The organism is Dehalobacter sp. TeCB1 (assembly GCF_001707455.1).
GTDB classification, from domain to species: domain Bacteria; phylum Bacillota; class Desulfitobacteriia; order Desulfitobacteriales; family Syntrophobotulaceae; genus Dehalobacter; species Dehalobacter restrictus.
Genome location: NZ_MCHF01000008.1, coordinates 1 through 57,671, shown reverse-complemented (window position 1 = coordinate 57,671; position 57,671 = coordinate 1). Strand labels below are relative to the sequence as shown.

The following is a 57,671-nucleotide window of genomic DNA, read 5'->3' as shown; positions in this document are numbered from 1 at the left end:
GCGGCGGATACAATCGGAACTGGTACTTCAAGCCAGTATGCTGCCTGTACACCGGTAAACTGGAGCAGCGCACAGCCGGGAGATTTGGCGTTCTATCCTGACTTAAGCCATGTGGGCATAGTTGTAGGCAAGCAAAACGGAGATCTGTTGATTGCCAATTGCAATGCCGGAGGGAACAATGTAGAGGTAACAAGTGTTTCCGGCGCAAGTTCATCAGGCTTCTATATGATTGGCAGACCTTAGTTTTTGAATAGTTGAAATAGCTTTTCAGCCAATTTGGGATTTGCAAAAAATGGAGGTATTCGGTTTTGCTCTATCCCCGTTCAGATCCTGTACAAAGAAAAACTATATTTCCTGGTTTCTAAAATAATAAATTGAGGAGTGGTTTTTTTGAGAAAAGTATTTTTCATTTTAGGTTTAGTTATCGCTTTAGGAAGCGGCTTAGGCCTTTATATTTATATGGATTATGTAAAAGGTTTAGTTCCTGTGGTTTATGCCGTTACAAATATTCCTGAAGATACCGTTATAAGTGCAGAGCAATTGAAAGTTAGAAGTGTTCCAAGGGAGAGTGTGCCTTCAGGAGTTGCGGCAAGTATCAACCAGGTAGCAAACAAGTCTCTGAATTGGCCTTTAAAAGAAGGCGATCCGGTACGGTTGGATAAAATAGAACAAAACACAAAGACAGGGGTTGAAAACTCGAGATTAATTGCCTTCAAAACAGATTACAACGGATCCATTGCCGGCCTTGCTAAATACGGACAAACCGTTGACCTTGTTTTAACCCTTGATCCGAAACAATCGGGCAGTTTATCACTTGCAGGATATATTATTACTGATTTATTTATTGAAGCGACTGCTGATTCATCGGGGAAGATATTGTCTTCCGCAGATATCCCGCATTTAAATAGAACAGCATCTGTTGTGAGTTTATCAGGCAGTGAGCAAACAACCGGTATCCCGACAGAAATAATAGCAAAGGTTACTCCTAAACAGTTTTTAGTAATAAAACAGGCTGAAATAATGGGAACTATTTCGTTGGGGCAGCGCGATAAGAATGCCAAGGATCTATACAACATAAACAATGTTATCGAAAATTCACAGATGAATATTGGCAAAGATTTTATTGTTTCATTGCTTCAGCTACAAAAGTAATTGTTATCGGAGGAAATGTGATGGATGACAAAAATAAAACGGTTAATGAGCAGGCGAAGAAAATAATCGCGTTGTGGAGTGTGTGCAGTGTTGGAAAGTCGACACTTGCTTGCAATTTTGCCCGGAAACTGGCAAAGGAAACAAACTTAAAAATAGGGTTGTTAGATTTTTCGTTAATAACGCCTTGTCTCCACTTATTTTTAGAACTGGAGGGTAAAGAAAGTTCGATTGAATATATCCTTAAGTCTTGGCAGGATAATTATTCTTATCACGATTTACTTAAGGAAAACGCCCACATAAATAAGAACCATCCAAATTTATTATGCTGGACGGGATTAACGAAGGAACCGGAATTAATTGATAAACTGGGAGATATTCAAGCCGGTACAATCATCTCAGAGTTGTCCGATCTTGTAGATATTCTCTTTATTGACGTGCAAAGCGATACGCTGATTATTCCTACCGACGTAGCGCTTAAAGCAGCAACAGATGTTTTGGTTGTTGTTGACCAAAACAGAAACACGATTGAGAACACCGCTAAATGGCTTAACAATTTGCATGCCCGAAATATGGAAATTAGTAAATTCAAACTGATCATAAATCAATATTCAAATAAGGCACTGTACACGAACAATAAAATTGAGAGCAATCTCGCGCTGCCCTTGCTTGGGACAATACCGTGTGTTTCCAAGGTAAATTATGATAACTCTACTGTTTCGCTGATTCCATTATTAAAATACGGTAAATTTGATAAATCAATTGAAAATATTCTGTTGCAGCTTCATTTATATAAAGCCGTCAGAAAACGCCGTAGATTGTTTTGATGCGGAATTGGGATTGGAGGATTTTTAAATGAGAATCAGTTCAGCGAAAGCTGTAGAACAAAAAGCATATGACACAGACAGCAGAAATTATCTGGATAAAACAACAAGTATAATCCAGTCAATATTGACTGAAAATCACCAAAAATTGCTTAACTATGCTATTTATGGGGTAGGTGAGGGTCAAAAACAAATTCTCAATGTTATAAAAGATATCATTCGTCATGAGAAGCTCGATGTACCCGATATGAGTATCGATGAAATTGCCTGGGAGGTATACAAATACATTATTGGGTATGATGTTATCCATGACCTTCTTCTTGATGCGGAGATAACAGAAATATGCGTAAATGGCCCGTATCAAATCAATTATAAAAAGAATGGAGTCAGGTATTTAGCCAAGGATATTAAGTTTACCGATCTGGCCCATCTTGAAAAAATAACAGAACGTATCTTGCTCACCTGCCACTCAGAAGCTAACGAGGGCAGTCCTATGGTGGACAATGCGTGGCTTCCGGATCGAAGCAGGGTTGTAATCAATAAAAGCGCAATCGTACCCAGTCACGGAATTACATTAAATATCCGGAGATTTAGGGATAAAAACTTTTCCCTGGAAGAACTTGAAAAGATCGGGTCGTTAAAAACAGCTGAGAGAAGCAACTCCCGTACCTCTCTTAATAAGGAGTATGAAGAGATCAAAGGTATTCCAAGCGAAGAACATTCTTATCGACAGCTTGATTTTATTCGGGATGTGGTAAGAGCGGGCGCTACTATCATAGTCAGCGGCGGGACTCACACCGGAAAAACAACGTTGATTCGTACCTTGGCCTCAATTTTTCAAGATCTTATTCCGGATGAAAACGGTCCCGGCGATCCTGAAAGCGGCTTGCGGATAATCACTATCGAAAACGGGCCGGAGCTGCAGCTGGCTAAATACTACCCTGGCCTTGAGGTTGTTGAAATGCTGGAACGCGACACAAAATACAATCCTATAGGGGTAGAGGAAATATACCCGCAGGTTATGAGAATGGACCCGGATGTGATTTTGGTTGGTGAAATTCGTTTCCCGGTGGAGGCAATGTATACGTTGCGGGCCATGCGCTCCGGCCATGCAAATACAATGGCTTCAATTCATACCTATGACGCTGAAGCATGCTGTCAGGAATTAAGAACCAAGGTTCAAGCTATCTCCAATGTCAGTGATAAGGTAATTAACACTGAAATCGTCACGGCAGTGGATATTATTATCCAGTTAGGGATAGTGGATAGAAAGATTGAAATCACCCAAGTAGCTGAATTAGATCTAGATCCGGAGTGCAATATTGTTATTAAAAATATTTTTAAAAGAGATAGCGACGGGAAAATGATCTTTAACCCCATAAGTAAAAAACTTGCTTATCGTCTTATGGCCAAGGGCAGAAAAAATGCCGATGATGTTAAGAGGTGGTTGGTATGACGCTTGTTCTTTGTTATGGAATAAGCATCGGGCTTCTATTGTCTGTAATTGCATGGTTTCTTGGAAAAAGTGAAAAGATGCAAATATCCGTTTTCTTTAATAAAGGGATTAAACATTTGCAAGACAAAGTGAAAAATAACAACAGGATAAGTAATTTTGCAAGATATTACAATCAAAGAATCTATATTACAAATTTGAAGTTGAGCTTGAAAGCTCTTCTTTTTATTAGTATAGGGTTTTGTTTCATTGCTTTTTTAGTGTCATTAGTAATCCTTTCGGAAAAAATGCCGAATCCCAACTACCAGAATCCGGCTGCTGTAATCGTAAACCATAATGTTTTCGGCATTATTATTTTTATGGTTATCGGCTTACTAATCCCTTGGGTATCTTTAAATTTAATCTATCACAGTACGCGAAGAAGGCTGAATAAACAGGCCTTGAACACTTTCAGTCTTATCTTAAACAATTATATTGTCCGTAATAATCTTGAAGCCGCAACCTGGGATTCAATCGCTGCCATGCCGTCTCGAATGCGCTCTTTATTTAGCCGAATTCAGTCCAGGGTTAATAATGGGGAAGAATTCGACACGGTTGTATATAAAATATCGATACTTCTAAAACTGCAATCTTTTCGGGACTTTTACAACGTAATCGTTTCTTCGAGGCTGGCCGGGGGCAACACGGAAGAGCTTTTATACAGGCTTACGGACAAAATCAGATCAAGAAAAAACAGGGTGCAATCAATTAAAGAAGATCTTAATCCGCTAATCTCGAAAGCTGTGGCTTTTACGCTGGTAATGATTCTTACGTATTTCGGCGTAAGTATTGTTTGGCCGGATTCAATAGCCCTGGTAAAACAATCCTCAATAGGACACCTTTATATCAATGCCATAATAATTTCCATTTTAATTGAGGCTGCTCTGTTACTGAAATTCTTATCAATGGAGGATTAAGTAAGTATGAATATACTATTGATTTGTTCTATAGGAATTTCACTGGGTTTAATACTGTTTTTTGCGGCGTTTTTTATTAGGACAAACCGCAAGGAGTCCAAGAGAATAAATTCTCTTCAAACTACTGAGCTTTCTTATAAACAAGCCCAGGATACTGCTTTAGAAAAACTTCGCAAAAAGACGGCAAATTATATCACTAAATTATTAAGCAAAAAGCCGAGGAATAATCATTCGGAGAACATACTGGAAATACTCAAACAGCCCGAAAAACCAATGCCGATAGGATATGCGGAATATAAGACTTTCAAAAATTTATCTCCTTTCATATTTGCGGTCTTATTCGGCTTTGCAGGCCTTTCCACAAAAGACTTGCTGATGGCAATAGGGTTGATTTGTTCAGGCTTTTTTGTGGGGATAATAGCGCCCACGGCTATTCTTTCCTATTTTTACAACCAGTACAAAAATGATCTCATTAATGAGTTGTCGGAAATCATGACCTATATTGTTGATTTAAGAAAAGCGGGGCAAACCATAGCTGATTCTGTTCGTGGAGCTTTATTCGCAACAAATAAATTACGGCCTCACTTGGAAAAACTCCTGCAGGATATGTCTTTAACAGGGTCCAAACAGGCACTTGCCAAATTGAGTAAAGAGACTGATATCGATGAATTGAAAAACTTAGCGGATGTTTTAATGCAATCTATCACCATTGATAGTTCTAATATGGTTGCCTATATGGCAAGCCGGTCACGGGACATTGAATATATTGAGGGATTAAAAGAAGTAAGGCGATATAAAAACAAAAAAATGCTTGTTGAAGCATTAACCGCAATTCCTTTTATTATGATCCCTGTAATAATTCTTGTCCCGTTACTATACCAGGCTAACCAAAGCCTTGGCCAAATAATGTAGGGAGGTAGCAATATGTGAAAAAAATTGTCTGCTATCTGGCAACTGTGCTGCATGATGAAAGGGGGGATCTTGTTCAAAATATAGTCTTGCTGTTTGGCGGTATTCTGGCAACGATAGGCATTGCAGTTATTCTTTATAATACAATAACAGCCAAAATAGCAAATGACTCGGCCGGAATGAGCAAACTTAATTAAGAAAGGGGGTTATTTTTTTTATGGGAGAAATTCTAAAAAACCTTTACAAAGATGAAGGCGGAGATCTTGTTCAAAATATTATTTGGATCTTCGGCGGTGTTCTGGCTACGGTGGCAGCCGTATCGGTGCTGTTTGTTACAATCCGGGGCAAACTGACGGATATGAATACCAGTATAACAAATATCACGACTCCTTAATAAAAAATTCCTCACTGTGAGGAGGAAGGGAGAGGGCGGATAGTATATGTTCAGACGTATGCTATCCGCTTACAATTATGCTTAAATTACGAAAAAAGCCAATGAGAAACCCTGATAATGAACGGGGATCTACCTTGATTGAATTCTTAATTGTCTTTGCCTTATGGATGGCGTTATTTTTCACATTCATATCCATGTTTTTCCTTAATAACCTACAGGGCTCAATGGTTAATGCCGTGAATCTCGGGTTGGAAAGGGCTGCTATTGTTGGAGGAACTACGACAGAGGTCCGAAATCTAATTAAAGATCAGCTTAAACACACCGGCGTCGATACCGGTTTATTTGCGATTACCGGATCAGGCAGCGATGCAAGCCGCGTTGCTTACGGACAATATATAACAATTTCCATAACCGGCCCCCGGAAATTTACCGATTGGTCAAGCGGGCATCCGGTTTCTAAATCGGAGACGGTTACGGTAACCAAAACGATAATGAGTCAATATTTGCCTTAAATGAGGTGTTTATGAAGAAGCCATTTAAAATAATAAAAGACGACCGGGGTTCGTCATTAATTGAACTGCTGATTTTTTTAGGTATTTCTCTTGCCCTTATTGGCTGGGCGACGGATTACTACCACTCCATCAACATCAAACGGGGAATAACAGACAGTATAAAATTTGCCGCTTTAGCGGCCAGCCAGCAAACCGACCAGGCCAAACTAAATCAAGGTATTTTAGCTATAGACTCAACGCAAGCGGATGTTGTTTTTTTAGAGATGTTAAAGAAAAATTTATCTTTAGATAATAACCTGAATCCACTTCCTGGATCACCGGTTATCTATTTAAATAAAGCAACGATTTATTATAAAACCTATAATTCTGATGTTTTGCCAGCGGTAAGCCCGATAGACGGCCACGCTATCACTGAGCCGTCTTATGTAGTTTACATCGAAGTTAGAGTAAGGAGAGGTTTAACGCAAATCGTAAATTCAACCCCCTATTGGACTATCAAGGTAGCCAAAGACGCTGCTTTAAAAATCTCACCATAATTTGAAATGTAAGGAATGATGCAATAGATGGTCAATGATTTAGCATTGCTGATACCTTTAATGATGCTGTCAATTTGTATTGTAACGGATTGGTGGAAGCGGAAAATATATAATTGGGTGACAATACCCGGGTTTATTCTCGGGATAATTTATGTCATATACACCAAAACATATTCCGTAAGTTATGGCGTTTCTTTCTTTTTCCTTTTCTTAATTGTCTTATTCGTCTATTCCCACGGGGCGATGAGGGGAGGTGATGTTAAATTGTTATTGGCTCTGAGCCTGTTTTTAACACCCGGAGCCTTCTTCTTTAATTCAGCTCTCTTCATGTTTTCAGCTTTCTTTTATTTCTTTTTTCAAACTGTACGGGTTAAAGGCTTATCCCAAACTATTAATGATATAAAAATAGATTCACTTGTTTTGATCGCTATCGGAGAAAATAATAATTCCTTTGCCAATGGCGTCAAAAGTAGACTCTTTCCCGGTGGAGGAGCCGCGTTAATCTCTTTATGCTATACAGTTACTTCATTCTTGTTTTCGTATTAAAATTATTTCTAAGGGGATATGGATATGGTGAAATGGGAATTGGATGTTTCGGATAACTTAAATCAAAGAACGGAAGGATTCAGTACTTCGATTGGGATGAGTAAAGAAAGATTTATCAAGCTTGCCGTATTGTCTCAGCTGGAAGAAATGGAGATAAATATGGACGAACGGCGCAGAAACGCAGACCAGTGGGAGAAAAAAACACTTTCCCAAACCTATATCAAAATAGGTGATGAGGATGTTCCGGTAGGCCCGAAAGGAGGATACGACCATGCTAAAGTTAAGAGTTAAAACATTTTCAATTCTGCTCCTTGTTTTGTCCTTGATTCTTTTTGGATGCAGTTCAAAAAAGGCTGAGCAGGTCCAGGATGTTCCGGTCCAGCAGGATACCCAGACTCAAAAAGACGATCAAAGCCCGGAAAAAGAGCTTGAGCCGATTAAAGAGGTTAAGCCTGAGCAAGCTCCGCAGCCGGAAGTCAAAACCGAAACAAAAGCTGAGCCCAGTGCTGAGCCCAAAGTCCAGCCAAAGCCTGAGCCGGATCAGCCAAGCAAGGCGGAGTCGGAGCAGAAACCTCCCGCCAACTCCGGGTTATCTTTGTATAGCTTGGGGCATCAGGTTGATGTCCAAAACAATGTTACCAAAACAGACAAAGAGAAAGCCGCTTATGAAGCGGCCGCCAGGTGGCTGGTAGAGTTCAAATCTACCGATTATAAAAAGCTTGAAGCAATGTCGCAAATGCCGGGAAGCAGTTGCACGACGGCGAATTTCCAAAATTCGTTGGACAACTTTTTTCCGAATTTCAAATCGGAAAGCATCAAAAACAAGGATACCAGACAAGTGAAGTCTTTAAGCCTTGACGATATAAGTTTTAATCAAATCCCCCAATTAAATAATCAGGAAGGGGCTTTTCTGAAGTTGACCATCGTCATCAATGCAGCAAAGAATGGCGGCAACTATTGGGTAAGCAAATATGAGGAAAGAATTATTTTGCTGCAGATAAACGGGGTTTGGAAGGTCGATTCTGAAGAAAACACCCAGATTAAGGTGTAGGGGGTATACTTATGAAAATAATATCCAAAGATGAATTGTATCAGTTCCGTAAATTCAACAACAAATACGAAAGGGAACTGCGCAGCTCAGTTTACCAGGAAATTATGCCCGGCATGGGTTCCGGGGAGATTCTCGACGTTATTGCCGGCAATAAAAGCTTGATGTTCTCCATGTCTCTCAAGCAAATAAAAAGGCATAACGATTACTTTGAGGGGGATATTGACTACAAAAAGATGGCTGCGGCAGAAAATATTACTTACCCCGATAAAACAACTTTGATCGTAAAAACTACACATGCTTGCAACTTGCATTGCCCGTATTGCTACGACGTGATGTTTCGCAAGGATCTTGACGCGGAAGGGAACAAAATCACCTTGGAAGTCGTCAGGCAGATTTTAAAAGTGTTCAAAGACGTGAATGTCGGCACCTGGATATGGCACGGCGGGGAGCCTTTGCTGATCGGGAAAGAATTCTATGAAGAAGCAAACGCCCTGATCAAGGAGCAATTCAAGAAAGTCAATATTTGTATGCAATCCAATTTGACGCTTATTGACGATGAGAACGCCGCTGTGTTAAGGAAGTGGAACATCCGGCCGGGATTTAGTTTTGATGGCTTAACAAACCATTTGACCCGGAAAAATACCGACAGATTGATGAGGTCGATTGCCACTGCAGATAAAAACGAGGTCTTGGGCGGCGCCATCATGATCATTATGAAAGATAATATCCACCAAATGATTGACGATTACGAATACTTTAAACGCTTAGGCCTGGGCTGCAAGATGAACCTCATCTTTGCGGCCCATAAAAATATGAATTCCTATACCCTGGACGGGAAAATGGTTGCGGAGGAAATCTGCAAATTCTTTGACTATTGGACCTTAGATACTTATAGGCCGGCTGATTCGGATCTGTGCGAGAGATATCTCATGGCCGCATTGGATGCTGGCGGTTCCTGCGCTTTTACGGATTGCGCCGGAAAGGATTATTGGTTTTCGACCCAGCCCGACGGCACGATTTATCATTGCGGCCGGGACTGGCCGGAGAGCGCCTCCGTGTCTTTCGGAAATATTTTTGATATGGAATCGGTTGAGGATATCTTAAATCATCCCAACCATAAAAAGTGGCGCGAGGGAACCCGGCGGATGCTGCGGCATTGCGGCGACTGTGATTATTTCTACAGTTGCCATAGCGGCTGCTACAATGACAACATTCAATATGATTTGTCCATGAATAAGCCGGAGCCTGAAAATTGCTACACGCACCGGCACGTGATCAGCCATATCATAAGCGTTATTAATGAAATTGATTATGACGATATGCCGAAATACAACCCCAGATTCTTGAACTTTTTATTCAGGCATCAATTCAGAAGCGCCAAGATGATGAAAAATATTTTAGAAGAATCTATTAAACGGATCGAAACTCCTGTTCATGCGGAAAACAAGCTGAAGGAGTTTCTCGTTATTTAAGTGAGGTTGATATTTATGATCAATATCTTTAAGAAAAAACAAAAATTTTCCCCAAAAAACCAGCCGCAGGAACTGTATTACTCAGTTCCTTTATTGTATGACTATGGGTATATTCAGGAATTGACAAGGCTTAACAGCCAGGATAAGGCGAAGTATAAGATTCGCTCCGTGTATAACAGTCTGCCTGTTACATCCTATGCAAAGTCAGGGCATGAACATGGACGGTCGGTTAATTTGCAGGAAGACAGCGGCAAAATCCGGACACTGGAAGATTTAAGGCCCTATATCAAAGAGCTTTCAGATAACGGGCTGGCGTTCATTTATCTGATGAATAATATCTCAACCATTTCCCTGTATGACTTTGAATCAAATATTCCCCAACTGAAGCAGTTTATCGAGCATCTGGCGGATATTGGGGTGAGAAGTATTACTGTTGGGAGCCAGCTTCTTGCAGACTTCTTGAAAGAGGAATTCAGCGGCTTGGCAGTGAACGCTTCAACAATGATGGATATCCGGTCAATCAACCAAGCGCAGTATGCCAGCGAAAGTCTAGGGCTCTCCAATATCATTCCTGCTTCCGATCTCAATAAAAATTTTACTTTTATCGAATCGTTTAAAAAACTGCTGCCTGATGTTGGTTTGGAATTGATGGCCGATGAGGGCTGCATATTTTGTTGTCCGACCAAGAATATTCACTATGCCTTGTTTGGCAAGCAGGAAAACATCCACAAATGCAGCCCTTTATTCCGGGAATTCCCTAAATTCATCTGCGATCAGATTACCTTTAAAAGTCCGGCAACTCAAATGGTGCTGAACCGGATTATTTACCCTTGGGAAATCCCCTGTTATGAGAAAATAGGGGTTAACAGCATCAAGCTGGTTGGCAGGGATCACCCCAAGCCGGATTTGGTCAATAAAATAAAGGCCTATATGCTTGGCGTTACCGATCCGGAATATGCGCTGAATGAATTCTATAATACTTACAATTCACGTTTTATGAACAAAGTTTTCCATCCGTACGGGACGCTGAAGATGAAGGAAATATTTGAGTTTTTGCCAAAGCTTGATTATTTCATGGAAAAAAAACCGCAATGCGCCGTCCAGTGCGGAGCTATATGCAAGTATTGTTTTAATAAAGCGGAACAGCTTGAGAATTATGTTGCGGGGAAGGGACAGGCCGATCCATTATCCTGTGCAGTAGGTGAATGATATGGCAAGAACGTTTTCCAGATTAAAAAAGCTACTGTTTGCCTTTGTTTCATTAAGCATTCTGCATGCTTCAATAACCCAAGACCTGGTTCTTGACAACAATCATCCGGATCGGCCCAAAGCCAAGGAGGGCAAATACTCCAAGGCTTTGGGCCTTAAATTTTCCTTGCAGCCCGAAAAAGCCTTCGCTTGGGTGGAATGGTCCTGGCCAAACTCCGGATGGACCAATTATGGAAATTATGGCGCTTATACCGATGTCTACAACAATACTTACGGCAATTACGTAAATTGGAACGCCAATTACAATAATGCCGGTGTTTGGGAAAACCACACGCAATGGGAGAACCATTCCGAAACATGGAGCCAATATTCAAATTGGACTGCTTATTCCAATTACAGCAACTACAGCAACTATGGCGATTGGGGCGCTTATAGCAATTATTCCAACTATAGTAATTGGAATAATTGGACACCGCCCCCCTCGGTTATGGCAAGCGTACAGGCCGTCGCCTTTCCTAACACCACAATCCAGATTACAGCAACAACAACAGGGAGCACCACTTCCGTCACTGCGACAAACACATTAAATGCAGCAGTAATAGCCTTTGCGAATACCGGGGGAAATACGTGGGTGGGATCTTTTACTATCCCTGCCGGGACAACTGTTCAGCCAATAACTTTTTATGTTACTGCCAGCAATAGTTCAGGATCGAGCAATGCTGTTGCAATTACAAACGTGAAACACTTTCAAAATGTAATTACCCGGTAAATGAAAGCTTGATTCATTTCTTTTCTTTTTGCATCCCGAAATGTTTTAAAGATATCTCTTTTTACGAGGAGTGATCCTATGAATATTATGTTAAATAATTACTGCAACTTAAAATGTTCGTATTGCTTTGCAAACTGTGATCCGAAGAACAAGGTCGATATTTCCGATGATAATTATGGATATATCATTATTTTTTTTAAGAAATCAGCCCATGTTGATTTAAGATTACTCGGGGGGGAGCCGACACTGCATCCGAACTTCGAAAAGTGGGTGAATCAAGGAATAGATGATCCATTCTTCCAGAGAATCCAGATTTTCACCAATGCTATTGCTTTAGATCATACCTTGAGCCGATCCATTGTGGATAATAAGCTTTCATTCTTGATTAATTTGAATGGGCCGGATGTAATCGGTGAGCATCTATATAATAAGACGATAGACAATGTAGAAAACCTGGTATTTGAATATCGGAGAAGAAATATCGAACCTCAAGTTACGCTTGGCATTAATATCTTTGAGCCAAATTTTAAATATAAATATATTATTGAGCAAAGCAAAAGACTAAAACTAAAGACCATCCGATATAGTATCACGGTGCCCTCGGATAATAATCAGAAGGGCAGTCTCGAACATTATGAAAGTTTTGTTCCCGGATTAGTTGACTTTTTAGATGACTGCCATAGAAACAGGATTTCTCCTCATATTGATTGCAATAATCCGCCCAAGTGTATTTTTTCCAATGAGCAGCTTGTGAATTTCATTTACTCAGGTTTTGATCTGATTCACAAGGGAAGATGTTCGCCGGTTATGGATATAAGGCCTGACTTGAGTGTCGCCCGATGTTTCGTTTTTGAAGATTATCTAAGGGTTAATATAAAAGACTTTAATACCGTTCAAGATGTCAATGATTATTTTCTGCGTGAGATTGACAGTAAAAGATATAGTAGTCCTCCGTTTAAGCAATGCTCCGGATGCAGGTTCTGGGACGAAAAGAAATGTATTGGCGGTTGTCTAGGGTATAGTATCAGGGGAAGATCATCTGCTTGCTATACAAGATAGTTTTCTCGCGGTAATAGTATAGTAAATTCAGTGAGACGAAAGAACCGGTTATGTGTACTAAGCACATATCCGGTTCTTGTTAAGCCGTACTAATTTTGAAGGCTCCCAATGCTTCATTTTGATTGCGGCACGGAAAGGGGTTAAGTCACCTTATATAATTACTACATAAATTTACAAAATTGTCTTCCATATTTGACTAATATATAGTAATATACTATATATGCCAAAATAATACATAAATGTATATTATTACAAATATTTAAAATTAGGAAAGTAATTCATTCCGGAACTGGAAGTTGTAATAGAAAAGCTGATTCAGATTTTTGCTGATTTCAAAGGGACAGAATTTTTATAAGATTCAAGGCTAAAATCTCAATAAGCTTATAAAAACGCAATTGGAAGATTATATTATGACAAAGCAAAAAAGGCGTCAATTATTCTCTAAGCTTTCAGAAGAGAAAAGATAATGCGGATGGTCTAAGTAAAACTAGGCCATCTCTTTTTTTATTGTCGACAGAATACTTTTAAATATGACAGAAAGTTATAAAGACTGAAAAATATTAAAACGGTGGTAGCAAGTGTCGTCAAAAATAAATGAGACAAAAGCCTGGTGCTATTTTGTGAAAATAAACACAGAAAAACATTTCAAAGCCTGTAGATTGTTTGTAATTCGTGTATAAACCAGGTGTAGCCTAATAGGTTGGGTTATTCAGGACAAGCCCACAGCGACACCAGGCTGTTTAATGTCCATACCAACGTATATAAGGCAAAAACTATATGCAAATACAGGTTTTATCACATATCTATTAGACAGCATAAGCCAAAAGGCGATAACGATTTAACAGTCAGCAGATTCCTCGATACAATAGTTTTTTTAGCCGAGTTTACGTTCTCATGTAAACCCGGCTATTTTCATTTATATAGGAATATTCACATATTTTTTGAATCCTGTTTTTTTTATTGGAAATTGAGATCAGACAATTCTGTTAAGGAGAGCGCAGGCTGTCGTTCTCCGACCTTCTGTTTTGGTTTTTCACAAAAATCAAAACGGAGGTTTTATATGAAAAGGATCAATTTACTGGATTACTACCCGGTTGATATACCTGATTTTTTCGTTGAAGTGACGGAGGATGTTGCGGATTTACTCAAACAGTTTAGCCGTAAAGACCATGCAGACTATGAACGAAGGCGTATACACAAGGCGTATTATTCTCTTGATGCTGACGATGGTATTGAAAAGGATGTAGTCTTATTGGTTTTATCTCCGGAGGAAGTCTATGAAAGAAAACTGAGCAATCAGGAATTGTATGCCGCTATAAACAGTTTGCCGGAAAAGCAAGCAAAGCGGCTTTATGCTCATTTCTTCCTGGATATGAGCATAGCACAAATTGCTAGGATTGAAAGGGTTGGCAAAAGTAGAGTATCCCATTCGATAAATCAGGCACTGAAAAATATAGAAAAATTTTTAAAAAACAATTTGTAAAGGAGGATACAAACGTCAAAAAAATCTGCTGATAGAGGGACTTGTTCTACCCCTTTATTTGGTCTTTGAAAATTGAATATGAGTTTTATCAGATACTTTTCAGGTGCGTCCTGTAAAAGGAAAGCCGGATTACAGGTACTTCATGATCACATTTCGGTAATGCTAAGAATTTAACAATAGGATTAATGACATCAATGGAGCCGATTGAGGCAAGTGAAAGCGATCAATACCAATGTTATTAATCAAGACTACCTTTAACAAAGAAGTTAAAGTTGTATAGTTCAGGATAAAATCCGTAAATTGGAGTAGTGAGAGCTATGGTTAAAATTATTCTTGGAATAGATATATTCCTAGAAATGGGAGGAAATTCATATATTACGACGAAAATATGTTTAGTTATGGACTAAAAGTGGAGGTAAGACAAATTGTTTTGCTGAGGGCTCTTAAGTTCTAAAAATATTATTCATAAAGAAATACGTCAAAGGTATTATTCGATTTTATGATTGAGGAGGTTAATTAATGGATCTCGAGACATTGCTTGAACAGAATCGCAATAATTACTACAAGATGCTTGTGATTGTAGATAACTCAAAGCAGCAGGAGAAGATTACATGGACCTTAGCTGCAAAGGGATGGCAAGCTTATAATGTAACGGATCATATCCTGGAATTGATCGAGCAAATTCCTGAAAAAGAGCGCAAACTACGGATCGGCCGGATCATCAAGGAATGGGTAAAGGATTTACCTGACAAGGTTGTTCTCTATGACACCAGCATTCTCTATTCTCCCGAACTAGGTAGACTGAACCCGGTGGGCGCCTTTAAATATAAATCTCGTGAAAAAGAAATCATAGTCATTCTGAATGGGCAGATATACGGCGAACGTATCCGTTATTCAGAATATGGCCGAGAAGATTTCTGTGAGATGGATATTAGTGAACTTATCCATGCAAAAATTGAAGATATAGCAATTTAATTATTGTGGCGAAAAGAGGTAGATTTGATGGCTAAAGTACGGGAACTGTTAAACTTTGAAAAGATCAGAGAAGTAATTGATATCGATGTCATTACGGATAAGAAGGCAATGGTTGAAAAATATGTCATATCTAAGGATATGGAGCAAAACTTAATTCAACTGCTGGATGATATTAATAAAACGACACATAAGGCTGCCCAGATTGTCGGGGGCTATGGGTCAGGTAAATCTCATCTGTTAGCGTTTCTTATATCGATCTTAACTGAACCTAGCTTACGCCAATTTATTCAAGAACCGCGAGTAAAAGAAAGTGCCATGAACCTCCGTCGAGATTTTATCATCGTTCAGTGGGAGTTACAGCCCAACGACGTGGACCTTAGTCAATATTTTTATTTTGAAGTGGCCGCGCAATTGGCAGAAAATTATGCTATTCAGTTTGATTTTAAAACAGAAGGAGTTGTAGATCACAAAAAGAACATTCTGGAACTTCTTGATAAAATTAAAGAAGACAACCCGAGCCGTGGCCTAGTAGTTGTCTTTGATGAAATATCTGATTTTCTTAAGCAAAAGGATAAAGAAAAAATTACCCGCGATATGCAGTTCTTAAGAGTATTAGGGCAAGTGGCTCAAAGTAGTGATTTCACCTTTATTGGTGCTATGCAGGAGCATATCTTTACGAATCCTAGATACATTGACGAGGCGGAGAGTTTTGGTCGAGTCTCTGAACGTTTTCAAGTCATTACGATAAAACGGGAAGATATAAAGAGGGTAATCGCAAAGCGTGTTCTGAGCAAAACTCCCGAACAGAGATTGGAACTAGAGCAGCTCTTCAACCAGTATAAAAAGTATTATCCGAATATCCAAGCAAACATTGATGAATATATTGATCTCTTTCCGTTACACCCATATGTAATACAGATTTTCAGTGAACTTCCGTACTTTGAAAAGCGGGGAGTAATCCAGTTTACCGTACAGGAAGTAGAAAAGATTCTGAACGAAAATTTCCCATGTCTGATTACTTATGATCGGATCTTTGATGAGATCAATTCCAAGCATACTGTAAAGAATTTGGAAACAGTGTCTCCGGTAGTGAACGCAGTGCAAACACTCGAGAGTAAAGTCGATCTACTAGAAACACGTAATCAGGATGAAGCCAGACAGATTATCAAAGCTTTAGCTGTGCTTCACCTTTTCGGTAAAACTAATAATAACGGGGCAAACCTGGAAGAACTAGCGAATACCTTATTGATCTTACCAGAAAATAAAATGATGGAAGCCAGTGACGAAATCGGCTTAGTTCTAAACCGCTTACGAAAGGTTACGGATGGACAGTTTATCAATGTAAATAAAGATGGTTATTATTATCTGGATCTTACGATTCAAATTGATTATGACCAGGTAGTTGAAAGAAGAGCAGATAATTTACCGAATGCCATTCAGGATGAACGCATACTAGCGATACTTAAAGATCAGCTGATGTTGGGGACAGAACTGTTATCAGGGGGCTATTCAGATACTTGTGCTTGGACAGATCGTCGGTCTTTCCGGAATGGCTTATTTATTTATGAAACCGGTAAAGGGGAATTAATTGAAAACAATGGGGATTACCAACTGGTATTTGTCTCACCTTTTTGCACAAAAAACCGTTATAAACCAGTACAGAATAGAATTATCTGCAGCGGTTCACTTGATGCCGAAGCGCAGAAATTGCTAAGAAGGCTTTCTGCAGTCTATCTTCTAATTGGAGAAAAATATCAGATCAGTATCATGGAAAAGAGATCGACCCAATTAAAAAGAGATTTTATAACTGCCCTGGTTAAAGGTTACCTTGAAACGGGAGTTATTGAAGTCGGAGCAGAGAAAAAATCTATTAAAAGCCTTATTTCTAGGGAATTTAAAAATTTCGATGAACTATTTTCAGAATTAAAGCCTGCATTGTTACAACCTTATTATGAAGTTGTTTACCCGAAACATCCTCGTTTTTCTCAGATTATCAGTAGAGATAACATTGAAGGGGAATTTTCGAGTGCTATTAAAGACATTATTAACCGCAGTGGAGTTCAATCTCTCTTTGGCGGTAGTAAGGCAATTTTAAATGCACTGGAACTGGTGGATCATGGTGGTCAATTGAATACAGGACAATCAGAAGTGGTTGTCACTATCTTGCAGGAAGCTAAGGCACAGCAGGGTAAAAATGTTGATGTTGAGACAATCATCAATAAGCTTGCCCAAGCTCAATATGGCTATCATCCAATCATCACTAAATTTATCATTGTACTGCTTACTTATAATGGAGAACTTGCTTTAAAAGCTACAGGAGGGAAGACAATCAGTTCCGCCGAAGTTTCAGAGGTCTTTTCCTCTGGTCTGGATGCCTTTACTAATATTAAATACTTTTTTATTGAAAGCGATATCAACCCACAGCCATTAATGGAACTTTTTACGGCAATAGGTATTCCGGCTCAAGCTGCCAAGTTAAGGATTAGCAGCAAACGGGGAGAAGCGGTACAGGATTTTCGCTCGCGCTATCTAGATCTTCAGGCACAATGCGAGCAGGCGGAGCAGAGGTTAGGAACCATTGCCTTGTATCATAAGGATATCATTGATATCAGCGGTTTAAAGACCAAACAGGAAACGTTGAAGAATATTCCTTTAACTGATTTTGCTGAGGTGAAAACTCCAACGGACTTGAAAAAGATCATCTATTCTAAAGAGGAAATTGCTACTATTGCACAAGCTGTTCAGGTACTGCAGCAGTTAGTAATTTTATATGACCAATACATTAACCAGATAAAGCCTGAACTTGAATATGCCTTGAAAGTGAAGCGTTTACTTAAAGAAAATTCTTATGCACTTCAGGTGGAGGGCTTGGAAGAAATGCTATCGGATGTATTTATGATTCTCGTTGATGCTCAAAAACTGCTGGAGCCCAGCCAGAGGCAACCTTTGGTAGGAAAATTACAACAGGTCCGCAAAAAGTATCAGGCAGCCTATTATAAAGAACATGAACGTTGTGTAGGATCAAAAGTGGATTGGAACCGCTTGCAAACAATAATAAGTAATTCCAAATATAAAAACCTGACATTACTGAAGAATGTACGGATTCTGGATAAAAGGAACTTTAGCATTGTTGAAAGTGGAATCGTAAATACCAGCAACTTGCACTGTGATGAGTTTAAACTGGAGATGCTGGAGAATGAAGTTGTTTGTCCACGTTGTCATTTTCCAACGAATTATGGAGTGGGTGTAGATCAACGAATCGAGGCAATCGAAGAGGAGATTGAAATTTCCTGGCAAGATTGGGAGAGTACCATTTTAACCGAACTGAATAATTACCGGGATAATATCCAGTATCTGCAGCCAGAGGAAAAGGACGTAATTCAAGAGATTATTAGAAATAGTGCATTGCCTGAGATAGTGTCTTCCTCGCTCATTAAAGCATTGAATCATCTCTTTGATGAATTGGAAGTGATTGAGTTTGATCCGGCTAGATTACTGGAAATTCTCTTCAAGGATTCGCAGATCTTAGATTACTATAGCATGGAACGAAAGCTTAACGATTTCAAACAACAACTAGTGTCCGGGAAAGATTTGGAAAAGATTAGAATTAAACAGGTCGAAAAGGGTGGAGAGTAGACAATGGAAAAACAGACGGAACTACAGTTTGAAAAACTGCCCAAAGAAATAATTGAGAAAGATGAATTCGCAGCTTCCTGCCGTCCATTAGAAGAAATGTTGGAAACTGTGCGTAAGATTGAAGGGTTTCCAATCGCCAAAGATGAGGACATTTTGGCTCTTTCAGACGCACCTTATTACACGGCTTGTCCGAACCCTTATATCATTGATTACATTACTCGTTATGGTAAGCCCTATGATAAGAAAACAGATAAATATCAACGAGCACCTTTTGTAAGCGATGTAAGTGAAGGCAAAAACGATCCTATCTATAATGCTCATTCTTATCATACAAAAGTACCGCATAAAGCAATTATGTCATTTATTGAACATTACACTGAGCCAGGAGATATTGTCTTTGATGGCTTTTGTGGAACAGGAATGACTGGGATTGCTGCCCAGATGTTGGGAAGAAGAGCGATTCTTTGTGATTTATCTCCAGCTGCGACCTTTATCGCTTATAACTACAATACTCCTGTGAATGTAGAAGAATTTAAACAGGAAGCTGAGCGAATCTTAGCTGAAGTCGAATCCGAATGTGGGTGGATGTATGAAACCTGGCATACGGATGGAAGAACAAAGGGCAAGATTAACTATATCGTTTGGTCTGACGTGTTTATCTGTCCTTACTGTGAGAATGAATATGTTTTCTGGGACGTAGCGGTGGATAAAGAAGCTGGAAAAGTAAGAGATGTGTATTTTTGCCCTCACTGTAAAGCGGAGATTGATAAAAGGCAATCGCGTCGATTCTCTACCACTTTTTTAGATACTACCATTAGAGAGGAAATTACGCAGGCCAAACAGGTACCAGTATGGATCAATTATTCGGTGGGTAATAAGCGCCACGAAAAAGCCCCTGAGGAAACTGACTTGGAATTAATTAAAACTATTGAATCACTTGATATTCCATATTGGTTCCCAGCTAATGAAATGCCAGAGGGCTATAACACGGAACAACCAAAACGATCTCATGGAATTACTCGCGTTCATCATTTCTATACTAAGAGTAGCTTATGGTGGTTATCAGCTTTGATGCAACACAGTAAAAATAGAAATCCCACAGCAAAACTTGTGACATTTTCAATAATAAATACTTTATCTAGACTATATCGTTATACAGTCAAGAAACCAAATTACAACGGACAGGGAGGAGGTTTGTTAACTGGGACACTTTATGTGCCTTCATTAATTAGGGGTCTTAGTGCTTCTTCTTCCTATTATAGGGCGATTTCTCGCTTAGTTAATATCCACAAATGGAAAAGCTTACAAAGTTCCAGTTTTATTATTTCAACAGCCAGTTCCACCAATATTGAGATATTAAGTAATTCAATTGACTATATTTTTACTGACCCTCCTTTTGGAGATAACATCATGTATTCTGAACTAAATTATATGTGGGAATCATGGCTCAAGGTTTTTACAAACAACAGGACGGAAGCTATTATGAATGCTCCTCAACTTAAAAGTTTAAATGAATATAAAGAATTAATGACTCGCTGCTTTAAGGAGATGTACCGTATTCTCAAACCTAATCGCTGGATCACGGTTGTTTTTCATAATTCCAAGGCTTCTGTATGGAATGCTATTCAAGATGCAATTACACGAGCAGGGTTTGTTATTGCACAAGTCACAGTATTGGATAAGAAGCAGGGTAGCTTTAAGCAGGTTACATCAGCTGGAGCAGTTAAAAATGATCTAGTTATCAACGCATACAAGCCAAAGAAAGAATTTGAAGAACAGTTCCTGCGACTGGCTGGAGAAGGCCTAGAGAAGGATTTTGTGCAGGAACATTTGGACCATCTCCCTATTGAAATTAATATTGAGCGATCAGAGCAAATGCTTTACTCCAAAATGCTAGCACATTATATACAGCACGGTTTCGAAATTCGCATGAATGCTCGTCAGTTTTACGCTATGTTAAGAGATCAGCTCAAGCTGATTGATGGCTACTGGTTTAATGACAATCAAGTGTTAGACTATGGAGAATGGAAGAAGGCTCAAGGCTTAGATAAGATCAGGGAAATCAAGAGCGGAGAGCAACTTCTATTCGTTTCCGATGAAAAATCGCTTTTAGTTTGGCTGTATCAATTTTTGGAAACTCCACAAACCTATGGAGATGTATATACCGCCTCGCGAAAGATAATTACTGAATTCGAAGATGAAGTGCCTGAACTCAGAGAGTTATTAAATCAGAATTTTATATTAGAAAATGGAGCTTATCGACGTCCCCGTTCTCGGGCAGAAGAAGAGAAGATTGAAGAACAGAGGGAGAGAGATCTGTTACGTAGTTTTGACCAACTACTTACTCTTTCTAGAACAAGTATTAAGAAAATAAAAGGTTTACGTAAAGAAGCACTAATCCTTGGCTTTACCCAGGCCTATCAGGAAAAACGTTACCAGGATATTCTGGAGGTAGCAAAACGACTTGATCAAAAGATCATTGAGAATAATTCACAAATTAATGACTTTGTAGAATTTGCTCGCTTTAAAACCGGAGAGGGACTGTAATGAATATTGGCGAGAAAGTATTCTCTGTTGAAGCGCGGGAAAAAGGAATTGGGGTTATTACTGGGAAACAGGACCTGTTCCACCAGGAATATGCCGAGGTTTTTTTTGCTGAGAGTGGTGAATGCATCACCTTTTTGCAAGCCGTACTGCAGCCAGTTAAAACTGCGGAAGATACTTTTCTGCAGCAACAGTTTTCTCCTGCTAAGAGGTTTATCTTACGATTGTTCCAGAAGCAGATTGAGGCCGATAACACTGGGGATGGTTTGCAAGCCGCGGCTAATTTCAAGATTTTGCCTCTTCCGCATCAGCTATTGGCAGTAAAGTATGTGCTGGATCAACCTACCCCAAGAGTACTGATTGCTGATGAGGTTGGGCTTGGTAAAACCATCGAAGCTGCCCTAGTATATGAAGAGTTAAAAACCAGAGGATTGGTAGCTCGGGTTCTGGTTGTTGCTCCTTCAGGGCTCTGCTTACAGTGGCAGGAAGAACTAAAACAGAAGTTCAATGAAGATTTCATTATTTATGACCGGGAGACAGTACAAAGCTTAAAACAGCTATATGGAGAGAATACAAACATTTGGACTTTGAGGGATAAAATTATAACGTCGATGGATTTTATTAAGCCCAAAAAAATAAATAAGGATATTAATGAAGCTTTGTTAGCTAGAAGGACCTGGCATAATGAGCATGTTCTTGAAGCGGCTACTCAGGCTGGTTTTGACATGGCAATAATTGATGAAGCCCATAAACTGACCAAGGATATGAGGGGAGAAGAAACAGCCCGGTTTAAAGCCGGGAAAGCACTGGCGGAAAGCATTCCTTGTTTTATTTTACTAACAGCTACACCGCATCAGGGAGATTCTGACAGGTTTCGTTACCTACTGAACCTAGTAGATCCCTATCGCTTTTATAATAGCAGTGTTGTGACTCCGGAAAACGTTGAGAAAATTACCGTTAGGAACAATAAACGTGCGGTTGTTAATTTCCGAGGAGAACGTCTGTTCAAACAACGGCTGACTTCATTATGCAGTATACGCAGAGATAAGCCGGAGGATGGAATTGAACTGAAATTGTATCAGGCGGTCAGTGTATATGTGAGTGAATACTATAATTTGGCCCAGACGCAAAATAACCGGACCATGATGTTTCTTCTTCTGCTTTATCAGCGCATGGTCAGTAGCAGTTCTCAAACAATCTGGAAATCTTTAGACAAGAGACTAACGCTACTCAAGGAAGCAAGCAAGACAATGGAGAAGGTAGAGTTTAATGTTGAAGAGAATGATACCGAAGTTGAAGAAATACAAGAATTGAATGTTGAAGAACAAATGGTGTATCTGGAAAAAGGCTCTACCAACTGGCAGATAAATAAGAAATACTTGGAAACCGAGATTCAAATACTGGAACGATTGGTCGAGCTTGCTCGGGAGGCAAGTTTGGGACGAACTGACGCGAAGCTCCGAACCTTGCTGGAGATTATTGATGAATTTAAAATTCGAGAGAATGATCCTGAGTTGAAGTTTATTATCTTCACAGAGTTCGTAGAAACTCAGTATTATTTGAATAGCTGTCTACAAAATCTGGGGTATAAAACAGCATTGCTCAATGGACGTATGTCCTCGCAAGAGAAACAGCAGGCGAAAGATTTATTCCGCCAGGAGGCTTTGTTTTTAATCTCTACGGATGCGGGAGGAGAGGGGATTAACCTACAGTTTTGTCGCGTACTTATTAATTACGATTTGCCTTGGAATCCGATGCGTCTAGAACAACGGATTGGACGTATTGATAGGATCGGACAGAAGTATGATGTGAAGATTGTCAATTTTCAATTGGAAGATACGGTAGAACAAAGGGTGCGAAGGGTAATTGAGAACAAGCTTGATACTATAAAGAAAGAATTTCAGGCTGGAGAAGATAAACTTGCAGATATACTCAGCACGTTGCAGGAAGAGTTTTCTTTCGAAAACATTTATATTAATGCTGTGCAGAAACGGCTGGAGGATGTTACTCAGCTAGAAAAGATTTCAGAAGAGATCTATCAGCGGGCCAAAGACATGATTGGCAAAGGAGAGCTTGCCCTGCCTTTTTCTCAACTGGAAGAAAACTATAATGTCTCGGCCTGGGAATTAGAAAAAAAAGGAGAGGAAACAAAGCAACTACTAGAGGGATACCTAAGCATCTTTGGAGCCTCTATGCAGGAGTATAAAGGGCGTTCAGGTGTCTATTATTTTGATGATCCTATTAATGGTAAGCATTGGAAAAATGTCATTTTTCATCAGAAATTTACCTTGGAGCAGGAAGAGTCCGAAATCTTGGGACCAGGGCATCCTTTTGTCAGGATGGCGATGCATCAATTGGAGGATAGCTTATCTCAAGACATTAGTGCTAGAATACGGATAAATGAACACAAGTTCGCAGGAGAAGCAGGGCTAGCATTCGTTTATCAACTGAGACTGACAAATTATGTGGATAAGGAAAAGCTGTTTATTATTCCTTGCTTTATCAATTCAAATGGACAATATAACTCTCGCATCACAAAATATTTTCAGGGGTTGCAGTTACAGGTACAGGATCTTGTCGCGATTACGCAGGATATTGATCTAGCTATGGTTATGGAAAGAGGGAAGAGGCAAGGTGAACAGCTGGCAGAGGCGATATATCTTGAACAGAGGATAGGAATGGAAGAAAAACTCCGTAAACAGGAGGAGAACAGACAGGCCTATTTTAGTGCCAGAGAAAATGGATTGATGCGTATTGCCGTCGAAAATATCCGGAATGCGCGATTAAAAGAACTGCAAACTGAAAGGGATAACTTCCGAATCCAAGCCCGTAAGAGAAGACAAATGATTCCATCACTTAGGTGTGAACAAATTGCTTATGTGGAGTTTGTATGATGAAGAATTGGTATGCTACTCTAATCGACAAAGCAAAACAGTCTTACAGCCAACTGGTAATTGTCAAAGACTTGGATCAACTTGGAAGTGATAAGTCGTTGCAACAAGAGTTGGAAAAGTACTTTGCAATTATTAGTTTCCAAGGAGAATTATCTTTGCGGCAGTTTATTCGGCAACACCAAACTCAGCATATTTTGATTCTGATACAAAGAGAGGAAACCTTTCTACCTTATGATGTTGAAAGTTGCGCCGATTTTCTTTCCTGGAAACTCACGGATGTTTTTCCCCGTCTTGATAGCAGAGCGCTAAAAAAGTACGAGAGCGAGCATTATCAATCTATCTTTGATACCTATCAACTAATGGAAGACAAAATGAGTTTTCTGGATGAGCAACAGACGCAACTTTTGATCGAGGAATGGGTGAGACTTAGGAAAGTTACAGCTCGTGCAAAGATCTATTCTGGCTTAACGGATACCAATAAAAATGATCAAAGAGAGCTTAATGAAAATAATACCGAGAATAGTTGTCAGCGGCTTATTCATCAAATCCAGCAATTGCTATTACAAGATAGTATTAATTGGGGAGATATTGCACAGAAATATGGAGAATTAGAAGTGCTTCATCCGATGGAGATGACAAACACCCAAGCTTATTCTGATTTAGAACATAAGCTTGATCAACACTTTTTGAACTTTATTTTTGAGGGATATGACCAGTTGTTTTTCGCTAGCTATATGAATGGACCGGTTACAATTAATCAAACCATGAATTACCTTAGCACTTTAGATAGCAGGAGAATCGCCCTGCTCTGCTTTGATGGCATGGGCCTTGCAGAGTGGCTCGGACTAAAGAAATATTTGAACGTAAACCAAATATCGGACTTTAAGGAACAGGTAACTTTTGCACTAATACCAACACTTACAGCTGTATCGCGCACTTCACTTTTCAGTGGCGAAGTGGCCCTGAGTAAGATGGTTTCCGAGACTACCGGCTTTTACAAGGCTGTGGAGAGACTGTTTATGGATGGAAAAAGTAAAACGAAATACTTATTCAAGAATACAGATGGTAAATGGAATCCGGAATATTTGGCTTTTGAAGTATTAGGTATTATTTTTAACCTTATTGATAGCGTTGGACATAATACTACTCTTTTTACGAAAAGCAAAAAGAATATGCACAGGCAGCTGAATGAACTTTACAATGAGTCGCAGATCGCCAGGATTATTTCTAAATTACTAAGTGAAGGGTATAAAATATTCTTAACAGCAGATCATGGCACGATTTGGTGTTGTGGTAATGGAGTTAATTCAGATAAATACCTAGTGGAGGAACGCGCTCGGCGGGCACTCATCTATCCAAATAAGAAGTTAGCGGAGGAGTTTGCAAGCAAGAATGAGGTAATGGTTATGCAAAATCAGCGAATCGTTGGAGATAAAGTACTAATTTTTCCACGGGGGCGCGAAATGTTTAACACAAAGGATAAGTTAGAGATCAGTCATGGTGGAACCAATATTCAAGAAGTAATAATACCGTTCGTGGAGGTGCTTCCATGATAGGATTTGATCGGCCATTAAAACCACAATGGATCTATGAGAGTTTATTACTGGCTCAGCCAGGGCAGAAGCTTACTGAATTTAATCACCCATTTGAACAAATTGCCCGTGAATTAACTGGAAAAGAAGGAAAAAGAAAAGTGCGTACGGTCTTAGTTCGTTGTTTTCTGCGTGATCCCTCAAACCGTGCGAGGGTAAGACCAATTGTGTGCTTGAAGGAACTAAGCGAGAAATATGGCCTTGATTTTATGTCGCCTATTTATCTTTTCTATCTTATTTCCAGTACGGAGACACTGATAAATATTTCCGAACACATTTTTAGGTTATATGAGTGGGAGACTGAATTAAATCTTGCTTTTCTTCAACGTAAGATGATCGAGGGATCAGGTGATCGAGACGTTGTTGCCCGTTCAGCGAGATCCTTTATAAAAACACTGGCTTATTTTGGCTTGATAGCAGATACGAAAGATGCTTTACTTCTTAATAAGCCTTTAAGCCTTGATGAGCAGCAGGCAGCTATTATGTTGCAACTATGGGCCAGAGAATTGCGACACACGCCACAAATTGATCTTAGACAATTACCCCCTGAGATATTTAATTGGTTTACCTGGCCGGATCTAAGGCTTATTGCTAGGAAATATAATGGGGAATTTTGGGATTACCAGCACAGGATGGGAGGAGAATACTTGGGCGTATATACTTCATGAATACTGAAAAGGTGTTTGAGGAATTTAGGAGGGGAGCCAATGAAGAACCTACAGCAGCAATTTAATGACGCGATGATTGACATTTATCAGCGAGCAAAGAAGGAATGTAAATACAATGCAAGTCGTTTTCTTCAAGTTGTTACGGATAAAGGTGGAGTTGATGCGGCGCATTCTCTGATTCAAAAAGAAGGAGGAACTGAGGGCTTCATAAAGCTATGGGAACTACATAGGCTTGATCTTTCTGCTGAAGTATTAGTCCTAAAAGATGAGTTCAGGATACTTTTTACTGACATGGAAAGAGAACAATGCAGAGACAGGTTGGGAAAATAAGGGTATACATTTTGATCCTAAAATTTCTTAATTATCAGAAATAGGACGAATGAAGATGATCATACATAAGGGAGCACCGATTGAAAAAATATGATAAATTAGTCGAAGGGATCTTCTTAGAAGAAGGGAAAAATAGGTTTATAAGCACTGTTCAAGTTAAGAAGAAGATTTACGAATGCTATGTACCCAACTCCTCAAAAATGGAGAAATACTTACCTCTAAATAATAAGCTGGTATTATTGACGGAAAATATGAATTCTAATTGTAGAACAAAGTATTCATTATTTGCCGCCAAGCATAATGATGATTATGTCTTGCTAGATTTAAGGTTAGTGAATGCGTATCTTGAACAAGCGATAAAAGGAGGTCTTGTTTTTCCAGGCAACAATTACAGCATAGTACGCGAAAAATATATTGAAGGTTATAAGGCGGATTTGTTGTTATTAGGCGATGGTGAGCAAATAGTTGTTGAGGCCAAAGGTGTTATTTCGTTTAATGCAAGAATAAGTTTTCCCGGTATCTTTTCCAAGAGGTTTGAGGACCAATTGAGTAGATTATTAGTACTATTGAGTGCGGGTTGGAGAGTTAATTACTTTATCGTATCCTTGAGTCCATTTATTAAGCAAATAGAATTAAATAGTCCATCAAAACAATTTAATAGGTTATTTTCCAACTGTCTTGAGCTAGGGATGGAGTTAAAGCAACTTTCATTGGAGCTTAGTGATAGTATTATCAGATTTAGGAGCGAGAATCCTGTAATAATTTTGAAGCTAGACACACATGACGGGTTAGCTTTTAGATCAGTGTCCCAGAGTATAGATAAGTGAAAAGAGAGAGAAATAATGTATTTGGCAATAATTGAACTCTGGTACTTTTTGACAATAGCATCTAATTTGTTTATGTATAATTGTTTCTAACTAGCATTCTCTTTATCATATATAAAACAAGTAAAAAGCCGTTTGCTTTATTGTGAATAAAGCAAGCGGCTTTTTGTGTAACAAGGAGGAAAACAATATGGCGAAAGTAATCGCTCTTGCCAACCATAAGGGAGTGTCGGAAGACGATAACTGCTGTCAATCTTTTTATCGGCCTTGTCTGCCAAGGCAAGGAGATTCTGCTGGTGGAAGCAGACGCACAGGGTAACCTCACGGACTCATTGGATTTTCATGATCCGGACAATCTGACTGCGTATTTCGGAAACATCCGGACACCAATTTCGGCAGCATCCGGACAGAGTAACGGCAACATCCGGACAGCATAACGGAATTATCCGGACAGCATTTCGGTCACATCCGGACACCTTGTCGAGTTAGGAAACTAACTGGTACCCTTTCTCTAGAAGAAAGAAAGGGGCCGCAAGATGAGGAGGCTTGAAATGCTGAAAGCAAAAGAGATTCTAAGACTGAAACACGAAGTGGGACTTTCCTTAAGAGAAATCGGGAAATCCTGTAACTGTGGTAAATCCACAGTATCTGAAGTACTTGAACGCGCTGAGAATGCAGGAATTACATGGCCAGTAGAGCTTACAGACAAGCAATTGTTGTCTTTACTCTATCCCCCGACAAAGTGTAAGAATCCAATACCTGAACCGAACATGGAATATGTTTTCTACGAAATGAAAAGAAGGAACGTAACTCTCATGCTTTTATGGGAGGAATATAAAAGAAAACATCCTAGTGGCATCATGTATACCCAATTCTGCGAGCGTTACAGAAAGTTTAGAAAGGCCAACCAGCTAACCATGCATATCGAACATAAAGCAGGTGAAGAAATGCAGGTAGACTGGGCGGGTCAAACAATGTCTTATGTGGAACCTGAAACCGGTGAAATTATGACGGCCTATCTTTTTGTAGCAGTGCTTCCAGCCAGCGCCTATCCTTTTGTTTATGCCTACGGCGATATGAGACTTCCCAACTGGATCGATGCCCATGTTAAGGCTTATGAATACTTCGGAGGGGTTCCCAGAGTCACTATCCCGGATAATACGAAAACAGCAGTCACAACTGCGGACCGGATAGATCCCATACTCAATAAGAGTTACAACGAAATGGCCAGGTTTTACAACACCACACTCATCCCTGCCCGCCCTGGCAAGCCCAAAGATAAGGCTGCCGATGAAAACATGGTTGGCAATGTATCCAGAAGAATCATTGCAGTTCTTAGAAACAGACAGTTCTTTAGTCTTTATGAGTTAAATCAGGCTGTTAGCGAAGAATTACAAAGATTCATCAAGCGTCCTTTTCAAAAGATGGAAGGCAATAGATTAACCGCTTTTGAGAAGATAGATAAACAATGCTTACAGCCATTACCTACAGGAAAATATGAATTTGCCGAATGGAAAGAGACCAAAGTTCAATTCAATTACCATGTGGACTATGAAAGTTTCTTTTACAGTGTACCGTACACCTATGTTGGTGAGAAATGTTCGGTACGGGCAACTTCCAAAACAATCGAAATCTATGTTGCCGGTGAAAGAGTTGCTGCTTATCCCAAAAACCATAATCCATATATGCGTTATACCACTCTGCCGGAACATATGCCAGAGGGACATAAGGCGGTATCCGGCTGGAGTTCAGAGCGTTTTCTGTCATGGGCCAAGACCATCGGCCCTAATACTCAAAAACTCATAAAAGGTGTTCTTGAAAGTCGAGAATATCCGGTGCAAACCTATCGGGCTTGTATGGGTATCATGAGACTGAGTAAAAATTATGCCCCGGAATTAATGGAAAAAGCCAGCGAATTAGCGCTTGTTCAAAAGACCTATACTTACAAGTATTTCAGTATCATCCTCAAACAAGTAACGGTAAAATCGACGCAGTTAGAAGATGAGAAAATCATTCGCCATACCAATGTCAGAGGAAGCCGGGCTTACGTGGGAGGTGGCATTCATGCTTAATAATCCCACCGTAGAAAAGCTTAAAAGTTTAAAACTCAAAGTTATGGCACAGATGTTGAGTGATCCGGATGCTGCTTTACGCGAGCTCTCTTTTGAAGAACGACTGGGAATCATGGTCGAAAAAGAATGGCTATCTAAGAAAAACTCCCGGATAGAGCGCCTCTTACGTCAGGCATCTCTCGGACTGAATGCCTGCATTGAAGATATAGATTACACCGTGGATAGAACAATTGACAAAAAAGTCATTCAAACCCTTTCTACTTGTGCTTTCATTGAGCAAAAACTGAACATCGTTATTTCCGGCAAAACAGGAAGTGGCAAATCGTATATCGCTTGCGCCTTGGGAAACTGTGCCTGCCGGCACGGATACACTGCTAAATATTTCAGAATCCCGGAACTCCTCTTAGAAATCCAGGAATCGAAACTTGAAAACCGGTACACAAAGTATATGTTAAGCCTCCAAAACATTAAGCTTTTAATCCTGGATGATATCGGTCTTAAAGCATACAGCCTTGAAGAAAGCAGAGACATCCTAGAAATCGCGGAAAGCCGATATAACAAAGGTTCTACAATACTTTCCGGACAAGTTTCTCATACCCAGTGGTATGATTTGTTCCCAGATCCAACAATTGCTGATGCAATCATGGATAGAGTAATTCATAACGCCTATATCCTGGCCTTAGATTCTAAAATATCCATGCGGGAAGTAATGGCTGAAAGAATAATCAAAAACCTTTAAAGTAAGATCACCAAGGTCGTGGATAGTGCCGCCCTATGGACAACCTTACGCTACGCTTCAGGTTGACCACAGGTCTTGGATAAGCAGTAATAGGTATTCCTTAAAAGAGCTTATCCACACTCTCCACAACCACAACGGAGAAGGTTCTTGTTGACCATATACATAATTTGGAGTATCCTTCAAACCATTAAAAGGCTACTACAAATTGAGTAAAAACTAACCGACAAAGTGTCCGGATGTTTCCGGTTTACTGTCCGGATAATTCCGGAACGGTGTCCGGATGCCTCCGGAATGCCTGTCCGGATACGCCGGAATACGCAATCTGACCGTTACAATTAGTAACTATCCTGATAAAAGTAATGACAGAGGAGCGGTATGCTCCTGATGAAGACATCCTACAACAAAGGGAAGGCGTTGACCTTATGCCAGGCAATATCGCTTTTGTTGCGTTGTAAGATAATGCCTTGAAAATAAATGTACGAAAGTGTACGAAAAACCTATTGACGAAATAACAACGGAGAGCTATTCTTTAAGAGAAGTGCACAAAGATGTACGAATAATCAACGAGGTGTCGATATGAAGGCAGACTTAATTGAAAACCTAATAGTCGCTCATTGTAGCCGGGATGAAGGTAAATTCAAAGACGCCATTGAGGTATTGGCTGGAGATGAAGAAAAGAAAGGCAATGTCCCATTGGCTCAGAGAATACGAAATGCCTATAAACTAAAGAAAGTATCAGATAAGAGGAGTATCGAAGCGCCTCTTGATACTATGTCTTTCTCTCCTCAAGCAGCGCAGGGATCTGCCCCAAGAGACAAGGACAGTTTATTAGAGTTATACGAAATTGTAGAATCAAATGTCGAACTTAGCGACGTCATACTTTCGGACAGCCAGAAACAGATAATAGAACAAGTGATTTCTGAACAGAAGAACACAGATGAACTCCTAAAGCATAATGTTACTCCGTCGAATCGCCTTTTGTTTTGCGGCCCACCCGGATGTGGTAAGACGATGACAGCATATGCTATTGGAAATGAGCTTTCTATGAAAATTGCCTATGTTCGCTTAGATGGATTAATTTCATCGTATTTGGGGCAGACGAGTACAAACTTAAGAAAGGTGTTTGACTCTGTTCGAAATCAACGTATAATCCTTTTTTTGGATGAGTTTGATGCGATAGCAAAAAAAAGGGATGATTCAAACGAATTAGGCGAACTAAAGCGCGTTGTTACTACACTGCTTCAGAACTTCGACAACATGCCCAGCAACGTGTTCCTAATAGCCGCAACCAACCACGAGCACTTACTTGACCCGGCAATCTGGAGGCGTTTCAATGTAACCGTTACACTGGATTTACCGAACAATGAACAGCGTCAGACGCTTTTTAAGAAATGGATAAGCGAGCATGATGTCGACATCAAACTTGATTACGCTCTTTTAGCTAAAATATCTGAAGGCTTGAATGGCGCACAGATTAAAGAGTTAGCGAATGCGGCTTTAAAAAAATACCTTATAGAAAAGCATTTGAAAACCGAGGATGTCACAACCATCCTCTTGCAACAACTCACCAAATATTCCGGCGACAACGAAGAGGCAATGAAAGTAATGGTTGATATGATCGAACGCGGGGTGTCGACCAGACAGATTGCCAAAGCGCTCGGTACACCACATACGACTTTGGATTATCAATTAAAGAAATATAGGGGGAAGTCAGATGAGCAATGATGATAGAAGATTCCATCTGTGGATACCGCAGGAGGAAGTCGATGAGCTTGAGAAAAAACCAATGGCCATATCCGTTGATCGTGGCCTTGACTTCTCGTCGCATGGCAATAGCTTATCTCAAGGGTTGCAGGAGATTATGACAGCATATTCAAATCTCCAAAATGACTCCCTCAGCGAAGAGGATATCGTGGTCTTTAAAATGGTGCTACCAGAGGGTGAGGATATTTACGCCAAGCGAGATATTGCCGAAAAAGAAGGCCTGAAAATCAATGCAATAAAAGACAAACGACACGCGATTGTTAGCACGAACAAATCAATGTTTCAGAGACTTCAAGATCGTGTTGGCACATATAGGGATTCGGGCAGCTTAAAGCACTTTCAATATGTCGAGGAATTTGAGCCGTTTCCTACGGAAGAAAAACAAGCCCGCTCGCTAAAAAAATATTTAGCAGAACAAAAGGATAGCCTGTCTGTCGATGTGCAAATGATGTTTATCCCGAATCTTTCGGATGAAATTCAAGATAAAGCGGCAAGGCGGCTGACTGTGAAAATCAAAGAAATGGAAGGCTCCTTACAAGCCGAACCGTATAAACTATCCGACGGGACAACGGTTGTAAGAGCTGTAATCCCAATCAAAAATCTTGAGGCGGTTTCTTGTGATGCTGTCATTTACAGAGTAGAGCAAACCTCGTTTTTTCAGGTTAGCCCCAGCGGATTAAATCTATTCGGGTCTGAGATGGGTCTTTCTCCAGACATCGATATTGACGCCCTGCCTGCTGTGGCTGTATTGGATAGTGGCGTGAATTTCCCGTCGGATTTTTCTGCCTTGGTACCCGTCCACTGGCAGGCAAGCAGTTGTACGGGTAGCGGCGGCCCGCATGGTACAGCTGTAGCAAGCAAGGTCGTTTTTGCCCATATCGGAATGCAATTGGCAGAGCCATATCTAACTCCGCGGACTAAAGTTATTGACTGTGATATCTACGGATCGGACACAAAAGTCCCATCAGACGTTATGACAAAACGGATTGAAGAGGCAGTTTCAGCCTTCGCTGACGTCTGTAAGATATTCAATCTTTCAACTAATGCACCCCGTCCGATTGACGGAGACGAATTGAGTATCATGGGTTACCACCTCGACAGCCTTATGAAACGATACAGTATCAAGTTTGTGATTTCTGCCGGAAACCATGATCTTGCTAAATCGAGTAGTTCTTTGGAGGAAATACTCGAAGACGACGATATACGTGTCGCAGAACCAGGTGACGCAATGCTTGGAATAACCGTGGGTGCGGTGGCCGGAATAACTCATAATAACGCATTTAGCGAAGCGAATGTCATAACTGCTTATTCTCGGACAGGCCCTGGTTTTGCTGGCTTTTACAAACCAGATCTAGTTGCATATGGTGCAAATCTCTGTTATGACCTCACGATTCCCCGTGATCCTTTTTCAATAATTATGGCACCAAACGGTAGACTTGCTGTGGACTGCGGAACATCATTTGCAGCACCTGTTGTGGCTGGAGACTTGGCAGAGTTGCTCAATGTCACCCCAAACAGGGACGTGATGCTTGCTCAGGCTCTTCTCTATAATGGTGCGCAGCATCTGTGGAACACAAAAAAGATAACGCAAGAAGAGGCTGACTACATTGGCAATCACTACGGGCGGGGATTATCGTCTCCGCAAAGTTGCAAATACTCTTCGCAATATAAGGTGTCTTTTTTGCGATCAGGCTCTCTTAAGCGCCTCACAAAAGAACATGTTAAATTCTTGATGCCCTCGCCCCAAGCAGCACTTAGAGGAAATAACACAACAAGAGTAACCATTACATGCGTGACAAATCCCCCCATTGATAAGACGAAAGGAAGCCAATATCTCGGAGCATACATATCGGCCTCGCTTCACAAATTGGATAAGAACGGGAATCTGAACGTCGCTAATCCGAAAGTAAGCGATAACCGTACCAAATGGGACACTTGCTATCATTTTTCTAATACCTTCTCAGGTTTCACGTCAGGCGATTGGGAGGTATGGTTAGATTTAAGCACACGCTGGGGAACGGAAAACGACGTTGAAATCCCATATGCTCTGGTCATTACAATCGAAGATTTAACGAAAACAAACGACATTTATGCAGCTATTATGGCCGAGGCTGAAGGACGCTTCCAGCCAATCACGTCTATAAGAATTCCGGTCAGATAGTAGAAAAGACCACACCCAAAAAGGTGTGGTCTTTTCTACTATCTCTGGCTCTTAATGAAGGCAATATAACGCTTCACATCTTCAAGTTCTCTTTCCGTGAGTTCGGCAAAATCCAGAGCTGAGGATTTTGATTGCGATGCGGTCATCATCGTGGGTATATCTTCACTCTCTGCTTCATTTAGATATCCGGCAGCAACCATGATATCATTATAAGGGACATTCAATGCTGTTGCTATTGTCTTTAATATCTTCGGTGAAGGCTGTTTACGGGTGCCATCTTCAATGCGCTTTATTTCGGTATGACTAATTTCTGCTTTTTCTGCGAGTTTTCGGACAGACAGCTCGTACGCTTCCCGCTTCGTTTTTACGTAGGATGCCAACGTATTCAACAATATACCCTCCTTTCTCATTAGTATCAGAATAACATTTATGGAACCTAAAAGCAACATAATTTTGAAAAAGTGTTGACAAAAGGTTCCAGAGGACGTACAATAAACTGGAACCTAAGAGTTCCGGATAAATGCAGACAAAAAATATACCATTACAAAATAAGGAGGCAAATAATAATGGAAGAAAAAAAGAAAATGGTTACTATTATTGTGGAAGGTACTCCTCATGAATGGCCGAAGGGGGAAATTACATATAGCGAAGTAGTTACCCTCGAAGTCCCAGATTACGCTCGACATCCTGAGATAACCTATTCTGTTAAATATGTGAGGGGTCAAGGCAACAAACCGGAAGGAACACTGCCCTCCGGCGGTTCAGTTAAGGTGAAGGAAGGAATGATTTTTAGTGTTTCAGAGACTGGTCAGTCATAATGACGATATTAAGCGTTTAGTAGAAAAGGGATATGCTGTTGGATTTGATAGCAATTATCTTGTTATACGGGACATACCATACTTGAATCAACAACTTCAACTGCAGACAGGTGCGTTTGTTACCAAGCTTGTGTTCATCGATCAGAATAAGGTTAAACAAGATGATCATCAAGTCTATTTTGCAGGTTCTGTGCCGTATAATCTTGATGGTAAGCCAATTCCAAATCTCGCTGGAGGTCCTGTTAGTCTCCCTTTAAGTGAGAATAGCAAGGATGTAATCGTAGAGCGCTCGTTTTCTAATAAACCACGGAGCACTGGCAGGTTTCTGGATTTTTTTGAGAAAATTGAAAGCTACGTCTCCATTATATCTGGACCGGCTATGGAGAAATATGACGCAAATCCTTATACGTATAAAATTGTTGAGCGGGTACAGGAAGACTCAATATTCAAATTTCAAGATACACTTACATCCAGGGCTGAGATATCCGATTTGTCCGCAAAATTTAAGGATGATGTTGTTGCGATTATAGGACTTGGAGGCACTGGTTCATATTTACTTGATTTTCTCATAAAGACACCAGTTAGGGAAATTCGTATGTTTGATATAGACCCGTACTATGTTCACAATGCTTTCCGCTCCCCGGGAAGACTCCAGCCAGATGAACTTGGTAAGCTCAAAGTGAATGTCTTAAATTCGCGATATGAGAACTTTCGAACCGGACTAAAAGCCGAACCAAAATTCATTGACGATACATGTAAAGAAGACTTAAACAATGTAACTTTTGCGTTTGTGTGTGTTGATAAGGGAACCTCGCGTGCCGGTATTATTGAACTTTTAGTTTCAATGAAAATTCCTTTTATTGATGTCGGGATGGGGCTTAGCCGAAAAAACGGAAAGCTAAAGGGGATGGTACGTACTTCTTACTTTTCTACTGATGAGGATCAGATAATGAAAGAGAAAGGAATGGTACCGCTTACCGACAATCCTGACAAAATGTATAAAACGAATATTCAAATCGGGGAGCTCAATGCACTGAATGCTTGCCTAGCAGTTATAAGATTTAAGCAGTTGCGGGGATTCTACATGGAAGCTGTGGCCAATTATGATCTGCTGTTTGATATTTCTGACATGAAGATAGTTGGGAGTGATTTGACTGACAACCAGAATGGCGAAGATTAAGTTACAACGAGTTCACTATATGCCCAAGGAGTTAGAACAGGGCGTTCTTTATGTTTCAGAGGAATTCAGGGCTGCTGCACATCTTTGTGCTTGTGGTTGTGGAGCAAAGATCCGGACTCCATTAGGCCCAACAGAATGGTCTTTTTCGGAGACTCCTGATGGCCCAACACTATACCCTTCGATAGGCAATTGGCAGCAACCATGCCAATCGCATTATTTCATACGTAACGGTCAAGTTGTGTGGGCACCTAAATGGATGCCTGGGCAAATTGAGGCGGGACGTGCTGCTGAGGAATTAAGGCGGAATGCTTATTATGATAGCTTATATAAAAATAAGGGCATCCTAAGAAGAATCTGGGATTGGATCAAGAGTTTGTTTAGTTAATGGTATTTATACTACATTATGAACAACCACCGTTGTCGGTTCGATTCCGACCATCGATTTCATAGAAAACATAGACACCGCATGGATTGCGGTGTTTTTGCATTTCTGAAACACTATCGGAATTCGCACAAGCTAATGTATTTAAAGTAGAAAGTTAAGCCGAGTATCATAATCCAATCATTAACCACAAAAAAATATGAAAAATTCTCAATAAATATTTTAAAGGGGGGGGTACAAACGGCAAAAAAATCTGCTGATTAATAGAGAGACTTATTCTACCCCCCTCGGAGGTCTTTGAAAATTAAATATGTGTTTTATCCGGTACTTTCCCCGTATGTCCTATAAAAGGAAAGCCAGATTGCAGGTACGCCATGATCACCTGTTCGGTAACGTCGAATTTCAACAAAAGGATTAAAGTCATTAATGGAGTCGATATAAGGTAAGGTGGAAGCGGTTAATACCCGTGCAATAAATAAATGCTGGTAGCATTTATGGCCATGACACATACGAAGGGATAATGATACTTGCGTGCAGTCGAGGTTAAGTCCCAGAGTACGCCCCGGTCGTTGACGGGGAGGTGAAATTCCTATGAGACGGTTAACCGCCGCCTGCCGGATATAACCAATAAGAAAACCAAAACAGAAAGCGGTATGGGGTATGCCTGAATAAGTGGATAGATATTTTTATTGCGAGGCATACCCTTCTGCTGCTTTATTGTTTGTAAATCGAAAGGGGACGTTATGGAGACTACAAATATAGTCAATTCAAAGAGTGATCCATCAAGGCAGGGAGAACTTTTAACTGCAACAGAAGCAGCACAGAAATTTAGAATTGGCCGGGATAAACTTTATCAGTTAGCTCATACAGTAAATACCACTGGTTTTCCGGCCTTGTGGTTTGGGCCAAAGACGGTTAAGTTTCCCCGTGAAGCCTTACAAGTATGGCTAAACAGTGAAATGGGGAGAAAAGCATTATTTCAGATTATGAAAAAAGGAAACTAATATGGAATGAATAAATTTATAATATGTTTATTCAATAAAGGATTTATTGACAATACATCAAAGATGTTGTATTTTATAAATAGAAAAAATAAATCAAATATGATGTATTTTTTCAACTCAGGAGGATATAATGTGAATGTCTTTCGATACCAAACAGCTGGAGGAAAAGATTTAATTGCCGAATATCTTGATAACCTGCCGGCAATTGAAAGCGCAGAAGGCTGGAAGATACTTGAAAAATTAGAGGAAGAGGGATTTGATTATTTAAAGGATATCCTTGAAACTAGACCAATAGATACCAAAGCAGGTATTTATGAAATAAAGTTCAAAAGACATAACAGATTTTTCTATTTGATGATAGACAGAGATAATATTTACATACTTCATGTATGTAAAAAACAAAAAAATAAAGCAGAACTCACGGATATAAGACTAGCTAAGCAAAGGGCTATAGAGATATAAAGAAACTAAAAGATAAAAACTATTAGAAACTATTTAAAGGAGAAAAAGAAAATGCCATTTGTTAAGGGGAACATTAAGGCAGAAATAGAAGAAAGAAAAAAGAATCAAGAATTTGCCAAAGCTTATGAAATTATCGATACAGAATATAAGCTTATTGAGACAATCATAAAAATGAGAAAAGAATCCGGAATAACACAGCCGGAGCTTGCAGAAATAACAGGGATAAGTCAGCAAAGTATTTCAAGAATGGAAAAAGTAGGACATTCCCCCACTTTGAGAAATTTTCTTAAATATTTGGATGGAGCAGGATTGGAGCTTGAAGTCAAAAAAAAAGGTAGTAAAAAGGACGAGTGTCAGATGGTTTAATTAGTCTAATGAAGAGTTTTTTACTACTGCAATTTACTGCAATTACTACTGCAATTCAATCAGAAAAAGGCAGTATTAGTTAGTTTGAAGGACATTTGCTGAAACCTGAAAGCCGCTATATTCCTACATTTCAGGATTCGGCAGTTTCAGTTGGACTACGCGTCAAGGCACTCGTAATGAGCAGGTCGTCGGTTCGATTCCGACCATCGGCTCCACTAGAAACAAGACCTCTAGGGTTTTTCCTTGGAGGTTGTTTTTGTGTTTGTATGCGTATTGTGTGTCAGAAAAATTTACAATTTATTAATAGTTTTTACTCAGTTTTACAAATTGACCTTTGAAGTTGACCTTTTTTACTTGTGCATCAAAACCTGCACCAAAACGCAAGACTTTTTAATAAAGTTTATGCATGTACTATTTTAGCGCAAAATACCATTGATTACCAAGGTCCATGCAGGTTTTGATAGTTTTCAGCAGCCCCTATTTTGCTAATTGCTAAAATAAGCAGCAGGTAGAACGAATCTGGATGCTTTTTTAATATCCGAATTTATTCTAAATGTCATCCTTTTGGCTCCTGCTTCGGAATGCTCCTATGTCCCGATCAGTGAGCCGGTATTGTGACTTCTCAAAATTGAAGTTCAGATCGAAGGACTTTAGTTTTCCGCATCGATCTTCAATATTCTGTACGATTTTTGTAGTAGTTTCGCTCAACATAAGACATAGATCGTCTTTTGTAAATCCATTTTTTCTGATTATCATTTTGCAGCCCTTTACTAATATATTTATAGACAGAGTTTCCTGTGAAAGTGGTAATCGTCTATGTGGATAGGCATAATATACATTGGTAATATTTGGGTTGCAACCATGTTAAATATGCATGCGTTTGGCTAGTTCTGCCTTGATATTTTCCCCTTGAAAGATCAGGATCGCAGAGAGGAATATGATGCTGACGGCAACAGAGATTACGGAAGGGTATAGCACATGAATCCAGTCAAACAAGAGGAATATTACCGGAATGATGCCGAGAAGACCATCTAACAGAAAATAAGTAATGTAATCTCTGGCCCTGAGCTTCATAATTTTCGCCGTTACATACAGCACAAACATGGCGGAGACAAACAAAATAGGAACAACAAAGTCTAGGGACCAGCCCCGCCAGCCGGTTCCCCAGTCCCAGATAACACTGAGAAAAGATAAAATGGTTACCTGCCACATGATATTCTTGGTAATGTGATGCCTTTTCTTGATGACGATAATTAAACTCAGCCACATGCTGATGAGGCCGAATAAAGCAAAAACAGGCCAGTTTATACTCGAGGGGAATAACGCATAGACCATAAAACTGACGACCAGAGCAACGACAGAGGCAAAGATCATAATCCGCAAGGCCAGATGCCGTTCATAGAAAGGAGGAACCACCGGATAGATTTCCTGCTGATCGTAGGCACCATCGTGTCCCGGCAGAATATTTCCGCATAGGGGACAATTTCTTTTATTGCCGCGTATGCGGACCTGGCAATGACTGCAATATTGCATAAAGATGATCCTCTCTGTTAACTCGATTAAAGATTGCATGTAATTTCAATGTCGATGCCGTTTTCCGAAAGGAACTCAAAAAAAGTACGTTGAATTTCAGTTTCCCGGAAGGGTGAACTAAAACTTACAGCCAGCCTGTCATTGTAGGAGCATATGCTGATATGAGGCATTCTGGCGCTGCTGCAAAGGCTAAACTGCCGAATATAGCGTTTGAATTCTTCTGGAAGCAAGATTTGACCAATATTCGTTATTGCCGCAGTGATCCCCCTGTCAGCAATTTTACTGGCCAGGCGCAGTGAATAATCCTTGAAAGGCAAAGGAATAATCCGGGTCAGAAGATTCTTTTCAATTGACATTAATTGATTTAAGCGTTGATTTAAGCTTTCTGCAGTAAGCTCTTTTCGGAAGTCCTCACTTACACCTCGAATCACGTCTTGAAAATCGGGGCTTTCTTGGCCAAAGGGATAACCAATATTCATCGTGCTGAAAAAATTTCTGGTTGTCTCAGATTGGAAAAAATTCCGCAAATTAATCGGGACGGACAAAACCACGGGATCATTCTTCGTGCGTACAGGCCTTTCTTTATGTAGGGCATAAATAAACAAGGCGGCAATAAAAACAGTCAAAGTAGCATTATATTTATGTGCTAATCCCAAAGCTTCCTTGGCAGACATCGAACCTTCGATTACTTTCACTTTGTTTTCATCCAGCCTGGTTCCACGGATGCGATAAGTCCGGGCTGTTTTCGCTTTGTTCGGGTTATCCATCAGCTTCAGAATATCCAGATCCCGGCCTTCAAAATACCTGCCGAAACTGTCATCCATTTTTTCGCTGATCGAGGCGTTTGGCTTGAATTCAGGGATTTGGTCCGCAAAGGCTTCCTTATGCCGCAGACGGATATAATGATAGACCAGGGTTTTCATGAACCAGAGCGCCCCAGTACCGTCAGATAAAGCATGAAAAATTTCCAGATTGATTCTGTTATGGTAATAGGACACACGGAAAAGCAAATTCTTTCTGTCATCAAGATAGATCGGCGCACAGACCGGATCAGACTCCCTTTCAACTACAGGATGTAGGTCGCTGGTCTGAAAATAATACCAGAATACGCCTTTCCTTAAGACGGATTTGTAAAACGGAAAATAATCCATCGTGATATTCAGGGCTTCCTGCAACATTTCAGGATCTACAGCGTTATAGAGTTCACAGGCGAGCCGGAATACTTTCGTGTCTTTATTGCTGCATGTTGCCGGAAAGATCTTAGAGGCATTATCCAGTCTAGTCCACTCAACGCTCTTTCGCTGTCTCATTCGATCACCTTTCTGATATCGTACTATGTTAACCCAAAAATTAGAATATTGAGAATCTGCTTGCCATCATATTATAATTTTTAGGTTGACAATGTACTGCCATCTAAAAAAGAATTAATCACCTTATAGCATGTGATGAGGTGCTCCGTGTTCCATGCCAGCGAGAAGAAACCATGAACAGCGTCTTTCATTCGATATATCCTGACATCGTTGCCGGATTCCCTCAGACGTATTCCATAAGCCTCCCCCTCATCGCGGAGTGGGTCAAATTCAGCCGTGATAATCAGTGTCTGGGGCTGATTCGATAAATCTTTAGCTAAGAGTGGTGCCGCGTAAGGGTTGTTGCGGTCTTCTTCTCTTTGGACATATAGATCCATATAATCCTGAATGCGTTTGGCAGTTAATATATAATCTGTACCATTTTCCCGTATAGACGGAAATGGAGAGCTTGGGCTATGATCAATATAGGTTGCGGGATAGATGAGTATTTGACGGGGGGGCAGAAATTCACCCCTGTCTCTGGCCATTAAAGACACGGCTGCTGCCAGATTGCCGCCCGCACTGTCCCCAATCAAGGTAATATCCTTGGGACTGCATTGCAGCAGATCATAGCGTAAGGATAACTCCCTGGCAACATGATAACATTCCTCAATGCCAGCTGGGAAGGGGTTTTCCGGCGCTAAAAGATAATCTACGGAAATAACCGTATGATTGGTCTGATCCGCCATTTTGGCACAGACATTGGTGTAGGAATCAATGTCTCCAGTAACCCAGCCTCCGCCGTGAAAGAAGATTAGAACTCTGGGGATTTCTTGGTTTTCAGGACGAAAAATGCGCACCGGGATTTCTCTTGAAGCAACAATGATCTTATGGTCCAATAAATTGTACAGCGGCTTAAAATATGGATGTACAACCTTCTGGACTTTCCGGTAGATCTTATAGGTCTTCTTAATATTTACATCCGGATAGGACAGTGCTTTTAAAAGCCTTTTTCTGAAGCGTTTCATTGAACGACCTCTCTTTCGCTGTGCTATCCTATCCTGATTCCATTATAATCGAAAAACGCAAGTTTATCGATTATAATTCCACATTTGCTAGCGGCAATTTGTTCCCTTATTTGATGCTTGTCCATATACTGATGAAGGGGGGATTGGAATGAATGATCCCTGGGATTTGAACCATCAGATAAGGACACAGCGTCTGGCCCTCCAAATAGCGAGGAATTTAGGTATTGTCAAGGAGGAACAATTAAAGCCAATTAGTATTGCTTCACGACTTCACGATATTGGGAAAATAAGCATCCCCTCAGACATTCTCCTGAAACCCGGAAAATTAACTGATTCAGAATTTGCGGTCATCCGGATGCATCCCGAAATTGGTTGGGCGGCAATATCTAGGGTCAATTTCCCATGGCCGATCGCTGAAATCATTCTTGAGCACCATGAAAATATGGATGGCTCGGGGTATCCCCGCGGTTTAAAGGGGCAGGAAATACGATTTGAAGCCAAAATTATCAGAGTCGCGGATACTATCGATGCGATGGCAAGTGATAGAGCATACAGGGCAGCCCAGTCGAAACAGGAAATCATTTCGGAGTTAAACCGCGGAAAAGGACTCATTTATTGCAAGGAGATCTGCGAAGCTGCGATAGCCTATCTGACAGCCGAATCATAATCGAAGAACAAAAAAATCCAAATAAATAATAATAATTAAAATGAAGAGAAAATAAGCCCAAAGAAATACCAGACAGCATGAATTATCTGGTTTTTTCTTTGGGCGAATCTTTTGCCGGGCAGCTGGTTCTTACTTGCTTTTTTTAAAAGCCAATAAGACCAGTTCTTCATTGTTAGCTTTGTATTGAGAATTCAGGGTTGATTCAGCTTGTTTGACCTGATTTAGCTGGGTCTGATCAAGTTGGGCAAAATCCATATGCATGACACTGTCCACGGCTTAAGACCTCCTTAAATTAAAAGCGGTGTTCATATAAGTCAATCCCGCCCAATATCATATGGGCTAGACCAAACCCGATGATTCCGGCACTGATTAGGGGATATACTTCCCTTTTGTTCATACCGTTTTTTTTCATATCTTTGACCCTTAAGGCAACACCGGCTGCTGTGACTGCAGTTCCTAATGCGCTGGGTATCAAGCCTTCCCGCATCGTCATTCCCTCCTAAATTAAAATTCTGTCTTTAGCTTTAACCAATTTAGCAAATTTTATTAGCTGTCTTTAAATGAAATTTTTTGACAATTGATAAAATCTCTAACTTAGATAGAAAAATACCCCTGCGTCCAGGGGTATTAGATAAGTTTGCGCCAAGTCTAATAAAATATGTATCTCAGCCTACTTTAGCATAATGAAATATTGATGGTCAATAGATTTTGCCAAGTACTGGGTAGGGTGAATAAAAAATATTTTACTAATTACAGAAAAAGGTATAAAATGGTACTTGTTGTAAATGCGCCCGGCTAGTCATTCCGGCTGTTTTCTGGTCCAGCGGTCGCTATCCCGGAGACGGTATTTTTCCATCATTCCTTCAAAGGATTTTTCAAGGTCTATCTGAAGCGAATTGGCCATACATATGATGATAAACAGAATGTCGGCCATTTCCAGCGCAAGATCACCCTCCTGCTCGGACGGTTTCTTGGGTTTTTCTCCGTAACGATGATTAACCTCTCTGGCCAGCTCGCCAACTTCTTCGATCAGCCGGAGCATCATCGAAGAGGGCTGCCAGTAACCCTCTTCAAATTGGGAAATCCAATTATCGACTTCTTTTTGCCAATCTTTGATATCCATCGCGAACAATACTCCCTTGCAGTTTATTGTAAGTTCAATTTTAAGGGAATTTTTTCTGTCAGGCAAGGAATTTAGGGATTAATGTAGAATCATGATCCATTGATCTATTTTTAAGGAGTGAGACAGTGGCATATCTGCAGACGTTTGCACAAATGGTTCAATGGAAAGATTTCGTAGATATTGTCGTTGTCGCGATCATTATCTATCAATTGCTTATGCTGATTAAAGGAACAAGGGCCGTCCAATTAATCAAGGGTCTTTTTGTGTTTATGGTCATTTCTTTGATTGCAAGGCAGCTTGGACTTACAACGCTGAACTGGATGGTGGAAAAAGTCTGGACCATGCTGGTGGTTGCGCTGCCTGTCGTTTTTCAGCCTGAGTTAAGAAGGACCCTGGAACAGATTGGTAGAGGTAAGTTTATTACCATGCACCCGGCGACAACCGGACCTGAGGAGTATAAGAAGCTGATCGAGGAAATTGTCAGGTGCAGTCAGGTTTTATCGCAAAGCCGCATTGGCGCTTTGATCGTCCTTGAAAAAACAACCGGGATTCAGGAATATGTTGAGACCGGTGTTAAAATTGATGGGGTTGTCTCTTCAGAGTTCCTGGTCAACCTATTTATTCCAAAGTCGCCGCTCCATGACGGCGCGGTGATTATCCGTGGGGACAGAGTTGCGGCTGCAGGCTGTTTTTTGCCTTTGACCCAGGATAACGGGCTGCAGAAGGATTTGGGGACCAGACACAGAGCTGCTTTAGGGCTTTCAGAAGTATCAGATGCGCTGGTTATTATCGTATCTGAAGAAACTGGTGTCGTTTCTACGGCCAAAAACAGCAGGCTCACTCGCTTCCTCGATGAAAAGAGCCTCCGCGATCTTTTAAAGAATGAGATACTGGTCGAAAAAGCTTCCGGGCACAATCTGTTCCGAAGAGGTGACAACAATGCCAATACGTGATATTTTACGGCGAAACCTTGGATATAAAGTGATCTCTCTGGTCCTGGCGATTGTTTTCTGGATATGGCTGACCAGCCAGAATAATTCCTCAATTTTTTCAAAGAATATTGATACCCGGCAGCTGGTGTTTTACAACCAGCCCTCCAATATTGGGATCATATCGCCGGTTCCGACGATTACGATCAGGATTGACAGTTCCTCCCAAGAAAGCAGTGTCAAAGACCTGGTTGCTTATGTCGACCTCAAAGACGCTGTAGCCGGGGAATCCACCTATGATGTTCAAATTAATGCACCGGAAGGTATAAAAGTTGAAGAAATCAGTCCGAAAACAGTGACATTAAAGCTGGATCGGCTTGAAGACAAGATTGTCAAGGTTCAGGCCAACGTTAAGGGTGAACCGGCTTCCGGCTATGTGGCAGGCGAACTGTTATTCACTCCTTCCGTGGTCAATGTACGGGGACCTGCGTCGGTCCTGGCCAACCTTACAAGCGTCACCGTCGATGTAGAATTTACAGATCTCACAGAGAGCAAAAGTGTGGTTAGGCCGGTCTACTTTACTGATAACCAAAATGCGGGGATTTTTGACGCGAATCCGTACCCCACACTGCAGGCTTTTCCTGATACTGTTGAGGTAATCATGCCGGTATATGCAAAAGGGACGGCGAGTAAAACTGTGCCGCTCCGGGTGGTAACTAAAGGGACACCTGCGGATGGAATGGAAGTACGGCTCGTGACTCCGCTTCCGTCACAGGTTCAGCTCGTTGGTAAAGAGGAAGAACTTGAAGCGGTCGAATATTTAAATCTTGGGACCATTGATATCAGCAGAATTACCAGCACCAAAACCATTAATGTTTCCCTGAATTCAATTGCTTTGCCCAAAGGAGTGTCTTTCAGTAAGGGAACAAAAATCAGCGTCATGGTTTATGTCGGTGCCAAAGCGGAGAATGAGATCCTGAAAGGGATACCGGTCGGGATTAAAAATATTCCCGACGGACTGACTGCTGATAACATTCAGCCGATTGATGTCACGGTCAGCGGATATCCGGATATTCTTAAAGCGCTGAAACAAGAGGATATTTCCTGTTGGATAGATGCTAAAGGACTGAAGGAAGGGACATACTCCGACGTATCGGTACTGTGGGAAGTCCCATCCGGGGTGACGATGGTTAGCATACCCAAAGTGCAGCTTGTTCTGAAGGCAAGCACAGCAACTTCCGGAGATAATAAAGAATAGAGTTGGATAGATTGAATCTGATTTGGTCGGATCTAAAGCTGCCTGTGGACCAGGATGAGGGGGAATTGCCGGATATTCTGGCCCGCAGATTAAGAGTGACACGCGAAAAGATCAATAACCTGCGGATACTACGGCGTTCTGTTGACGCACGCCAAAAGCCGGAGCTTTTTTTTGTTTATACCGTTGAGTTTTGTGCTCAGATTTCCGGTCCGGAATTAAGAAAAGCAATGGCCCATTATCCGCGGCTGAAAGAAAAAGTGTTTGTCCCGGAGCACCCGCTAAATGGCTACCCGGCGTCCAAACTTGCTTTCCGGCCGATTGTGGTGGGGACAGGACCTGCGGGATATTTTGCTGCGTTGACCCTGGCCCGGAAAGGCTACAGGCCGCTGGTGCTGGAACGTGGAGACAAAGTTGAAGACAGAAGTGGAACAGTTGAACACTTTTGGAATACAGGAATCCTCGATCCGGAGAGTAATGTCCAATTTGGGGAAGGCGGTGCCGGGACATTTTCCGACGGCAAGCTGACCACTCGGATTGATGACCGAAGAGTACGGGAAGTATTAGAAAGTTTTGTGGAATTCGGAGCCAGCCCCGAAATTCTGTATGCAGCCAAACCACATATCGGAACCGATATACTGAAGAAGGTCGTCGCGGCAATGCGGGCTAAAATTGAAGCTTTGGGCGGTGAGGTGCTCTTCCGGACCAAAGTGACCGGCTTGAAAACCGCCAACAATCAACTGGAGGCTGTGGAGATCGATGGTGCGGAGATGATCCCGGCGGAAACGGTGATTCTAGCAGTCGGACACAGTGCGCGGGACGTTTATCAGTTCCTGAAGGTTCTTGGCGTGCAGCTAGAAGCGAAGCCTTTGGCGGTCGGGCTGCGAATCGAGCACCGGCAGGAATATGTCAACCTGACTCAATATGGGGTCCCTTTCCACGCTCGGCTAGGTCCAGCAGACTATCAGCTGACCTATAAAGATATAAGCAGCGGCCGAGGCGCTTATACGTTTTGCATGTGCCCTGGCGGACAGGTGATTGCCTCTTCTTCCGAAGACGGAGGGATCGTCACCAATGGGATGAGTAACTTTTCCAGGGACACTGCCATTGCGAACAGTGCGGTTGTTGTGACAGTCAGTCCCAAGGACTTTGCTTCTAGCGACCCATTAGCAGGGATTGATTTTCAGAGAGAATGGGAGCAGAAGGCTTTTCTGGCCGGAGGAAGGAATTACTGGGTACCCGCTCAGTCGGTACAGGATTTCTTGCGGAATCGGCTGACTAAGAAATTTTCGCTTGTACCGACGTATCGGCCGGGATATACATCGGTGGATCTGCATACGATTTTGCCGGATGAAATCGGCAGCGTGATCGAGAGAGCCCTGCTGGCCTTTGATCAGAAAATGAAAGGTTTTGCCGGTGCCGAAGCCACACTTTCTGGAATTGAATCCAGAACGAGTGCGCCTGTCAGGATCCTGCGCAATGAATCAGGCCAGTCCGTAAACCTGAAAGGTCTGTTTCCGGCAGGAGAAGGAGCTGGGTACGCCGGCGGGATCACCAGTTCGGCGGTCGATGGACTCAGGGCTGCCGAAAAATTGATGGCGCAATATACGCCCAAAGAGTAAAAAAAGTTGGAAAATCCAAAAAAAATAAACCAATTAACAGTATATATATAACCTTAAGTTGACTGGAAATGAAAGGGGAGCTTGAATTTGGCCAGACTTTTTGGAACGGATGGAGTCAGAGGAAAAGCAAATACGGAGCTTACGCCGGAGCTTGCTTTCAAACTTGGAAAAGCAGGAGCCTACGTTTTGGGAAAAGGGCAGGAAAAAGCCAAAATTGTCATTGGCAAGGATACCCGGATATCAGGAGATATGTTGGAGGCAGCGCTGGCAGCAGGTATTTGTTCGATGGGAGTCGATGTACTGAAGGCTGGGGTCCTTCCAACGCCAGGCATCGCATTTTTGACCCGGACGTTGGAAGCAAGTGCCGGTGTTGTCATTTCGGCGTCGCATAACCCTTATGAGGACAACGGTATTAAATTTTTTGCCGGAAGCGGATTCAAACTTTCGGACGAGCTGGAAGATGAGATTGAAGATACACTGAAGAGGATTGATGAGCTGGAATTACCTTCAGGCGGCGACATTGGCAGCATTGTGGAAGTCGAGAATGCGTCGGAGAAATATGCCGCATTCCTGAAAAAAACCTCCGTATCCCTGAAAGGGCTTAAAATCATCCTGGATTGCGCCAACGGCGCGGCTTATGAAGTGGGCCCAAAAGTACTGGCCGATCTCGGTGCTGAGGTCATACCACTCTATAACCAGCCTGACGGGATCAATATTAATGTTCACTGCGGTTCGACGCATCCGGAAGCGCTCGCTAAAGAAGTCCTGCAGCATGGTGCGGATCTCGGGCTGGCCTGTGACGGAGACGCGGATCGGATCATTGCTGTTGATGAGAACGGCAATATTCTTGATGGCGATGCGATCATGGTGATCTGTGCGCGAGCCCTGAAAGATAAAGGGAAGTTGGCCCATGATTCGCTGGTTGTAACCGTGATGAGTAACATGGGACTGCATAAAGCTCTCCGCAAAGCTGGCATCCGGATCCTTGAGACCAAGGTTGGGGACCGCTACGTCATGGAGAAACTGCTGGAATCTGGCGCAATCCTCGGTGGGGAACAGTCCGGCCACCTTATTTTTCTGGAACACAATACGACGGGTGACGGGCTGCTCTCTGGTCTGCAGCTGTTGTCCGTAATAAAAGAGAAAAAAGCCAAGCTGTCCGAGCTGGCCAAACAAATGAAACGATTCCCGCAGGTCCTGGTGAATACCAGCGTCGGTAGTAAAGACAAGATTATGCAGAATGAGCAAGTGAACCTGAAGGTCAGAGAGGTTCAGGAAAGCCTGGGCGAGGATGGCAGGATCCTTGTTCGTCCGTCCGGTACGGAGTCTCTGATCCGGGTCATGCTGGAAGGACCGGACCAGCAGGAGCTAACCAGGCTGGCTGAAGAAGTCATCAAGGTGGTCAGTATTGTCGATCAGAATGACCTTGGCTGAAAAGGGTTAGAACCCTTTGACGGAAAATGTAATAGAATAAAAATGTAATAGACCGGCACCAACCAAGTTTTTTTTCGGATAATCTTCAGATAATCTTGAGAAAATAAGTCTGTACCTATTTTCTCATATGGATTATAATAGGAAAGTCGGAAGCATTGCTGGTCTGTTACATTGATAGATAATAGACTGCTTATGAGGAGGTGGTTGGGAATAGGTTCAGGGACTAAAAAATGAATAGTGGATAATTTTGACGGTTTACAGTATACAGTTTACACTGCGGATCTTTCCGCACAGAAATGTAGCGCCAGAACCCATTTTGGGTTGACGAGGAAGAGGTTAATCGAAGTTTTCGGCGGGTGCCTCTCGGTGGCTTGTCATCGTTAGATTCGTTGCAAATCCGGAAAGCAATTTCCGGGACAAGAGCGGATCAAACAGGAAGAAGGTTTTCTTTGCGGAATCCCTTCAGTTGTCCGTGCTTTTCTACGCCCGATTGCGAAGCAGTTGGGAAAGAAGTCACGAACAGGGTTAACAGGTCTTGACTTGTTTTGATTTGTCTTGCCTTGTTATATCTTCTCTCACTTTATGTTTGTATGTTAGAGATCTGTAGCCGTCCTTGACGGCTATTTTTTATGGCTGACGGAAATATAATGTTATAGGAACACGTCATGAATGAGACAACAACTAAAAAATTATTAAAATTGAAACGAGGAGAACAAAAAACATGTGTGGTATTGTAGGATATTTTGGAGAAAAATCGGCTGTTCCAATTTTGGTTGAAGGTTTAAGAAAGCTTGAATATAGGGGATATGATTCCTCGGGCATAGCGGTCATGGAAGAAGGCGGGATCCGGATCACCAAGAGTGTTGGGAAACTTGTCAACTTAGAGGAAAAGCTGGGCAACCGCACTTACAATGCAAGAATCGGAATCGGCCATACCCGGTGGGCAACGCACGGCAGACCGTCTGATGTGAATGCTCACCCTCATATGGACTGCCATGGAGATTTTGCCGTTGTACATAACGGAATTATTGAGAATTATCTCGAGCTTAGAGAATGGCTGACTGCGGAGGGACATCTTTTCCGTTCCGAAACGGATACGGAAGTGCTGGCTCATCTGGTCGAACATTTTTATAAAGGGGATCTCCAGGACGCAGTCAAAAAAATGCTGGCCAAGGTAGAAGGGTCCTATGCAGTCGTCGTTTTGAGCTATAAGAATCCCGATGTTATGGTTGCAGCCCGCAAAGACAGTCCGTTGATCGTCGGTATTGGAGACGGAGAATATTTTGTCGCGAGCGATATCCCGGCTGTACTTAAATATACGAGAAAGACGTACATCATGGAAGACGGGGAAATGGTGACCGTCTCGGCCGAAGGTTTGAAGTTCTCCGATTTTACGACAGGCGAATGTGTTGAAAAGAGCGTCTTTGAAGTCACTTGGGATGCTGTGGCAGCCGAAAAAGGCGGTTACGAGCACTTTATGCTAAAAGAGATTTTTGAACAGCCGAAGGCCCTGCGGGACACGCTGGCCGGAAGACTGAACCACGACCATGTTGTGCTGCAGGAAGTGGATCTTACCCCGAAAGAGGTTGCTTTATTCAATAAAGTAGCAATTGTTGCCTGCGGAACTGCGTATCATGCCGGACTGATCGGCAAAGGGCTAATTGAACACTGGGCCAAAATACCGGTCGAAGTCGATATCGCTTCAGAGTTCCGGTACAGAGCGCCTTTGATTGATGATAAAACTCTGGTCGTTGTAATCAGCCAGTCAGGAGAAACGGCCGACACCCTGGCAGCTTTGCGCGAATCAAAAAAGAAGGGAGCCAGAGTTATCGCGATCACCAATGTCGTCGGCAGCTCCGTGGCTAGGGAAGCACACGATGTGATCCACACCTGGGCGGGACCGGAAATTGCCGTGGCCTCGACGAAAGCTTATACGACCCAGATCGAAGGAATGATCCTGCTTGCACTTTATCTTACGCAGGCCAAAGGAACCATGCCGAAGGAATGGATCACCGAAATTATTTCCGAACTTGGCAAAATTCCTGATAAAGCGGAGATTATCCTCAAAGAAGGAGCTGAACGCATTAAGACCCTAGCCAGGTACTTTGAAGAAGTGGGCAGCGCATTCTTTATCGGGCGCGGCCTGGACTGGGCAGTTGCGCAGGAAGGTTCTCTGAAGCTTAAAGAAATCTCGTATATTCACGCTGAAGCCTATGCTTCAGGTGAGTTAAAGCATGGCACGCTCGCGCTGATTACAGAGGATACACCGATTATCGCGCTCGCAACCCAGAGGGACCTGTACGAGAAAACGGTCTCGAATGTGATCGAGGTTAAGGCCAGGGACGCCAAGGTCATCGGGTTTACGTTTGAAGGAAATACCGATTTCCACAAGTCGGTTAATGAAATATTCTATATCCCGGAGACCGTCAATGAGCTTGCTCCGCTCTTAACGGTGATTCCACTGCAGCTTCTGTCCTACTATGTTTCTGTCGCCAGAGGGAACGATGTCGATAAGCCCAGGAACCTGGCTAAATCAGTGACGGTTGAGTAATATGAAGCGTATTTGGTAATCCTACGGAAGATACTGAAAAAGCCGGCCAAATAAAGTTTTTAACAAAAAAAGTAGCCCCCTGAATGTGGGCTGCTTTTTTGCTCTCAACTTATTGCCGTTTTCCAACGGAAGCTCTATAACTAGGGCGTTTGCGCGCCCTGGTATATTTTACTTAAGACCATACTCCTTGATTTTTCTGTACAATGTTGATTTTGATAAGCCCAGCTCTCTGGCCGCTTCGTCTTTGTTTTTATTTTTACACAAAGCATGCATAATGGCTTCTTTTTGTATATCCCTTAAAGGCAGCGGATCATTGCTTTGTGTTACACTTACGGTGGTTTGCCTGTGTTTGATTTCATTCGGAAGGTCTCCGATATTCAGTATGCCGTTTTTGGCTTTAAAGACCGCATACACCATCGCATTTTTTAACTGCCTGATGTTTCCGGGCCAGGTATATTCCACAAGCGCTTTATAGACCTCAAAACTTAATTTGGGTGGTTCACATTGTAGTTCTTTACTGATCTGATCCAAAAAATAATGCGCGAGCAGGAGAATATCCTTTCCTCTGTCCCGCAACGGGGGTATGTCGATCGCTAAAACGGATAAACGGAAATATAGATCGCTTCGAAATGTTTTTTCCTGTACCATTTGAAACAGGTTCTGGTTAGTTGCGGCGATAAGTCTGAAGTTTACCGTGGTGTACTTGCTGCTGTTGATCCTGACGACTCTTTTGTCCTCGAGGACACGTAATAATACAGGCTGGACTTCCAAAGGCATATCCCCGATTTCATCCAAAAACAAAGTTCCGCCATTGGCAGCCTCTATTTTACCGGGCTGACCGTTTTTGTTGGCTCCGGTAAAAGCCCCTCCTTCATAGCCGAATAATTCACTTTCAATTAAATTTCTGGGTATAGAAGCACAATTAAGGGCGACAAAAGGCCCTTCAGGACAATAATCATGATGAATTGCCTGAGCAAATATCTCTTTTCCTGTCCCACTTTCACCATTTAGCAGAACATTATATGTAGACTTGCTGATATTCCTGGCAAAATCAATGGCCTGTACGATAGGCCGGCTTTTCCCGACAATTGCTTCAAAAGTATGAATGGTGTCATGATTAAGTTGAGATTGCTTTTCAATTCTTTCTTGAGATAGCATGAAAATTTCGGCTCCTTTTGTTTTGTCGATTAGATGCTTAGGGTCAATATTATCATTATCTGAAAATTATGTCAATTCAAATTTTACCCAAGTGTTATAATCATCTATCAATAAAATTTGCCTTGTCAGACACTTAAGTAATATAATTATCTGAAAAAACCTGTTACTGGGTAAGGAGGTTATCCCATTGTCAACCTATCATGCAGCGGCATGGATGGTGCCTGCAGAAAGCGGCCTAAAAAAGAAACATGTCCAGAAGGTGCTCGCACTTTTGCCGGAGGACTGCGAACTGGTCCCGTTTGAGATTCATGGTAATAACTCCTCGGCTTACGGTTTTGCGACCATTGAGGTTATTGACGAAGAGGAAAACGGGCTGGAGACGATCATCGATCTGCTGGAACCGCTTGTCGAAGACTGGACGGAGGATTCTTCCGACTGCACATTAGACCTGCCGGGCGGAAAGCAGACCTATATCGGCTGTGACTACCGTACAGTAATGGTTAGCGGAGTAGATCCGGAACCGCACAGTCATCATCATTAAAATCGTTTAAGAGTAACAAGATACAGATATTTATTGAACAAGGTCAAGATCGTTGGCTATACTGCGAAATCAATTGCTGAGCGGCTAAAGAAAAAGGAGGAAATATGAATTTTCCCTCCTGAAGGATTTTATGTTAAAAACTCTGAAGGACCACTGAAACATGGTGAGTTGGAACGTGCTGCCAACTGGGTGAAGCAAGTAATATCGTAAGTCATTTTTGCTTAAACAGTATATTCCTGCGGCATAACTGAACGGATGTTACCCAAGGGTAATTACTTTCTCAGCCTCGGCCATAATATCCATATTCAGATACATGTTGCCGATTTCACCTACCTTGACCTGATCCTTCAGGTTGTAGAAGTCCAGGCAGATGCCACAGGCATAAATGGTAACCCCTTTATCGACTAAAGTCTTTAAAATGTTCAGAACTGGGGCATCTGCCGTGACCAGCTTGACGCCCTCGTGCAGGAATAAAATATGAGAGGGCAAATGGTCTCCCTCGCTCAGACTGTAGAGATAGGAATACATTAATTTTTCTCCTAGGATTTCTTCACCTTTACCGAAACCTTTACTTGTAACCAACAATACGTAACCCATAAAAAATGCTCCTTTCAATATCCAATATTCATTTATACAAAAAGACAAGAATCATACATCTTAAATCCAAAATTTAATATGATCCCTGAAGCAAAAAATAATCATCAATCCATACGGACAGCTTTGAGTGGGAGAATGTCATGCTGCTCCAAATACGCTTCAACACCCTGCTGGTCGGAGCAGGCGATCTGGATCGCGAGCCCGCAGCCCTGGTTAATTGAGGGAGGGACCGGTATCAGGACAAAAGGCCAGCTGCCTGAATTCAAAAGATCTTCTGCTTCAAGCGTCTGATGAACGGACCTGAAAACAAGGGCGACATTTTCCGAACTTGTCACATTGAACCTCCCAATATGGTGTTTAAAGCAGCCAATAACGCCGCTATATCCGACTCTGTTTGAGAATAATTGATACTGATGCGCAATGCTCCGCGATCAATGGTTCCAGCTGTTTGATGGGCTAAGGGGGCACAATGCAGTCCGGAGCGGGTAACAATATCAAAGCGGCGGTCCAGCTCCAGAGCCACGCTGTCAGGGGTATGATTCCGGAAAACACAGGACACCAGGCCGACTCTCGCATTGATGTCACAGGGCCCCAGAATTTGGATTTCCGGGATATATTCCAATCCTTCAAGCAGGATAGACATCAGTTGAAGTTCATGGCTGCGGATCTTGGGGAGACCCTCATGCAATATGAATTCTACCGCAGCCCCAAGGGCCGCGATTCCCGGGATATTCCGTGTGCCGCTCTCCATCCCTTCCGGCCAGATATCCGGTTGTTCAAGGGTCAGGGAATGAAGGCCTGTCCCTCCATAAATCAGGGGATTCAAAACAAGATCTGGCCTGGCATAGTATCCGCCAACCCCTTGAGGTCCCGACAGGCTCTTATGCCCGGTAAAGGCTAAAAAATCGATGTGCTGGTCTTCCACGTCAATTGGTATCACGCCGGCAGTCTGGGCCGCATCCACCATAAACAGGCAATGGTGCGCTTTAGCGATTTGTCCGAGCTGCTTGATTGGAAGAATCGTGCCCAGCACATTCGAGGCATGCGTAAAACAAAGCAGGCGGGTATTGGGCTGGAAATTAGATTCCACGATAGCAGGATCCAAAAAACCCTCCCGGCTGCACGGAACAATTGTATAGGAAATTCCGCTCTTTTTGAGATATTCCAGCGGACGGACAACGGCATTATGTTCAAGGGAGCTGATCAGAACATGATCCCCAGTCTGAAGAAGTCCATGAAGTCCCACATTGAGCGATTCGGTGATATTCTGCGTAAAAACAATTCTCTCAGTATTTGCGATGCCAAACAAGCGGCTTAAAGCCTTTCTGGTATGAAGAAGCTCCCGCCCGGCGCGCAGAGAAGATTGATTGACACCGCGTCCGGCACTCCCTCCCTGACGCAGGACCCGGTCATGGGTTTCGTAGACCACCTCGGGTTTCGGCCAGGAAGTTGCGGCATTATCAAAATAAAGCAATTCCGTCTCCCCTTATCACATGGATTTAATATGACTTATTTTAGCATAGGGACATTGGATTTGCATCTTCTCCCGACAGAATCTGCTATCTCTAATTCCGATCGGTCCTACTGTCAAGTATTCAAGACATCAATCGATACCCAAATACAATTATTATTTATAATTCAATTGATGCTCCGGAATTTAATCAATGTTTTGAATCTAATTAAATTATTATTAACCAGATCGCGGTCAAAAATGGTGAAGGAAAAGCATGGTCAAAAGACATGAGAGAGGGATCTTATGAAGAAATTCCAAACATTTCGGATTACGGAAGAACATCAGGGCTTGACTGTCGAGCAGTATCTGAAAAGTATTTTACAATGTCCCGGCAGAAAGATTCAAAAGCTGACCAGAGCAGGCGGAGTGCGTCTCAATAAAAGAAATGCTTATCTTCAGAAAAAGATAAAAAGTGGGGACATCTTGGATGTTCTCGTTTTGGAAGATCAGTTCTTTGGGGTTAAGCCTGAGCCGGGATCGATTGACATTTTGTTTGAAGATCCGGCACTTATTATTTTATATAAACCAGCCGGCATGTTGGTGCATCCAGCAGGGCAAACAACCGGCGGAACGCTGGCTAACTATCTGGCGGAGTACTTTCGGGAAAATGGAGAGACAATTACCATTCGTCCTTTACATCGTCTAGATCGGGATACTACAGGCTGTGTGGTATTTGCCAAAGATGCACGAACCCAGTCTGAACTGGAAAAACAGTTACAGGATGGGAGGCTGAAAAGAAAATATTACGCAGTGGTCCGGGGAAGAATTGAGCCGCCATCCGGTTCTGTTGACGCACCGATCGGACCGCATCCAACACTGCCGAACCGGCGGGCTGTTCATGATCAGGGGGAGCGTGCGCTTACCCATTACAATACGATCAAGACTTTTGAAAATTATTCTCTGTTGGAGCTTACCCTTGAAACCGGAAGAACACACCAGATTCGCGTTCATCTCTCCTCACGTGGCCATCCTGTGCTCGGAGACAGAATGTACGGGAAGCGCTCCTCCCTGATACCCAGACAGGCCTTGCATGCCAGATCCGTCTCGTTTTGCCATCCCATGGACGGAAAGTTAATTGAAATACAGGCCCCTGTTCCGCCTGATTTGGAAAACCTAATCAGCCATCTTTCTTTATAGCTTTTGGGGAGTGACTTTTACCACCACCAGGTTCTGTAACGGTATCTCGGCCTGTATGCGCCAATGAAAAGGGGAAGTCCCAAAGGAAAACCAAAAAAGAACATGCTGTTCAGAGGCCACTGAAAAACACTTTGTTTTTCGCTTAAACCACACAACCAAAAAACCAGAAGATGAGATATATTGACTCATTCTCCTGGTTTTTCAATTCTTATATGTAATGGCTTAGTTTATCACTCTCTTTTTAACCCATTAAAGTTATAATTCTTTTTAAATTAACAGCAAATATTGTGGTCGCCGCTTGTAGCTGCATACCAAATATGCCTGAAGCAGATGCAACACCATACCCATGTCTATGTTTTAGCTCGCTGTTTTTTGCCTCAATTTTGTAACGTTCCTTTGACTTTTCTTTGAAATATTCGCTATCCTGAAATATGGCCTGTTCTTCATGCGTGTGGTGTTTTATCGTTACAGAATATGTTTTGGTTTTTGCCCCGTCTTTATAGCAGCCTGCTTTATAGGGGCAGATTTTGCATTTTTCCACGTCGAATAAGTAGGATTCTA

Annotated in this window: 57 protein-coding genes (1 of these 57 running past the window's edge); 45 read left to right on the top strand and 12 right to left on the bottom strand. The window is 41.7% G+C overall.

Annotated features, from left to right (window positions below; translation table 11 throughout):
• The 32 genes from A7D23_RS02115 to A7D23_RS01970 all read left to right on the top strand — a co-directional run.
• Positions 1-243: the final stretch of an NlpC/P60 family protein gene (locus A7D23_RS02115; protein ID WP_068883006.1), read on the top strand. The gene continues 1,527 nt to the left of window position 1, outside the view; the window shows 243 of its 1,770 coding nt (coding positions 1,528-1,770); its start codon lies off the left edge, out of view; its stop codon occupies positions 241-243.
• A gap of 147 nt (positions 244-390) precedes the next feature.
• Positions 391-1,152 (top strand): SAF domain-containing protein, encoded by a 762-nt coding sequence (locus tag A7D23_RS02110; RefSeq protein ID WP_068883004.1) that lies wholly within the window; start codon positions 391-393, stop codon positions 1,150-1,152.
• A gap of 20 nt (positions 1,153-1,172) precedes the next feature.
• Positions 1,173-1,976 carry a hypothetical protein gene (locus A7D23_RS02105; RefSeq protein ID WP_068883002.1) on the top strand — a complete coding sequence of 268 codons (804 nt, stop codon included), beginning with the start codon at positions 1,173-1,175 and terminating at the stop codon, positions 1,974-1,976.
• A gap of 28 nt (positions 1,977-2,004) precedes the next feature.
• Entirely contained in the window at positions 2,005-3,429 is a 1,425-nt protein-coding gene (locus A7D23_RS02100) for an ATPase, T2SS/T4P/T4SS family (protein WP_068883000.1), read from the top strand.
• A gap of 284 nt (positions 3,430-3,713) precedes the next feature.
• The gene (locus tag A7D23_RS02095; RefSeq protein ID WP_242871485.1) at positions 3,714-4,382 is read left to right on the top strand and encodes a type II secretion system F family protein; all 669 of its coding nucleotides are present in this window, start codon (positions 3,714-3,716) and stop codon (positions 4,380-4,382) included.
• Between the two features lie 273 nt (positions 4,383-4,655).
• Positions 4,656-5,294 (top strand): hypothetical protein, encoded by a 639-nt coding sequence (locus tag A7D23_RS02090; RefSeq protein WP_242871484.1) that lies wholly within the window; start codon positions 4,656-4,658, stop codon positions 5,292-5,294.
• Positions 5,295-5,308: 14 nt separating this feature from the next.
• Positions 5,309-5,488 (top strand): hypothetical protein, encoded by a 180-nt coding sequence (locus tag A7D23_RS02085; protein ID WP_068882994.1) that lies wholly within the window; start codon positions 5,309-5,311, stop codon positions 5,486-5,488.
• Between the two features lie 20 nt (positions 5,489-5,508).
• Positions 5,509-5,685: a hypothetical protein gene (locus tag A7D23_RS15935; RefSeq protein WP_176714383.1), complete on the top strand. Its 177-nt coding sequence runs from the start codon at positions 5,509-5,511 to the stop codon at positions 5,683-5,685.
• Positions 5,686-5,819: 134 nt separating this feature from the next.
• Complete coding sequence (locus tag A7D23_RS02080) at positions 5,820-6,197, top strand: hypothetical protein (RefSeq protein ID WP_242871483.1); 378 nt, start codon at positions 5,820-5,822, stop codon at positions 6,195-6,197.
• A gap of 11 nt (positions 6,198-6,208) precedes the next feature.
• Entirely contained in the window at positions 6,209-6,733 is a 525-nt protein-coding gene (locus A7D23_RS02075; RefSeq protein ID WP_068882991.1) for a hypothetical protein, read from the top strand.
• Positions 6,734-6,760: 27 nt separating this feature from the next.
• Positions 6,761-7,279, top strand: coding sequence for an A24 family peptidase (locus tag A7D23_RS15480; RefSeq protein ID WP_141690622.1), 519 nt, complete (start codon positions 6,761-6,763; stop codon positions 7,277-7,279).
• Between the two features lie 24 nt (positions 7,280-7,303).
• Entirely contained in the window at positions 7,304-7,570 is a 267-nt protein-coding gene (locus A7D23_RS02065; RefSeq protein ID WP_068882989.1) for a hypothetical protein, read from the top strand.
• Positions 7,551-8,330, top strand: coding sequence for a hypothetical protein (locus tag A7D23_RS02060; RefSeq protein WP_068882987.1), 780 nt, complete (start codon positions 7,551-7,553; stop codon positions 8,328-8,330). Before A7D23_RS02065 ends, A7D23_RS02060 begins: the two co-directional genes overlap by 20 nt.
• An 11-nt stretch (positions 8,331-8,341) precedes the next feature.
• Positions 8,342-9,802, top strand: a complete 1,461-nt coding sequence (locus A7D23_RS02055; protein ID WP_068882985.1) for a radical SAM protein — start codon at positions 8,342-8,344, stop codon at positions 9,800-9,802.
• 15 nt (positions 9,803-9,817) lie between these two features.
• Complete coding sequence (locus A7D23_RS02050; RefSeq protein WP_068882983.1) at positions 9,818-11,011, top strand: U32 family peptidase; 1,194 nt, start codon at positions 9,818-9,820, stop codon at positions 11,009-11,011.
• Position 11,012: 1 nt separating this feature from the next.
• Positions 11,013-11,780 carry a hypothetical protein gene (locus tag A7D23_RS02045; RefSeq protein ID WP_068882982.1) on the top strand — a complete coding sequence of 256 codons (768 nt, stop codon included), beginning with the start codon at positions 11,013-11,015 and terminating at the stop codon, positions 11,778-11,780.
• 78 nt (positions 11,781-11,858) lie between these two features.
• Complete coding sequence (locus tag A7D23_RS02040; protein WP_068882980.1) at positions 11,859-12,839, top strand: radical SAM protein; 981 nt, start codon at positions 11,859-11,861, stop codon at positions 12,837-12,839.
• A 1,060-nt stretch (positions 12,840-13,899) separates the two neighbouring features.
• Positions 13,900-14,322 (top strand): sigma factor-like helix-turn-helix DNA-binding protein, encoded by a 423-nt coding sequence (locus A7D23_RS02035; protein WP_068882979.1) that lies wholly within the window; start codon positions 13,900-13,902, stop codon positions 14,320-14,322.
• A gap of 519 nt (positions 14,323-14,841) precedes the next feature.
• On the top strand, positions 14,842-15,297 hold the full coding sequence (gene brxF, locus A7D23_RS02030) for a BREX-3 system P-loop-containing protein BrxF (RefSeq protein ID WP_068882977.1): 456 nt from the start codon (positions 14,842-14,844) through the stop codon (positions 15,295-15,297).
• 27 nt (positions 15,298-15,324) lie between these two features.
• Positions 15,325-18,933 carry a DUF6079 family protein gene (locus A7D23_RS02025; RefSeq protein ID WP_068882975.1) on the top strand — a complete coding sequence of 1,203 codons (3,609 nt, stop codon included), beginning with the start codon at positions 15,325-15,327 and terminating at the stop codon, positions 18,931-18,933.
• Between the two features lie 3 nt (positions 18,934-18,936).
• On the top strand, positions 18,937-21,480 hold the full coding sequence (locus A7D23_RS02020) for a DNA methyltransferase (RefSeq protein ID WP_083221848.1): 2,544 nt from the start codon (positions 18,937-18,939) through the stop codon (positions 21,478-21,480).
• On the top strand, positions 21,480-24,371 hold the full coding sequence (locus tag A7D23_RS02015; protein WP_068882973.1) for a helicase-related protein: 2,892 nt from the start codon (positions 21,480-21,482) through the stop codon (positions 24,369-24,371). Before A7D23_RS02020 ends, A7D23_RS02015 begins: the two co-directional genes overlap by 1 nt.
• A complete protein-coding gene (locus tag A7D23_RS02010) occupies positions 24,368-25,924 on the top strand; it encodes a PglZ domain-containing protein (RefSeq protein WP_083221847.1) in 1,557 nt (518 codons plus the stop codon). The genes A7D23_RS02015 and A7D23_RS02010 overlap by 4 nt, the downstream gene beginning before the upstream one ends.
• Entirely contained in the window at positions 25,921-26,631 is a 711-nt protein-coding gene (locus A7D23_RS02005) for a hypothetical protein (protein WP_068882969.1), read from the top strand. The genes A7D23_RS02010 and A7D23_RS02005 overlap by 4 nt, the downstream gene beginning before the upstream one ends.
• A gap of 39 nt (positions 26,632-26,670) precedes the next feature.
• Positions 26,671-26,961 (top strand): hypothetical protein, encoded by a 291-nt coding sequence (locus A7D23_RS02000; RefSeq protein ID WP_068882967.1) that lies wholly within the window; start codon positions 26,671-26,673, stop codon positions 26,959-26,961.
• An 80-nt stretch (positions 26,962-27,041) separates the two neighbouring features.
• Entirely contained in the window at positions 27,042-27,788 is a 747-nt protein-coding gene (locus A7D23_RS01995; RefSeq protein WP_068882965.1) for a DNA/RNA nuclease SfsA, read from the top strand.
• 187 nt (positions 27,789-27,975) lie between these two features.
• A complete protein-coding gene (locus A7D23_RS16520) occupies positions 27,976-28,104 on the top strand; it encodes a hypothetical protein (protein ID WP_282432007.1) in 129 nt (42 codons plus the stop codon).
• On the top strand, positions 28,082-28,222 hold the full coding sequence (locus tag A7D23_RS16320) for a hypothetical protein (protein WP_242871482.1): 141 nt from the start codon (positions 28,082-28,084) through the stop codon (positions 28,220-28,222). The genes A7D23_RS16520 and A7D23_RS16320 overlap by 23 nt, the downstream gene beginning before the upstream one ends.
• 114 nt (positions 28,223-28,336) lie before the next feature.
• Positions 28,337-29,857, top strand: coding sequence for an IS21 family transposase (gene istA / locus A7D23_RS01985; protein WP_068882962.1), 1,521 nt, complete (start codon positions 28,337-28,339; stop codon positions 29,855-29,857).
• Positions 29,850-30,596 (top strand): IS21-like element helper ATPase IstB, encoded by a 747-nt coding sequence (istB, locus tag A7D23_RS01980; RefSeq protein ID WP_068882960.1) that lies wholly within the window; start codon positions 29,850-29,852, stop codon positions 30,594-30,596. Before istA ends, istB begins: the two co-directional genes overlap by 8 nt.
• 576 nt (positions 30,597-31,172) lie before the next feature.
• Positions 31,173-32,321 (top strand): AAA family ATPase, encoded by a 1,149-nt coding sequence (locus A7D23_RS01975; protein ID WP_068882958.1) that lies wholly within the window; start codon positions 31,173-31,175, stop codon positions 32,319-32,321.
• Complete coding sequence (locus tag A7D23_RS01970) at positions 32,311-34,521, top strand: S8 family peptidase (protein ID WP_068882956.1); 2,211 nt, start codon at positions 32,311-32,313, stop codon at positions 34,519-34,521. The genes A7D23_RS01975 and A7D23_RS01970 overlap by 11 nt, the downstream gene beginning before the upstream one ends.
• Before the next feature lie 38 nt (positions 34,522-34,559).
• Here A7D23_RS01970 and A7D23_RS01965 read toward each other — a convergent pair whose 3' ends face one another.
• On the bottom strand, positions 34,560-34,910 hold the full coding sequence (locus A7D23_RS01965; RefSeq protein WP_176714382.1) for a helix-turn-helix transcriptional regulator: 351 nt from the start codon (positions 34,908-34,910) through the stop codon (positions 34,560-34,562).
• A 177-nt stretch (positions 34,911-35,087) separates the two neighbouring features.
• Here A7D23_RS01965 and A7D23_RS01960 point away from each other — a divergent pair, with 177 nt between their 5' ends.
• From A7D23_RS01960 to A7D23_RS01935, 5 genes are all read left to right on the top strand, one after another.
• Positions 35,088-35,339, top strand: coding sequence for a multiubiquitin domain-containing protein (locus tag A7D23_RS01960; RefSeq protein WP_068882954.1), 252 nt, complete (start codon positions 35,088-35,090; stop codon positions 35,337-35,339).
• Complete coding sequence (locus tag A7D23_RS01955; RefSeq protein ID WP_068882952.1) at positions 35,314-36,519, top strand: ThiF family adenylyltransferase; 1,206 nt, start codon at positions 35,314-35,316, stop codon at positions 36,517-36,519. Before A7D23_RS01960 ends, A7D23_RS01955 begins: the two co-directional genes overlap by 26 nt.
• A 1,125-nt stretch (positions 36,520-37,644) precedes the next feature.
• The gene (locus A7D23_RS01945) at positions 37,645-37,905 is read left to right on the top strand and encodes a helix-turn-helix domain-containing protein (RefSeq protein ID WP_068882948.1); all 261 of its coding nucleotides are present in this window, start codon (positions 37,645-37,647) and stop codon (positions 37,903-37,905) included.
• Between the two features lie 132 nt (positions 37,906-38,037).
• Positions 38,038-38,367: a type II toxin-antitoxin system RelE/ParE family toxin gene (locus A7D23_RS01940; protein ID WP_068883162.1), complete on the top strand. Its 330-nt coding sequence runs from the start codon at positions 38,038-38,040 to the stop codon at positions 38,365-38,367.
• A gap of 51 nt (positions 38,368-38,418) precedes the next feature.
• Positions 38,419-38,733, top strand: coding sequence for a helix-turn-helix transcriptional regulator (locus A7D23_RS01935; protein WP_068882945.1), 315 nt, complete (start codon positions 38,419-38,421; stop codon positions 38,731-38,733).
• Between the two features lie 864 nt (positions 38,734-39,597).
• Here the strand turns inward: A7D23_RS01935 and A7D23_RS01925 are convergent.
• The 3 genes from A7D23_RS01925 to A7D23_RS01915 form a co-directional block, all read right to left on the bottom strand.
• The gene (locus A7D23_RS01925; RefSeq protein ID WP_019226792.1) at positions 39,598-40,266 is read right to left on the bottom strand and encodes a DUF6320 domain-containing protein; all 669 of its coding nucleotides are present in this window, start codon (positions 40,264-40,266) and stop codon (positions 39,598-39,600) included.
• Positions 40,267-40,292: 26 nt separating this feature from the next.
• Positions 40,293-41,576, bottom strand: coding sequence for a hypothetical protein (locus A7D23_RS01920; protein ID WP_019226793.1), 1,284 nt, complete (start codon positions 41,574-41,576; stop codon positions 40,293-40,295).
• Positions 41,577-41,656: 80 nt separating this feature from the next.
• The gene (locus tag A7D23_RS01915) at positions 41,657-42,583 is read right to left on the bottom strand and encodes an alpha/beta hydrolase (RefSeq protein WP_019226794.1); all 927 of its coding nucleotides are present in this window, start codon (positions 42,581-42,583) and stop codon (positions 41,657-41,659) included.
• A gap of 148 nt (positions 42,584-42,731) precedes the next feature.
• On the opposite strand from A7D23_RS01915, the gene A7D23_RS01910 reads away from it, so the two are divergent.
• A complete protein-coding gene (locus A7D23_RS01910; RefSeq protein ID WP_019226795.1) occupies positions 42,732-43,250 on the top strand; it encodes an HD domain-containing phosphohydrolase in 519 nt (172 codons plus the stop codon).
• Positions 43,251-43,379: 129 nt separating this feature from the next.
• Here the strand turns inward: A7D23_RS01910 and A7D23_RS15930 are convergent, their stop codons facing one another.
• The 3 genes from A7D23_RS15930 to A7D23_RS01900 form a co-directional block, all read right to left on the bottom strand.
• Positions 43,380-43,523 (bottom strand): hypothetical protein, encoded by a 144-nt coding sequence (locus A7D23_RS15930; protein ID WP_019226796.1) that lies wholly within the window; start codon positions 43,521-43,523, stop codon positions 43,380-43,382.
• A 19-nt stretch (positions 43,524-43,542) separates the two neighbouring features.
• On the bottom strand, positions 43,543-43,737 hold the full coding sequence (locus tag A7D23_RS01905) for a hypothetical protein (protein ID WP_019226797.1): 195 nt from the start codon (positions 43,735-43,737) through the stop codon (positions 43,543-43,545).
• 312 nt (positions 43,738-44,049) lie between these two features.
• Positions 44,050-44,373, bottom strand: coding sequence for a nucleotide pyrophosphohydrolase (locus A7D23_RS01900; RefSeq protein WP_019226798.1), 324 nt, complete (start codon positions 44,371-44,373; stop codon positions 44,050-44,052).
• A gap of 125 nt (positions 44,374-44,498) precedes the next feature.
• On the opposite strand from A7D23_RS01900, the gene cdaA reads away from it, so the two are divergent.
• From cdaA to glmS, 5 genes are all read left to right on the top strand, one after another.
• The gene (gene cdaA / locus A7D23_RS01895; protein WP_015043824.1) at positions 44,499-45,326 is read left to right on the top strand and encodes a diadenylate cyclase CdaA; all 828 of its coding nucleotides are present in this window, start codon (positions 44,499-44,501) and stop codon (positions 45,324-45,326) included.
• Positions 45,313-46,560, top strand: a complete 1,248-nt coding sequence (locus A7D23_RS01890; protein WP_019226799.1) for a CdaR family protein — start codon at positions 45,313-45,315, stop codon at positions 46,558-46,560. The genes cdaA and A7D23_RS01890 overlap by 14 nt, the downstream gene beginning before the upstream one ends.
• A gap of 11 nt (positions 46,561-46,571) precedes the next feature.
• On the top strand, positions 46,572-48,179 hold the full coding sequence (locus A7D23_RS01885; RefSeq protein ID WP_019226800.1) for an FAD-dependent protein: 1,608 nt from the start codon (positions 46,572-46,574) through the stop codon (positions 48,177-48,179).
• A gap of 87 nt (positions 48,180-48,266) precedes the next feature.
• Entirely contained in the window at positions 48,267-49,613 is a 1,347-nt protein-coding gene (gene glmM, locus A7D23_RS01880) for a phosphoglucosamine mutase (protein ID WP_019226801.1), read from the top strand.
• A gap of 721 nt (positions 49,614-50,334) precedes the next feature.
• Complete coding sequence (gene glmS / locus A7D23_RS01875; protein WP_019226802.1) at positions 50,335-52,164, top strand: glutamine--fructose-6-phosphate transaminase (isomerizing); 1,830 nt, start codon at positions 50,335-50,337, stop codon at positions 52,162-52,164.
• A 168-nt stretch (positions 52,165-52,332) separates the two neighbouring features.
• Here glmS and A7D23_RS01870 read toward each other — a convergent pair whose 3' ends face one another.
• Positions 52,333-53,322: a sigma 54-interacting transcriptional regulator gene (locus A7D23_RS01870; protein WP_019226803.1), complete on the bottom strand. Its 990-nt coding sequence runs from the start codon at positions 53,320-53,322 to the stop codon at positions 52,333-52,335.
• A gap of 187 nt (positions 53,323-53,509) precedes the next feature.
• Between A7D23_RS01870 and A7D23_RS01865 the strand changes: the two genes are divergently transcribed.
• Positions 53,510-53,863 carry a hypothetical protein gene (locus A7D23_RS01865; RefSeq protein WP_019226804.1) on the top strand — a complete coding sequence of 118 codons (354 nt, stop codon included), beginning with the start codon at positions 53,510-53,512 and terminating at the stop codon, positions 53,861-53,863.
• Positions 53,864-54,121: 258 nt separating this feature from the next.
• On the opposite strand, the gene yedF is transcribed toward A7D23_RS01865, so the two are convergent.
• The 3 genes from yedF to A7D23_RS01850 all read right to left on the bottom strand — a co-directional run bounded on the left by yedF (position 54,122) and on the right by A7D23_RS01850 (position 55,934).
• Positions 54,122-54,460, bottom strand: coding sequence for a sulfurtransferase-like selenium metabolism protein YedF (gene yedF / locus A7D23_RS01860; protein ID WP_019226805.1), 339 nt, complete (start codon positions 54,458-54,460; stop codon positions 54,122-54,124).
• 104 nt (positions 54,461-54,564) lie between these two features.
• Positions 54,565-54,795 carry a DUF3343 domain-containing protein gene (locus tag A7D23_RS01855; protein WP_019226806.1) on the bottom strand — a complete coding sequence of 77 codons (231 nt, stop codon included), beginning with the start codon at positions 54,793-54,795 and terminating at the stop codon, positions 54,565-54,567.
• Positions 54,792-55,934, bottom strand: a complete 1,143-nt coding sequence (locus tag A7D23_RS01850) for an aminotransferase class V-fold PLP-dependent enzyme (protein WP_019226807.1) — start codon at positions 55,932-55,934, stop codon at positions 54,792-54,794. Before A7D23_RS01850 ends, A7D23_RS01855 begins: the two co-directional genes overlap by 4 nt.
• A 282-nt stretch (positions 55,935-56,216) precedes the next feature.
• Here A7D23_RS01850 and A7D23_RS01845 point away from each other — a divergent pair, with 282 nt between their 5' ends.
• Positions 56,217-57,110: an RluA family pseudouridine synthase gene (locus tag A7D23_RS01845; protein WP_019226808.1), complete on the top strand. Its 894-nt coding sequence runs from the start codon at positions 56,217-56,219 to the stop codon at positions 57,108-57,110.
• A gap of 241 nt (positions 57,111-57,351) precedes the next feature.
• Here A7D23_RS01845 and A7D23_RS01840 read toward each other — a convergent pair.
• The coding region (locus A7D23_RS01840; RefSeq protein ID WP_176714381.1) for a transposase at positions 57,352-57,671 on the bottom strand (320 nt) is incomplete at its 5' end.

Coding starts and splice junctions, on each gene's coding strand:
- A7D23_RS02105 (WP_068883002.1), top strand. CDS start 1,173: ATGGATGACAAAAATAAAACGGTTAATGAGCAGGCGAAGAAAATAATC.
- A7D23_RS01960 (WP_068882954.1), top strand. CDS start 35,088: ATGGAAGAAAAAAAGAAAATGGTTACTATTATTGTGGAAGGTACTCCT.
- A7D23_RS02040 (WP_068882980.1), top strand. CDS start 11,859: ATGAATATTATGTTAAATAATTACTGCAACTTAAAATGTTCGTATTGC.
- A7D23_RS02045 (WP_068882982.1), top strand. CDS start 11,013: ATGGCAAGAACGTTTTCCAGATTAAAAAAGCTACTGTTTGCCTTTGTT.
- yedF (WP_019226805.1), bottom strand. CDS start 54,460: ATGGGTTACGTATTGTTGGTTACAAGTAAAGGTTTCGGTAAAGGTGAA.
- A7D23_RS01910 (WP_019226795.1), top strand. CDS start 42,732: ATGAATGATCCCTGGGATTTGAACCATCAGATAAGGACACAGCGTCTG.
- A7D23_RS02025 (WP_068882975.1), top strand. CDS start 15,325: ATGGCTAAAGTACGGGAACTGTTAAACTTTGAAAAGATCAGAGAAGTA.
- A7D23_RS02020 (WP_083221848.1), top strand. CDS start 18,937: ATGGAAAAACAGACGGAACTACAGTTTGAAAAACTGCCCAAAGAAATA.
- A7D23_RS02060 (WP_068882987.1), top strand. CDS start 7,551: ATGCTAAAGTTAAGAGTTAAAACATTTTCAATTCTGCTCCTTGTTTTG.
- istA (WP_068882962.1), top strand. CDS start 28,337: ATGCTGAAAGCAAAAGAGATTCTAAGACTGAAACACGAAGTGGGACTT.
- A7D23_RS01920 (WP_019226793.1), bottom strand. CDS start 41,576: ATGAGACAGCGAAAGAGCGTTGAGTGGACTAGACTGGATAATGCCTCT.
- A7D23_RS02095 (WP_242871485.1), top strand. CDS start 3,714: ATGCCGAATCCCAACTACCAGAATCCGGCTGCTGTAATCGTAAACCAT.
- A7D23_RS01915 (WP_019226794.1), bottom strand. CDS start 42,583: ATGAAACGCTTCAGAAAAAGGCTTTTAAAAGCACTGTCCTATCCGGAT.
- istB (WP_068882960.1), top strand. CDS start 29,850: ATGCTTAATAATCCCACCGTAGAAAAGCTTAAAAGTTTAAAACTCAAA.
- A7D23_RS01900 (WP_019226798.1), bottom strand. CDS start 44,373: ATGGATATCAAAGATTGGCAAAAAGAAGTCGATAATTGGATTTCCCAA.
- A7D23_RS01845 (WP_019226808.1), top strand. CDS start 56,217: ATGAAGAAATTCCAAACATTTCGGATTACGGAAGAACATCAGGGCTTG.
- A7D23_RS01945 (WP_068882948.1), top strand. CDS start 37,645: ATGGAGACTACAAATATAGTCAATTCAAAGAGTGATCCATCAAGGCAG.
- A7D23_RS02050 (WP_068882983.1), top strand. CDS start 9,818: ATGATCAATATCTTTAAGAAAAAACAAAAATTTTCCCCAAAAAACCAG.
- A7D23_RS02015 (WP_068882973.1), top strand. CDS start 21,480: ATGAATATTGGCGAGAAAGTATTCTCTGTTGAAGCGCGGGAAAAAGGA.
- A7D23_RS01975 (WP_068882958.1), top strand. CDS start 31,173: ATGAAGGCAGACTTAATTGAAAACCTAATAGTCGCTCATTGTAGCCGG.
- A7D23_RS01925 (WP_019226792.1), bottom strand. CDS start 40,266: ATGCAATATTGCAGTCATTGCCAGGTCCGCATACGCGGCAATAAAAGA.
- A7D23_RS01870 (WP_019226803.1), bottom strand. CDS start 53,322: ATGCTATCTCAAGAAAGAATTGAAAAGCAATCTCAACTTAATCATGAC.
- A7D23_RS02035 (WP_068882979.1), top strand. CDS start 13,900: ATGAAAAGGATCAATTTACTGGATTACTACCCGGTTGATATACCTGAT.
- A7D23_RS02055 (WP_068882985.1), top strand. CDS start 8,342: ATGAAAATAATATCCAAAGATGAATTGTATCAGTTCCGTAAATTCAAC.
- A7D23_RS01905 (WP_019226797.1), bottom strand. CDS start 43,737: ATGCGGGAAGGCTTGATACCCAGCGCATTAGGAACTGCAGTCACAGCA.
- A7D23_RS02010 (WP_083221847.1), top strand. CDS start 24,368: ATGATGAAGAATTGGTATGCTACTCTAATCGACAAAGCAAAACAGTCT.
- A7D23_RS01890 (WP_019226799.1), top strand. CDS start 45,313: ATGCCAATACGTGATATTTTACGGCGAAACCTTGGATATAAAGTGATC.
- brxF (WP_068882977.1), top strand. CDS start 14,842: ATGGATCTCGAGACATTGCTTGAACAGAATCGCAATAATTACTACAAG.
- A7D23_RS02075 (WP_068882991.1), top strand. CDS start 6,209: ATGAAGAAGCCATTTAAAATAATAAAAGACGACCGGGGTTCGTCATTA.
- A7D23_RS15935 (WP_176714383.1), top strand. CDS start 5,509: ATGGGAGAAATTCTAAAAAACCTTTACAAAGATGAAGGCGGAGATCTT.
- A7D23_RS02005 (WP_068882969.1), top strand. CDS start 25,921: ATGATAGGATTTGATCGGCCATTAAAACCACAATGGATCTATGAGAGT.
- A7D23_RS01935 (WP_068882945.1), top strand. CDS start 38,419: ATGCCATTTGTTAAGGGGAACATTAAGGCAGAAATAGAAGAAAGAAAA.
- A7D23_RS02100 (WP_068883000.1), top strand. CDS start 2,005: ATGAGAATCAGTTCAGCGAAAGCTGTAGAACAAAAAGCATATGACACA.
- A7D23_RS16520 (WP_282432007.1), top strand. CDS start 27,976: ATGGCGAAAGTAATCGCTCTTGCCAACCATAAGGGAGTGTCGGAAGAC.
- A7D23_RS02000 (WP_068882967.1), top strand. CDS start 26,671: ATGAAGAACCTACAGCAGCAATTTAATGACGCGATGATTGACATTTAT.
- A7D23_RS01970 (WP_068882956.1), top strand. CDS start 32,311: ATGAGCAATGATGATAGAAGATTCCATCTGTGGATACCGCAGGAGGAA.
- A7D23_RS15480 (WP_141690622.1), top strand. CDS start 6,761: ATGGTCAATGATTTAGCATTGCTGATACCTTTAATGATGCTGTCAATT.
- glmS (WP_019226802.1), top strand. CDS start 50,335: ATGTGTGGTATTGTAGGATATTTTGGAGAAAAATCGGCTGTTCCAATT.
- A7D23_RS02065 (WP_068882989.1), top strand. CDS start 7,304: ATGGTGAAATGGGAATTGGATGTTTCGGATAACTTAAATCAAAGAACG.
- A7D23_RS02090 (WP_242871484.1), top strand. CDS start 4,656: ATGCCGATAGGATATGCGGAATATAAGACTTTCAAAAATTTATCTCCT.